Source organism: Arachidicoccus rhizosphaerae (assembly GCF_900107765.1).
Taxonomy (GTDB): domain Bacteria; phylum Bacteroidota; class Bacteroidia; order Chitinophagales; family Chitinophagaceae; genus Arachidicoccus; species Arachidicoccus rhizosphaerae.
Window position 1 is genome coordinate 1 of sequence record NZ_FNQY01000003.1, and the last position, 57,671, is coordinate 57,671.

General features: G+C 40.1%; 44 protein-coding genes and 1 tRNA gene (1 of these 45 running past the window's edge). 35 read left to right on the forward strand and 10 right to left on the reverse strand.

Annotation, left to right across the window (positions count from 1 at the left end; all coding sequences use genetic code 11):
• Nucleotides 1-128: 128 nt before the first annotated feature.
• Nucleotides 129-869 carry an acyltransferase family protein gene (locus BLU80_RS03730; protein ID WP_091393663.1) on the forward strand — a complete coding sequence of 247 codons (741 nt, stop codon included), beginning with the start codon at nucleotides 129-131 and terminating at the stop codon, nucleotides 867-869.
• Nucleotides 870-1,035: 166 nt separating this feature from the next.
• On the opposite strand, the gene BLU80_RS03735 is transcribed toward BLU80_RS03730, so the two are convergent.
• From BLU80_RS03735 to BLU80_RS03750, 4 genes are all read right to left on the reverse strand, one after another.
• Entirely contained in the window at nucleotides 1,036-1,785 is a 750-nt protein-coding gene (locus BLU80_RS03735; RefSeq protein WP_091393666.1) for a tyrosine-protein phosphatase, read from the reverse strand.
• Nucleotides 1,786-1,891: 106 nt separating this feature from the next.
• Nucleotides 1,892-2,941 carry a tRNA preQ1(34) S-adenosylmethionine ribosyltransferase-isomerase QueA gene (gene queA, locus BLU80_RS03740; RefSeq protein WP_091393670.1) on the reverse strand — a complete coding sequence of 350 codons (1,050 nt, stop codon included), beginning with the start codon at nucleotides 2,939-2,941 and terminating at the stop codon, nucleotides 1,892-1,894.
• A gap of 491 nt (nucleotides 2,942-3,432) precedes the next feature.
• Nucleotides 3,433-3,906: a CAP domain-containing protein gene (locus tag BLU80_RS03745; protein WP_091393673.1), complete on the reverse strand. Its 474-nt coding sequence runs from the start codon at nucleotides 3,904-3,906 to the stop codon at nucleotides 3,433-3,435.
• A 66-nt stretch (nucleotides 3,907-3,972) separates the two neighbouring features.
• A complete protein-coding gene (locus tag BLU80_RS03750) occupies nucleotides 3,973-5,046 on the reverse strand; it encodes an Mrp/NBP35 family ATP-binding protein (RefSeq protein WP_091393676.1) in 1,074 nt (357 codons plus the stop codon).
• A gap of 229 nt (nucleotides 5,047-5,275) precedes the next feature.
• Between BLU80_RS03750 and BLU80_RS03755 the strand changes: the two genes are divergently transcribed.
• The 3 genes from BLU80_RS03755 to BLU80_RS03765 all read left to right on the forward strand — a co-directional run bounded on the left by BLU80_RS03755 (nucleotide 5,276) and on the right by BLU80_RS03765 (nucleotide 9,867).
• Entirely contained in the window at nucleotides 5,276-5,902 is a 627-nt protein-coding gene (locus BLU80_RS03755; protein WP_091393679.1) for a carboxypeptidase-like regulatory domain-containing protein, read from the forward strand.
• Between the two features lie 205 nt (nucleotides 5,903-6,107).
• Complete coding sequence (locus BLU80_RS03760) at nucleotides 6,108-8,495, forward strand: family 20 glycosylhydrolase (protein WP_211481738.1); 2,388 nt, start codon at nucleotides 6,108-6,110, stop codon at nucleotides 8,493-8,495.
• Nucleotides 8,496-8,670: 175 nt separating this feature from the next.
• Nucleotides 8,671-9,867 (forward strand): MFS transporter, encoded by a 1,197-nt coding sequence (locus BLU80_RS03765; RefSeq protein ID WP_091393682.1) that lies wholly within the window; start codon nucleotides 8,671-8,673, stop codon nucleotides 9,865-9,867.
• A gap of 126 nt (nucleotides 9,868-9,993) precedes the next feature.
• Here BLU80_RS03765 and BLU80_RS03770 read toward each other — a convergent pair whose 3' ends face one another.
• Nucleotides 9,994-11,208 (reverse strand): C1 family peptidase, encoded by a 1,215-nt coding sequence (locus BLU80_RS03770; protein WP_244518718.1) that lies wholly within the window; start codon nucleotides 11,206-11,208, stop codon nucleotides 9,994-9,996.
• Nucleotides 11,209-11,473: 265 nt separating this feature from the next.
• Between BLU80_RS03770 and BLU80_RS03775 the strand changes: the two genes are divergently transcribed.
• From BLU80_RS03775 to BLU80_RS03860, 19 genes are all read left to right on the forward strand, one after another.
• On the forward strand, nucleotides 11,474-12,538 hold the full coding sequence (locus tag BLU80_RS03775; RefSeq protein WP_091393685.1) for a tetratricopeptide repeat protein: 1,065 nt from the start codon (nucleotides 11,474-11,476) through the stop codon (nucleotides 12,536-12,538).
• Between the two features lie 350 nt (nucleotides 12,539-12,888).
• Entirely contained in the window at nucleotides 12,889-14,766 is a 1,878-nt protein-coding gene (locus tag BLU80_RS03780; protein ID WP_244518720.1) for a glycoside hydrolase family 2 protein, read from the forward strand.
• A 36-nt stretch (nucleotides 14,767-14,802) separates the two neighbouring features.
• Complete coding sequence (locus BLU80_RS19500) at nucleotides 14,803-14,952, forward strand: hypothetical protein (RefSeq protein WP_170831130.1); 150 nt, start codon at nucleotides 14,803-14,805, stop codon at nucleotides 14,950-14,952.
• Between the two features lie 155 nt (nucleotides 14,953-15,107).
• A complete protein-coding gene (locus tag BLU80_RS03785) occupies nucleotides 15,108-16,325 on the forward strand; it encodes a transposase (RefSeq protein ID WP_091393687.1) in 1,218 nt (405 codons plus the stop codon).
• Between the two features lie 90 nt (nucleotides 16,326-16,415).
• Nucleotides 16,416-17,399 (forward strand): L-glyceraldehyde 3-phosphate reductase, encoded by a 984-nt coding sequence (gene mgrA, locus BLU80_RS03790; protein WP_244518721.1) that lies wholly within the window; start codon nucleotides 16,416-16,418, stop codon nucleotides 17,397-17,399.
• Between the two features lie 321 nt (nucleotides 17,400-17,720).
• Nucleotides 17,721-18,218, forward strand: coding sequence for a thiol peroxidase (tpx, locus tag BLU80_RS03795; RefSeq protein WP_091394241.1), 498 nt, complete (start codon nucleotides 17,721-17,723; stop codon nucleotides 18,216-18,218).
• Between the two features lie 466 nt (nucleotides 18,219-18,684).
• Complete coding sequence (locus BLU80_RS03800) at nucleotides 18,685-20,094, forward strand: IPT/TIG domain-containing protein (RefSeq protein ID WP_091393689.1); 1,410 nt, start codon at nucleotides 18,685-18,687, stop codon at nucleotides 20,092-20,094.
• Nucleotides 20,095-20,106: 12 nt separating this feature from the next.
• Nucleotides 20,107-23,199: a SusC/RagA family TonB-linked outer membrane protein gene (locus tag BLU80_RS03805; RefSeq protein ID WP_091393692.1), complete on the forward strand. Its 3,093-nt coding sequence runs from the start codon at nucleotides 20,107-20,109 to the stop codon at nucleotides 23,197-23,199.
• Between the two features lie 18 nt (nucleotides 23,200-23,217).
• Nucleotides 23,218-25,275 (forward strand): RagB/SusD family nutrient uptake outer membrane protein, encoded by a 2,058-nt coding sequence (locus BLU80_RS03810; protein ID WP_091393695.1) that lies wholly within the window; start codon nucleotides 23,218-23,220, stop codon nucleotides 25,273-25,275.
• Nucleotides 25,276-25,284: 9 nt separating this feature from the next.
• On the forward strand, nucleotides 25,285-26,262 hold the full coding sequence (locus tag BLU80_RS03815; protein WP_091393699.1) for a DUF4973 domain-containing protein: 978 nt from the start codon (nucleotides 25,285-25,287) through the stop codon (nucleotides 26,260-26,262).
• A 219-nt stretch (nucleotides 26,263-26,481) separates the two neighbouring features.
• The gene (locus BLU80_RS03820; RefSeq protein WP_170831131.1) at nucleotides 26,482-27,033 is read left to right on the forward strand and encodes an FUSC family protein; all 552 of its coding nucleotides are present in this window, start codon (nucleotides 26,482-26,484) and stop codon (nucleotides 27,031-27,033) included.
• A 66-nt stretch (nucleotides 27,034-27,099) separates the two neighbouring features.
• Nucleotides 27,100-29,160, forward strand: a complete 2,061-nt coding sequence (ispG, locus tag BLU80_RS03825) for a (E)-4-hydroxy-3-methylbut-2-enyl-diphosphate synthase (protein ID WP_091393706.1) — start codon at nucleotides 27,100-27,102, stop codon at nucleotides 29,158-29,160.
• Between the two features lie 75 nt (nucleotides 29,161-29,235).
• Nucleotides 29,236-29,565: a putative signal transducing protein gene (locus BLU80_RS03830; RefSeq protein WP_091393710.1), complete on the forward strand. Its 330-nt coding sequence runs from the start codon at nucleotides 29,236-29,238 to the stop codon at nucleotides 29,563-29,565.
• Nucleotides 29,566-29,648: 83 nt separating this feature from the next.
• Nucleotides 29,649-29,730, forward strand: a tRNA-Leu gene (locus BLU80_RS03835).
• A 78-nt stretch (nucleotides 29,731-29,808) separates the two neighbouring features.
• Nucleotides 29,809-31,209, forward strand: a complete 1,401-nt coding sequence (locus tag BLU80_RS03840) for a trigger factor (RefSeq protein ID WP_091393713.1) — start codon at nucleotides 29,809-29,811, stop codon at nucleotides 31,207-31,209.
• A gap of 277 nt (nucleotides 31,210-31,486) precedes the next feature.
• Complete coding sequence (locus BLU80_RS03845) at nucleotides 31,487-32,173, forward strand: ClpP family protease (RefSeq protein WP_091393716.1); 687 nt, start codon at nucleotides 31,487-31,489, stop codon at nucleotides 32,171-32,173.
• Between the two features lie 64 nt (nucleotides 32,174-32,237).
• Nucleotides 32,238-32,885, forward strand: coding sequence for a ClpP family protease (locus tag BLU80_RS03850; protein ID WP_091393719.1), 648 nt, complete (start codon nucleotides 32,238-32,240; stop codon nucleotides 32,883-32,885).
• Nucleotides 32,886-33,004: 119 nt separating this feature from the next.
• Nucleotides 33,005-34,261, forward strand: a complete 1,257-nt coding sequence (gene clpX, locus BLU80_RS03855; RefSeq protein WP_091393721.1) for an ATP-dependent Clp protease ATP-binding subunit ClpX — start codon at nucleotides 33,005-33,007, stop codon at nucleotides 34,259-34,261.
• A gap of 147 nt (nucleotides 34,262-34,408) precedes the next feature.
• Nucleotides 34,409-34,657, forward strand: a complete 249-nt coding sequence (locus BLU80_RS03860) for a type B 50S ribosomal protein L31 (RefSeq protein WP_091393724.1) — start codon at nucleotides 34,409-34,411, stop codon at nucleotides 34,655-34,657.
• A gap of 116 nt (nucleotides 34,658-34,773) precedes the next feature.
• On the opposite strand, the gene BLU80_RS03865 is transcribed toward BLU80_RS03860, so the two are convergent.
• The gene (locus BLU80_RS03865) at nucleotides 34,774-36,081 is read right to left on the reverse strand and encodes a chloride channel protein (protein ID WP_091393726.1); all 1,308 of its coding nucleotides are present in this window, start codon (nucleotides 36,079-36,081) and stop codon (nucleotides 34,774-34,776) included.
• A 342-nt stretch (nucleotides 36,082-36,423) separates the two neighbouring features.
• Nucleotides 36,424-37,455, reverse strand: a complete 1,032-nt coding sequence (gene ruvB / locus BLU80_RS03870; protein ID WP_091393730.1) for a Holliday junction branch migration DNA helicase RuvB — start codon at nucleotides 37,453-37,455, stop codon at nucleotides 36,424-36,426.
• Nucleotides 37,456-37,606: 151 nt separating this feature from the next.
• Between ruvB and BLU80_RS03875 the strand changes: the two genes are divergently transcribed.
• The 4 genes from BLU80_RS03875 (at nucleotide 37,607) to BLU80_RS03890 (ending at nucleotide 43,128) form a co-directional block, all read left to right on the forward strand.
• On the forward strand, nucleotides 37,607-38,644 hold the full coding sequence (locus BLU80_RS03875) for an aldo/keto reductase (RefSeq protein ID WP_211481739.1): 1,038 nt from the start codon (nucleotides 37,607-37,609) through the stop codon (nucleotides 38,642-38,644).
• 82 nt (nucleotides 38,645-38,726) lie between these two features.
• On the forward strand, nucleotides 38,727-39,824 hold the full coding sequence (locus tag BLU80_RS03880; protein WP_091393733.1) for a mannose-1-phosphate guanylyltransferase: 1,098 nt from the start codon (nucleotides 38,727-38,729) through the stop codon (nucleotides 39,822-39,824).
• 76 nt (nucleotides 39,825-39,900) lie between these two features.
• On the forward strand, nucleotides 39,901-42,486 hold the full coding sequence (locus BLU80_RS03885; protein ID WP_091393737.1) for a phosphoenolpyruvate carboxylase: 2,586 nt from the start codon (nucleotides 39,901-39,903) through the stop codon (nucleotides 42,484-42,486).
• 222 nt (nucleotides 42,487-42,708) lie between these two features.
• On the forward strand, nucleotides 42,709-43,128 hold the full coding sequence (locus tag BLU80_RS03890) for an OsmC family protein (RefSeq protein ID WP_091393740.1): 420 nt from the start codon (nucleotides 42,709-42,711) through the stop codon (nucleotides 43,126-43,128).
• A 114-nt stretch (nucleotides 43,129-43,242) separates the two neighbouring features.
• Here the strand turns inward: BLU80_RS03890 and BLU80_RS03895 are convergent, their stop codons facing one another.
• The gene (locus BLU80_RS03895) at nucleotides 43,243-43,620 is read right to left on the reverse strand and encodes a winged helix-turn-helix transcriptional regulator (protein WP_091393743.1); all 378 of its coding nucleotides are present in this window, start codon (nucleotides 43,618-43,620) and stop codon (nucleotides 43,243-43,245) included.
• 104 nt (nucleotides 43,621-43,724) lie between these two features.
• Between BLU80_RS03895 and BLU80_RS03900 the strand changes: the two genes are divergently transcribed.
• Nucleotides 43,725-44,690, forward strand: a complete 966-nt coding sequence (locus BLU80_RS03900; RefSeq protein ID WP_091393747.1) for an NmrA family NAD(P)-binding protein — start codon at nucleotides 43,725-43,727, stop codon at nucleotides 44,688-44,690.
• Nucleotides 44,691-44,751: 61 nt separating this feature from the next.
• On the opposite strand, the gene BLU80_RS03905 is transcribed toward BLU80_RS03900, so the two are convergent.
• Nucleotides 44,752-45,621, reverse strand: coding sequence for a helix-turn-helix domain-containing protein (locus BLU80_RS03905; RefSeq protein WP_091393751.1), 870 nt, complete (start codon nucleotides 45,619-45,621; stop codon nucleotides 44,752-44,754).
• Nucleotides 45,622-46,168: 547 nt separating this feature from the next.
• Between BLU80_RS03905 and BLU80_RS03910 the strand changes: the two genes are divergently transcribed.
• The 7 genes from BLU80_RS03910 (at nucleotide 46,169) to BLU80_RS03940 (ending at nucleotide 56,464) form a co-directional block, all read left to right on the forward strand.
• A complete protein-coding gene (locus BLU80_RS03910) occupies nucleotides 46,169-47,203 on the forward strand; it encodes a glycoside hydrolase family 5 protein (RefSeq protein ID WP_091393754.1) in 1,035 nt (344 codons plus the stop codon).
• Between the two features lie 106 nt (nucleotides 47,204-47,309).
• Entirely contained in the window at nucleotides 47,310-49,106 is a 1,797-nt protein-coding gene (locus tag BLU80_RS03915) for a sodium:solute symporter family protein (RefSeq protein WP_244518734.1), read from the forward strand.
• A 42-nt stretch (nucleotides 49,107-49,148) separates the two neighbouring features.
• Entirely contained in the window at nucleotides 49,149-50,318 is a 1,170-nt protein-coding gene (locus BLU80_RS03920; protein ID WP_091393761.1) for a glycoside hydrolase family 130 protein, read from the forward strand.
• A gap of 4 nt (nucleotides 50,319-50,322) precedes the next feature.
• A complete protein-coding gene (locus tag BLU80_RS03925) occupies nucleotides 50,323-51,612 on the forward strand; it encodes an AGE family epimerase/isomerase (protein ID WP_091393765.1) in 1,290 nt (429 codons plus the stop codon).
• A gap of 59 nt (nucleotides 51,613-51,671) precedes the next feature.
• Nucleotides 51,672-52,838 carry an SGNH/GDSL hydrolase family protein gene (locus tag BLU80_RS03930; protein WP_091393769.1) on the forward strand — a complete coding sequence of 389 codons (1,167 nt, stop codon included), beginning with the start codon at nucleotides 51,672-51,674 and terminating at the stop codon, nucleotides 52,836-52,838.
• Nucleotides 52,839-52,847: 9 nt separating this feature from the next.
• Nucleotides 52,848-54,167 carry a glycoside hydrolase family 27 protein gene (locus BLU80_RS03935; RefSeq protein ID WP_091393772.1) on the forward strand — a complete coding sequence of 440 codons (1,320 nt, stop codon included), beginning with the start codon at nucleotides 52,848-52,850 and terminating at the stop codon, nucleotides 54,165-54,167.
• 23 nt (nucleotides 54,168-54,190) lie between these two features.
• Nucleotides 54,191-56,464 carry a glycoside hydrolase family 3 N-terminal domain-containing protein gene (locus BLU80_RS03940; protein WP_091393775.1) on the forward strand — a complete coding sequence of 758 codons (2,274 nt, stop codon included), beginning with the start codon at nucleotides 54,191-54,193 and terminating at the stop codon, nucleotides 56,462-56,464.
• Nucleotides 56,465-56,665: 201 nt separating this feature from the next.
• Here the strand turns inward: BLU80_RS03940 and BLU80_RS03945 are convergent, their stop codons facing one another.
• A protein-coding gene (locus BLU80_RS03945) for a BamA/TamA family outer membrane protein (RefSeq protein ID WP_139188079.1) crosses the window boundary here: on the reverse strand, nucleotides 56,666-57,671 show its 3' portion. The gene runs 974 nt beyond the window's last position; only the last 1,006 of its 1,980 coding nucleotides appear in the window; the start codon falls outside the window, past its right edge; the stop codon is at nucleotides 56,666-56,668.

A 57,671-nucleotide genomic window follows, 5' to 3' on the forward strand; every position in this document is an offset into this window, starting at 1 on the left:
TTTGCACCAGGTCACCGCCTAACCCAGAAGAGGTATCCCTATTGCCTCTATCTTAGAACCCAAAGAAATCTGTCTAAAGAATAGGGTCCACTTCACACAATGTACCCGTCTGGGCTGTAATACTTACCATGTTAATTGGCTTTACGCTTATTCCGGTACCTCCCAATATGGATATTAGGGGCTGGCAAGAGATGCATCCCTTAAACGGTCCCGGATGGTCATTGTTTTTTGAATATATTGCCAATATTTTATATGCCATTGGTCTGAGAAAACTCTCCAAGAAAGCGCTTGGGGTACTGGTGTTTTTATCTGCGGCACTATTAGTTCACTACCTGGTAACTGGAAAAAGCGGGGATGTCATAGGAGGATGGACCGTCAATGAGGAACAATTGCGCATTGGTTTTACCAGATTATTATACCCATTTTTTGCCGGACTGCTATTATCCAGGATAGCAAAACCAACAAAGATTAAACATGCCTTTTTAATCAGCAGCTTATTGGTAATCATTGCGCTGGCAATGCCCAGATTCGGAGGAGATCTTCACAGATGGCAAAACGGGCTGTATGAATCTATGGTCATTATCCTTGTATTTCCCTTAATCGTTTACATTGGAGCCAGTGGTTACACTACAACAAAATCTGAAAACAAAATCTGTAAATTTTTAGGAGACATCTCTTACCCCTTATACATCACCCATTATCCATTTATTTATATATATACGGGCTGGGCAAGTGATCACCATTTTTCCAACATGCCATTAGCGATTGGTTATGGAGCCTTGACGGTGGTTGGATCCATACTGGTGGCTTATTTATGCCTGAAATACTACGACGAGCCTGTCAGGGCCTACCTGAAACGTAAATGGTAACTCAAAAACGAAAAAGGAGCATATTGTAACCTTTCGCGAAACATAAAACCAATCCAAAATTTAAGGGCGAGGCCTAAATAAATGCGGGATACGTATTTATTTAGGCCTCGCCCTTATATGTTTTAAATGTATTATTCCTGTTATTAAAAAGGCTCCTGCAGTTAAATCACAAAGAAATATTTCCGTTAATAAACGGATATTCTATTAATTCAGACATAATCTTTGATTGTAACACAGAATGCAGGGCATTGGTATGTCTTATATGGTGAATATCACTACCTACATAATCATACATCCCTTTTTCAAACAGATAGCTGGCTACTTTTTTAACGTGTTTACCGTAATAGCCGGAAAAAGCGATAAGATTTAATTGAAAAAGGCATCCTTTTTCTTTTAATTCATCATATTTTTCCAAACTGTTATGGTAAAAATTATATCGTTCAGGATGTGCTAAAATTGGCTGATAACCATGAGTTTGCAATGCAAATAACCCGTTATGCAAATAGGGAGATTCCAGCAAATAAGACATTTCAACCAAAACCCTGTTTTCATGAATGGTGAGCATTTGTTCACCACTTTCAACCATTTTCACAAACCGCTCATCAATCATATATTCCGCAGCAGCCTCTATTTGCATATCGATCCCTTCCTTTAGGACGGCCTCTCTCAGCAAATCCCTGCGGGCAAGAATGGTAGCGGTGTCATTGGGATAGATATCTTCACTAGAGTGGGGGGTAGCGACCATTTTACGGTAACCATGCTTATACATGCTCTCTACCAGTTTTAAACTATCCTCAATATTTTGAGCTCCATCATCGATACCTGGTAAAATATGACTGTGTATATCCGTTTGGACAAAACCCCAGTCACGGCTCTTTGATGCAGCAACACTAGATTTTTTGAACAAATTGAACATCCTACAGATTTTCAGATTAAAAGCAGTGTCCTGTCTCCGGTTTCCCGCAATAAGATGAAATATAAGAAGATAGGGCACAGCCCTACCTTCCTGGAATTAATACCTTTTATATTACCAGCATGGCATCGCCATAGGTAAAGAAATTATATTTTTCTTTTATTGCCGTCTGATAGGCTTCCATAGCCAGGTCATAACCTGTAAAAGCACAAACCATAATCAGTAAACTGGTTTTCGGCAAATGGAAATTAGAGATCAGACTATCTGCAATACTAAAGGTATGGGGCGGATGTACAAATACATTGGTCCATCCTTCATTAGGCTTTAACAAGCCCTGAGCCGTAAAACTACTTTCCAGCGCACGCATGGTAGTGGTTCCAACGGAGCAGATCCTATGACCGCTGGTTTTGGCGGCATTGACAATCCTGCATGTTTCATCATCGATTCTAAAATACTCCGCATCCATTTTATGCTTACTCAGGTCCTCCACCTCTATGGGACGAAATGTTCCCAGACTGGTATGCAGGGTTAATTCAGCAAATTTTACGCCTTGAATTTCCAAGCGTTTAATTAATTCCTTACTAAAGTGCATACCCGCAGTCGGGGCAGCAACAGCTCCTTCATATTTAGCATAAACCGTCTGATAACGCTCTTTATCCTCTTCGGTGGGTTTACGCTTAATATATTTAGGAAGCGGGGTTTCTCCCATAAATTCCAGCATCTTTCTAAAGCTTGCCTCATCACTATCCCAAAGAAAACGGATGGTTCTTCCACGACTTGTCGTATTGTCGATGACTTCTGCGACTAGTTCGTCATTTTCACCAAAATAAAGTTTATTACCTACCCGAATCTTACGGGCCGGATCCACAATTACATCCCAGAGGCGATTTTGCTTATTGAGTTCACGAAGCAAAAAGACTTCAATTTTAGCCCCGGTCTTTTCCTTTCTACCATACATCCTGGCCGGAAATACCTTGGTATTATTTACAACAAATACATCTTTGTCATCAAAATAATCCAAAACGTCTTTAAACTGCTTATGCTCAATACGGCCGGTACTTCTTTCAACGACCATTAAACGAGCATCTTCACGATTTTTGGGTGGGTTCTGGGCAATTAAATTCAGGGGTAAATCGAAGCGAAACTGAGATAATTTCATGTGCTTGGTTCAGATTTTACAGATGTAGCCCTAAAAAGTAGCCTTTTTGGGGTGAATCCTGTGTCTATTAATTAATATTTTTTAATAGCCCACATACATTCTGTCGACGCCTTACGGGGCGACTGGATGATGTTACGGCATCATTATAAGTGCGCAAAATTAAGAAAATAATCTTTCACAACCAGATATTAACGATTTAATTGCTATAATATTATGTTTTCATTTTCTAATTCGCTTTTCCAAACCACTGCCATGCAGGCGGGGGACTTAAAGTTACAGGCAATTTGTAAATGAATCTTAATAAAAAAACTAATATAATACGTTTTTAAACTATTTGTCTTAGTCTTGTAACAGAAATAACAATCACAGCTAAGATAATACGTCCCTTATAATGGAAACATGAGAGGGGATGAATAGGCTTGTGATCATGTTGTTTTTAGTACTACCTGAGTATAGGGCGCGTTTTCGGATTTATCCGATGGTAAATTGACTTAATTGGTTCGAACAAATAACTGAGTAAAAAAGGCAATACCCTGTTGGTTATAAGCAATCCCGATACCAACCTTGTTGAAGTTTCCCCTCAAATTCTTTCTATGCGGGGCACTATTTATCCAGATATTCACGACCTCTTTGGCAGATAATTGCCCATAAGCTACATTTTCTCCTGTAGCAATAGTACGGCCATAGGCTGCTCTTAACTGATTGGTTCTTTGCTGAAAACCACCATGCCCGAAACCTGAGTTTCCATTAGCCATATCCCGGCTATGTTGTTGTGCAAGCCTGGAAGCTGTGGGATCCAGTACAAGCGCCGGCAGTCCCTGCCGGTGCCTGTATTGATTGGTATATTTTAAAATTTCCCTTGCAAACTGATTGCGGCTTCCGGAAGTTCTTTGTGCGGCAGCACTAAAAGCAATTCCAAAACCTAGAATGGTCAAGATGATTAGGTATCTAAATGGGCGCATCATAAATTATTTGTATTTTCCCCATTTTGACTTTTAAAATATGCCATTGGTTTATTCAATCGCTGTATTTTATCTGGTAACGATATGTTCCGCCCGGTTCAAGGCTACTTGCTTTACCGTATTATCCGCAAATGCTCGGAAAGCCTTTTTAGTTATTTCATCAGGCCCCATCATGGCAGGCTCGCCCAGGTCTCCGCCTTCACGAATGCTTTGCACCAGCGGAATTTGGCCTAAAAACGCGATATCATACTCATCGGCCAGATGCTTTCCTCCTTCTTTTCCAAAAATATAATATTTATTATCAGGAAGTTCCGCAGGAGTAAAATAGGCCATATTCTCTACGATTCCCAAAATGGGCACATTAATTTGCGCCTGGCCAAACATCGCAATTCCCTTTTTTGCATCGGCCAGCGCCACATCCTGCGGTGTCGTAACAATAACAACGCCGGTTACAGGCACTAATTGCATGAGTGTCAAATGAATATCTCCTGTTCCGGGAGGCATGTCAATAACTAGATAGTCCAAATCACCCCAGTATACATCTGTGACGAACTGACGAACCGCACTGCTGACCATAGGCCCTCTCCACACAACTGCCTGTCTTTCATCAACTAGCAGCCCTATACTTATAATTTTTATTCCATACTTCTCCAGCGGCGCAATTTTAGCCTTGCCATCCACTTCCATCATCATTGGTCGGTCTCCACGTACCCCGAACATAATAGGGCCGCTCGGGCCATATATATCCGCATCCATAAAGCCAACGCTGAATCCATCCTGAGCCAGGGCAAGTGCAAGGTTAGCAGAAACGGTGCTTTTACCAACACCTCCTTTTCCGCTTACCACGGCAATGATGTTCTTAACGCCAGGCAAAACCTTTTGTTGAACAGCCGCAATTTTACTGGTCTTTGCTGTAAAAGTGACATTTACATTTACAGAGGGATCCAATTTTTTAATCTGAGTCTCACATTGTTCGTTGATACTGCCTTTATGGGGGGCTGAACTCATAGGGACACCTACAGTCAGTGAAATATTTTTATCTTGAATCTTGATATCACTTACCATATGTAATGAGATGATATCCTTTTTTTGCTCCGGATCTATCACATTGGTTAGGGCCTTTACGATTTCTTCTTCCGTCATTTTATATAAAATTTAAGTAATAGATTATTTTCTGGGTGCAAAAATAACCCATTACAGGCGACTTGACGAATAAAAGCCGTCAAAAGCCTTTTGCCCTGGTTTAATGTTACGTTAAACCGATGAGGATTCTAGTATTTTCATTAATTTTGAAACGTACCGTTGATCAGTGGTCTGAGGGAACAAAACAAACTAACCCATAGAGTATCAGCGGCCATCGCAAAAAAAACGAATGAAGCTAAACATATATATTTTTCTGTTTTTGTTTTTGGCAGGAAGCCTTTGTCAGAAGACCCAGGCTCAGCAACAAAAAGTAATTCAGCTATCGGGTATCGTCCAGGCCAGCGACAGTACAACCTTGCCTGGTGCCAGTATATTTGTAAGAGGCACAAAAAGGGGAACCATCGCCAATGACGCAGGTATATATTCCATTGCGGTATCACCCGGAGATTCTATAGAATTTTCTTACATTGGCTTTAAGTCCGTAATTGTCCAGGTGCCCCTGCAAACGGCCACCAATCAGCTGTATAGTTCTCCTATACTCTCAGAAGATACCGCGTTTCTTCCAACAGCGATTGTCAGTCCGTTGCCAACGCCGGCTCAATTCAAATATATGTTTATTAATTCCCCTATTGTTCGCACAAATGCGGACATAGCCCGGGAAAACCTGAATATCAAAAAGCTTCTTAAAGAGATGCGGCGTATGCCACTTGACGGTGATGCTATTTATAATATGCACAGCCGCGAAGATTTTCAGAGAGGAGCGGGCAGGGGCATGGTGCCGACATCTGGCATTTTCAATCCACTTGCCTGGAGAGATTTTATCAGATCTCTTAAAGAAGGGGGAAGCTCAGATTAAAACTAAATAGGTTTTACCCTATATTTCTACCCTCGCAATCAATTAAAGCAAATTATACTTAACTAATTGATATTACACCAGATAATGACAATTCCTGAATATCTATCAATTGTTTGATCTTCTGTCATACAATGGCCTCTTAGTACAAGTTTTCTCTCTATACATTCACATATCATAACTAAGTTAAGAAAACGCGCTATTTAACATGCAACATTTAAAAGCACAAGGACACTTTAAACCCATTAGGAATAACATGAATGGGGTAACTTTAAAAAAAATCTTTATAGGACTGTCACTGTTGGGCCTGACCCTTTGCCTCTTACCCATGAAGGGACAATCACAGGTCAGTAGCAATAATTTTCAGCAATCCCAACAGGATTCAAGATACCCTTTAATTCCTTATCCTCAGTCACTGACTCCTGGAAATGGCCGTTTTACTTTTAATAAGGCTACAGTATTAAGCGTCCAGAGTAAAGAGCTCCGGACAGAAATTCAGGATTTAAAAGATCTGATAAAACTCCCTTTAAAAGAGGTCGCATCAGCCCCAATTTCCAATTTCATTTCACTGGAACTGGATGCTCATCTGAATCATCCGGAAGGCTATAAACTGCAGATTACTTCCAGTTACATCAAAATAACAGCTAATGATAAAGCAGGCATTTTTAGAGCCATTGAAACCATTAGACAATTATTGCCTGTTAGTATAGAAGATGGACATGGGGCGCCTTCAGCGTCTGTTCCTGCCGTTGATATCCTGGATTATCCGGCCTACGCTTATAGAGGCATGCATCTGGACGTTGCCAGACACTTTTTCTCTATGGATTACCTCTATAAATTCATTGACAGACTGGCACTGTATAAATTCAACAAATTCCATTTGCATTTAACCGACGACGAAGGCTGGCGCATAGAAATCAAAAAATATCCCAAATTAACCAGCGAAGGCGCATGGAGAACATTGGATGCCCATGATTCTGCCTGCATCAAAAGAGCTCAGCAAACCGGCGATCCTGACATGTATTTGGATAGCAGTCATCTTAAAATGATCAATGGCAAAATGATGTATGGAGGCTTTTACACGCAAAAAGAAATGAAGGCATTAGTAGCTTATGCAGCGGCACGACACATTGATATAATCCCAGAAATTGATATGCCCGGCCATTCCAGAACCGCCATCAGTCTTTATCCGTTTTTAGCCTGCAGTGCGGGTCATGAAACAGGCGAGGGATTTTCTGTCCCAATGTGCCCTTGCAATGAGGCCACTTATACCTTTGCTGAAAATGTTTATAAAGAAATTTTTGATATTTTCCCTTATGAATATGTGCATTTAGGTGCCGATGAAGTAAATAAGGAAAGCTGGAAAAACTCCGCAGAATGTGCAGTGACCTTAAAAAAGGAAGATCTGAAAAATGTAAATGAGCTCCAAAGCTATTTTGTGAGAAGAATGGAAAAATTCTTTAATCAGCACGGGAAAAAATTAATTGGCTGGGATGAAATTCTTGAAGGCGGAGTAACCTCTACTGCCAATGTGATGTATTGGCGCTCCTGGGTTCCTGAAGCACCCATAATTGCAGCAAGGCAAGGAAACAAGGTAATTATGACACCAGGTAATCCTTTGTATTTTGATGCCATTCCTGATAAAAACTCTTTAATGAATGTGTATCATTTTAATCCCATTCCAAAAGACTTAAACCAGCAGCAGGCGGCCAATATTATGGGGGCACAGGCCAACTCCTGGACAGAATACATTCCCACTACTAACCGTCTGGAATACCAGGAATACCCCAGGATGCTGGCACTTGCAGAAGTACTATGGACCGCCAAAACGAATGACAGCTCCTTTATGCGAAGGTTAAATCAGCAATTCACGCGTATGGATAAAATGAATATCCATTATCGTCTCCCGGATATCCAGGGAACCTTACAAAATAATGCCTTTTTAGACAGTGCAGTATTAAAGGTCTATCCCCCCAAAGAAGATCTGACCATACATTATACAATAAATGGAAATAACCCAACTATTGAGGATCCGGTTTTAAACCAGCCCTTAATTATAAAAACAGATAAAACCATCAGGCTGGCAGCATTTACCCCTTCGGGAAACAGAGGTGATATTTACACATGTCATTATACGAAGACCAGTTTACGTAAAGCGGTCATGGTAAAAAGAAATTACACGGGAATGCAGGTACAGTATTTTGCAGGCAGCTTTAAAACTGTAAAAGACTTATCCAAAGCGGCCATAACAGGAACATGGAATCAGCCCGATATCTCGGTTGATGCAAAGCAGGCAACCGCAGGCGCCTTTGGACTTAAATATAACGGTGTTATCACTGTACCGGAATCAGGTATCTATACATTTTATCTGACGGCAGATGACGGTGCAGTCTTGAATATTGACCATCAAATCGTCGTTGATAACGATGGTTTACATTCAGCCATAGAAAAAAACGGGCAAATAGCACTGGAGAAAGGACAGCACTTTTTCAATCTTGATTTTATAGAAGGTGGTGGCGGTTATAAGCTCCAGCTTGAATACAGCGGACCAGGAAGCCATACAGCGCAACCTGTAACAGCGGAAATGCTTAAATAAATGATTGAAAAATAAAAGACACAGCCCTGGTGTAGCCATTTTAAGGTATATACCGGGGCTGCTTTAGTTGCAAATTTACTCCGAATTCCACGTTGAATCTTATTGAGGGAGCTGACAATGCCCGAAAAATATACATTCACTTTATTAAAAGTATTTCCAATCAAAAAATAACGTCATGACACATCTAAAAGACGGTCAGGGACTTAGTACAGGTTTATTAATCATCATGTCCGTTACTACCGGTGTAGTTGTTGCCAATAACTACTACAACCAGCCTTTACTGGGACTAATGGCAAAAGACTTTGGCATATCCGAGTTACAAATCAGCAGTATTCCCATGCTTACCCAGATAGGTTATGCTTTTGGATTGTTTTTTATTGTACCACTGGGAGATAAATTAAGACGCAAAAAATTAATTCTGGTTGACTTCGCTTTTATTATTGCCGCCTTAATTGGCATGGCGCTATCAAAATCACCCTTTTTACTAAAGGTATTCAGCTTTATAATCGGATTTACGGCCGTCATTGCCCAGTTATTAATCCCCATGGCTGCACAGCTGGCTACTGATAACAAAAGGGGAAGAGCCATCGGTACGGTTATGTCCGGTCTGTTAATGGGGATTTTAGCCTCTAGAACACTTAGTGGCTATATCGGAGCGCATTTTGGTTGGCAGGCCATCTATTATGTGGCAGCCGTTTTAATAAGTTTATTATTCTTTTGTCTGGTTAGGTATTTGCCGGAGCTACCCGCAGAATTTAAGGGCTCATACGGTTCTTTACTTAAATCTCTTGTCACCCAATTTAATACCCAGCCAAACCTAAGATTAGCTTCTTTTAGAGGGGCTTTTGATTTTGCATGTTTCAGCGTTTTTTGGACCACCATTGTATTCTTATTGGAAGCTGCACCCTTTCATATGGGCAGTGACGTTGCCGGTGCCATGGGACTCGTTGGAATTGCAGGCGCTATCGTTGCCTCCTATGTAGGAAGGCTAAGTGACCGGATGAGTAAAAATAAATTAATTATCATGGGTATTTTTATTGTTTTAATATCCTGGATCGTTTTAGGATTTTCGGGCAAAAGCATTATCGGATTGATAATTGGTGCATTCTTATTGGACTGGGGAGTACAATCGGTTCATATCACCAATCAAGCCATTATTTTTCAAGGCAACCCACCGGCCAGAAACCGCATTAACACGGTTTACATGGTCTGGTATTTCATCGGAGGCTCATTAGGCACCTTGATCGGTGGTTATATTTGGTATTATACCGGTTGGACCGGTATCTCAATTAGCGGCATAATTTTATCCCTGCTAATGCTGCTGCTGCATATTTTTGGGCGTAGAAAGCTAAATCTTACCAATTCTGACTAAACTTATTTAATCGTGTTTCAGACATGAAACAGGCATGTGAAATCGGACGCAAATACATCCTTTATTCACATGCCTGTCTGTCTTTACTTAATATAAAAATAAAAAACTGTTGGTTTAATCCTTATATTAAAGAGCCATTTTCTTCTTGATTGCCGGGGCAAGGGCATTTTTATTGACCATAATGGCCACTGTTTTATAATTGACAAATGCTTTTGATGCGTATAAAAATCCTTTATAAACATTGCCTGTTCCCCAGGAGTTCTTTACAATATAAAATTCATCTCCATTCTGATCTTTGGCCAGCCCAACAATATGCATTAAATGATCGTCCGTCGTTCTTTTATCATTATATGCATCTTGTCTGTTTTTGGCTGTAATTTTCATTTCAGGGCTGACTTTTGTAAACCAGTTGGCGATGGCAGCTTTATCCAGTTTTTTATTATTCAAAGTATCTGCGCCTTCGGGTACAATTGCGACGCTATTAAGCCAACTAAAATATGGCTCAGAGCAATCCGTATCCCATTCAACCGTATATCCTTTTTTTAAAGCACCGTCGATAATTTCAGTTAAGTCAGCTAGCGGAACATTCACATAATTTTCCATAAATGCCCAGTTATCCGGTACCATAAGCATTGCTCTTTTCCAATAAGGGGTATTGGTCTGGCTCATGATTTCAACATAATCATTTGCATTCAGTCCAGTATAGTCTTTTGCAAATGATAATGGCGTATAATCTTTACCTTTAAAAGTAAATTTTTCAGGTGCTTTACCCAAATGACTATCCATAACCATATTAATGGTGTCCTTCCAATTATCCGGAATATGGTGATTAGCCAGCCAGTCCTTAAGATATTGCTGGATTTCTTTTTGCATAGGATCAAAATCATTAATGGTTGCTCCATTAATCAAACCTGTGTAAACCTGTTCAGGCATTGTACCATATTTAGCCAACATATTGGTCACGTCATGAGCCTGGCCGCCGTCTCCATAATTCAGGTTGCCATCCATTCTTAAATAATTCTCTGCTTTTTCCAGATAAACACACCGGGCTGTAAATATTTTTGAGAGATGAACCGGCTGTTTCCCTTTTTTAATCATTTCACTTTCCAAAAAGGAATTGGTGGAATAGCTCCAACAAGTTCCCGATTTCCCCTGATTTTCAACAGGTGTATAAGTTAAATTGATCAAATCTGTAAAATGATAACCCTGATCCTTAAGGACGGTCTGATCTTTATTTACTTTATTAATCAGATCGACCTGCCCATACATAGGCACAGAATAGGAGATTGCGCAACAAGCCAGGGTCGCACAAATAGCTGTCCTTACATTAAATCCCATCATAAAAAATAATTAATTTGATATAAATCAGAATTATACATTATACTTTCTCCGCTTTGTGCATCCATCTAGTTTGCAAAGCGGTTTCCAAAGATAAGGATTTGATATTATAAATCTGATCTGAATTTCTCCTTATGACCGGTAAGTCCATAATGCCAATTCTGAATAGAGAAAAGCATATCCTCAACCAAAATCCCAGGTCTTATTTAGCAGCTTCCCTTATATTTGTAGTGGCATCTGAAAATCTTCAAATTCCGATACAGATCATATGAGAAGCAGAAACAGTAGAAGACCCACAAAAGGCAGTCATTTTAACCGTCCTGATCTTTGGCAGACTGCCAGTTCGGAAGAGATAATACGCCTTTTAATCGCACTGGATTTTAATGCAACAGAAATAGCCTTTAACAACTGGAATAGCAATAATCCCATTGAGACTCCGGAAGAGTTGCAAAAGAAGGAACCCGCTGTTTATGCCGCCAGAAAAGCGGCACTGGACTGGGCGCCCAAACTAGAAGGATGGAATAATACCGGAAAACAGCTCACAGTGATCGATCAAGAAAAACTGCAGCAGTTATTACAGGATTTTAAAGACTATGAATTTGGAAAATGGCTGAGTAATTTTTCTCAAAGTTTATTGCAATTATTATATAGACTTTCCCAGGACTTAATAAAGTCATGTATTAAAAAGGAAGTCCCAGATGAAGAAAATCCACTTACCAGCAGTTCATCAACCAGCTCAAAAGAAGGTCCGTATGCACCTTATCTGCATGAGCAATGTGGTATTTATCACTTAGTAGACGGCATTACATCTATATTACAACGTCAGAAAATAAATCCAAGAGCAAAAATACAAACCGTAGATTTATTAAAGGAAGCACGGAAGGCTTTCCCTCAGGATGGGAGGCTATCTTATTTACTGGCAGGAAGTTATTTCGAAAATAACCAAAACAAGGATGCAAGGCAACAATATGCTAAGAGCTTACTTTACTTCCCAGAATTAGCGGAAAGCATGATTATACAAAATCCCACCATAGAAGCACCGAATGAAATTAAAAAGCTCATTGGCAGCCAGGCCCCTGCAAGAGCTGTCGCCATCGGGTTCCTACAGGGCATTTTCCAGCTCATTGAACTCCCTGTTGATTTCTCTATAAACGATGCTATGCAACAAAAAGCATTGTTAAGCTATCTGGCATTGTACGATGTTGAACAAGCTACTTTAAGTGCTCCCACAGATTTAATTTATATCGCTAAATGTCGTAAACATTTAAAAGAAACAGATCTGCAGTTATATAACAAGTATATGGCCATCATTAGAGCAAGAGAGGAACGTTAAAAATCCGCTTGTCATGCTTGCAGGATCACACTGTCCGTTAATTTACAAATTACCATGGAAAACCCTGTTTTTATTATGCACTTTTTGCACTGATAAATTCGCTGAAATGCCTGTCCCTATTAGATTCTTAACAAATACTAAATGACCGGATATTTTACTCCTATAATTGAAAAACTGTTGTAATTTGACCTCCTGAACAGGAAATTTGGTTGTTCAGGCTTTTTGTTTATGGAGCAATCATTCCAAAAGCTTAGAATTTAATGAATCTTATGGACTCCATCGGGTATTAGAATAATAAGGTTTCTGCACTTCAACACATAATCAAAATATTTAATATAAATTTCATAAAAATGATGCAAACTAAAACGCAGTCAAAAAGAATTCGGCAACTGGCCTCCTCATTAGTATTGGCGGGGCTTTTTATTAGTAGTCATTCTTTAATTGCTCAGGATTATAAGCCGGTTGAAGGAAAAATCATGACCAAATGGGCTGAACAGGTTAATCCAAAATCACCGCTGCCGGAATATCCAAGACCACAATTAAAGAGGTCCCAGTGGCAAAACCTGAACGGCCTTTGGCAGTATGCAATTACGAATGCTGCCCAGGATGCCATTCCTACTAAGTTTGACGGCAAAATACTGGTTCCCTATCCGGTAGAGTCCGCTCTGTCTGGCGTAGGAAAAACAGTAGGAGAGGATCACGCTCTTTGGTATAACACAGTTATTAACCAAAAGAACATATCCTCAAAGGAAAGATTATTGTTGCATTTTGGAGCTGTTGACTGGCGTACGGACGTGTATGTTAATGGCAAAAAAGTTGGACGCCACGAAGGCGGATACGATCCATTCAGTTTTGACATTACACCATATTTACAAAAAGGCAAAACACAACAGATTAGTATAAGAGTATGGGATCCAACAGATAAAGGACCTCAGCCACGAGGTAAACAGGTAAGCGGCCCCAATGGCATCTGGTACACACCTGTTACAGGTATATGGCAAACAGTATGGACCGAGCTAGTGCCTGAAACCTATATTGTTTCTACCAAACAAACGCCAGACCTGGATGCCTCCAGCTTGATGGTTTCGGCCAATGTCATCGGTGCGCAAAATGGTGACCAGGTTAAATTTGTGGCCTTAGATAAAGGCGAAATAGTTGCTCAAACCACCGCCACAGCCGGCACCACTACTAATTTATCCATTAAGACCCCTCATAACTGGTCTCCAACTGACCCTCATCTTTATCAACTGCAAATTACCGTACTTAGAAAGGGCAAACAAATAGATGCAGTCAGCAGTTATTTTGCCATGCGTAAATCCTCTTTAGTAAAAGACAGCAAAGGCATTACACGTATGGGATTAAATAATAAGCCTATTTTCCAATTTGGTCCGCTTGACCAGGGCTGGTGGCCCGACGGACTGTATACAGCACCTACTGATGAAGCCTTATTATTTGATATTGAACAAACCAAGAAAATGGGCTTCAATATGATCCGTAAGCATATCAAAATTGAACCAGCCAGATGGTATTATTACTGCGATAGCCTTGGCATGCTGGTTTGGCAGGATATGCCAAGTGGGGATTTGGGCGGCAATACCTGGGATAATCACCCCGGCATTTCCAATGGGCTAAACAGGGATAAGCAACGCTCTGCAGCATCCGAAGGGTATTACAGAAAAGAATGGAAAGCAATGATCGATGCCACTTATAATTTCCCTAGCATTGTTGTATGGACTCCTTTTAATGAAGCCTGGGGCCAATTTAAAACAGTGGATATCACTAAATGGACTAAAAACTACGACCCTTCCAGACTGGTAAATAGTGCCAGCGGAGGTAATTTCTTCTGGGTTGGGGACATGCTGGATTTACATAACTATCCGGACCCGGCAATGCCAGATCCAGAGGTATTTGGGAAATCAGGGATGGCATTAGTTCTTGGTGAATTTGGAGGCCTTGGTCTACCGATATCCGGACATACCTGGCAACAAAATGACAACTGGGGCTACCAAAGTTTTAAAAACCAGGATGAGCTATTAAAAAGGTATAGTCAATTGATACAAAGACTTAAAAAATTGATTCCATTAGGTTTGTCTGCAGCAGTTTATACACAGACAACCGATGTAGAAGTAGAAACCAATGGAATAATGACGTATGACAGAAAAGTCATCAAAATGCCGGAGGACAAACTCCATGATCTACATGCGCCTTTATACCAGGAAGAAAATTAATCATTTCCCAAGCAAAAGTATATTTAGATTAAAAAAGTGAAATTTTTAAAATTAGGTGCTTCAGGTGTAATATACCCTGAGGCACTTTTTCTTTTTTTCAAAGTTATTTTCGGCTTAATAAATGCAACACAAGGAGTTGTCAAAGATTATTTATCAAAAATAAAACCTAACTTAGCCGGGCGTTAATACACTGGTGAATGGAAAGTTGTTGATTCATCTTTTACAATACTTCGGTAACTTTTTAAGCCCGGAAAAATGTGGATAAAATTTAAATTTCTTGATTTTGGGGAGAATTTATTCACAGGCGGAGAAAGAGAAGAAAAAAGGCGGTAGAATTTGGTGTGAAACAGAAAACCACCGCCCTTAATAAAGCCATGGGCCTTATCAGTGCAAGAATAAATCAAGTTTGCGAATTGACCAAACCCCAGAAGAAATTTCTGGGCTGGATCTTTGAAAAATGGATCATGCTGCCCGTACGGCATAATTTCCTGAACCTTTTCCGGTATGCTGATGGTCAGTATTCTGAAAAAAGCATTAGGAATCAGTTTAGTAAGAAAATGAACTTCACGGCATTGTTTGACAGCTCCTTTTGCAAGCTCAAGGCTAAAGAGTGTATCGCAGCCTTTGATCCGAGCTTCATCCGCAAAAGCGGGAAAAAGACCTTTGGCAAAGGCAGGTTCTGGAGCGGAAAGGATCAAAGGGCTAAGCCGGGACTGGAAATAGGCTGTCTGGCACTGGTTGATGTCGAAGATGAAACGGCCTATAGCATTGAAGCGGTACAGACGCCCGGAGAAATGAAAAATGCCCTGATGGATCATTACGTGGGTATTATCAGAAACAACATTGGTCGAATTAAGTCTTTTACTGATTATCTGGCAGTAGATGGCTATTTTATGAAAAAAACATTTATCGAACCGATGTTGAAGATGGGTCTTCAGGTAATTACCCGCATGCGGCCAGATGCGAACCTGCAGTACCTGTATAAAGGCCAACAGAAGACAGGCAGAGGCAGAAAACGCCGTTACGCAGGAAAAGTCGATATGAATAATATCGATAAACGTAGATGGAAGCTGTGTTATGAAGACGATCATGTTCTGGCCTTTGAGTTAATTGTATGGTGTGTCACGTTAAAAAGAGAAGCTAAAGTGATATATCTAAAACACAAACAGGGCAGCGGGCATACCGTATTCTTAAGTACCGACATTAATATGGAGGGAAAGAAAATCATGCAATATTATGGATTACGATTCCAGATTGAGTTTCTAATACGAGATGCAAAACAATATACCGGCCTGGAAGAGTGCCAGGCGGTCAGTGAAAACAAATTATATAACCATTTTAATTTATCGCTCATGTCCGTATCACTTATGAAGTTAACCTGTTGGGCAAGTCTGAAAGACAAATCAGACATCCCGTTTTCCATGAGGAGTATCAAAACCTGGTACTACAACAAATACCTCACGGAAACTATTTTTTCAAACTTGGGTCTAGAGCTGAATTGCAATAAAATAAAAAAGCTCTATTCAAAATGCCTAAATATCGGCGCTATGGCCGCTTAATTTATTACCGAAATATTGCTTTTAAAGAATTTAAAACAAATCATCATATCGCATATTTTCCATAAATATTCTCCCATTAAATAAAATTTTATGAATAAATATGAGCAGATGACCTATAGAAGGTGTGGTAAATCTGGTTTAAAACTACCAGCTATTTCTTTAGGTCTATGGCATAATTTCGGGTTCGTTGACAAATATGAACATTTCAGGGAAACCCTCCATACCGCTTTTGATCAGGGAATTACACATTTTGATCTGGCCAATAATTACGGCCCCCCACCGGGTTCTGCAGAAGAAAATTTTGGCAAAATCTTGCATGCTGATTTCAAGCGCCACCGCGATGAAATGATTATCTCTACCAAGGCAGGATATACTATGTGGGATGGCCCGTATGGGGACTGGGGTTCTAAAAAATATCTGGTCGCCTCTTTAGATCAAAGCCTCAAAAGAATGGGACTGGAATATGTGGATATCTTTTATCATCATAGACCAGATCCGGAAACACCTCTTGAGGAAACCATGCGCACGCTGGATTTAGTAGTTAGGCAAGGCAAAGCCTTATATGCAGGAATCTCAAATTATCCAGCCAAATTAGCCGCTGAAGCCTTTAAAATATTAAATGAACTTGGCACCCCCTGCGTTATCCATCAGCCTAAATACTCTATGTTTGAACGATGGGTCGAGGACGGTCTATTGGATACCCTGGAAACCTACGGTGTCGGATGTATACCTTTTTCCCCTCTGGCACAAGGTATGCTCACTAATAAGTATTTACACGGTATCCCTGAAGACTCCCGGGCCGCAAAAGCGCACGGATTTCTTAAAAAGGAGTCCCTCACAGAAGGCCGACTCAAGCAAATTTCAAAACTGAATGACCTGGCTCAATCCAGAGGCCAATCCCTTGCCCAAATGGCGCTAAGCTGGCTATTAAAAGATAAGCGAGTCACTTCCGTATTAGTGGGAGCCAGTAGCAAGGAGCAACTTTTAGATTCTTTAAAATGTCTGGAGAATCAGAGTTTTAGTTCTGAGCAACTGGATAAGATCGAAAATATCTTATCAGAGAGCCGGCAGTAATCAAAATCTGGCTTATTGTATATAATTTGTAATTTTGGAACATTAATGCTTATTATTATGCCGTTGCAACAATCCGACAGCCGTCTTCCATCCTGTAAGCAGAATGAAATGCCTAAAAAGGGTGCCTGCATACATTTAAATAAAAGCAATCATTTCCTTTTAAAAACTTTGTGCCTGGGCTGCATTTCATGCCTTATGTTCAGCTTTTCTAGTTGCAAAATCAAACCTGAAAAACAAAATGTAGAAAATAATAAACAGGCAGCTGACGCTGTAAATAATAAGAATTTAAATAAAAATTTATCACAAAAAAACAAGACTTTTATGACAACGATTCAATTTAAAGGAAACCCCATTCATACAGTTGGAGCCTTACCCCAAACAGGTACACAAGCTCCGGATTTTACGCTGGTAAACGGCGAACTGGCAGAGAAATCCTTATCTGATTACAAAGGTAAATTCGTCATTCTAAACATCTTCCCAAGTGTTAATACCGGTGTATGCGCCGCATCTGTTCGCGAGTTCAATAAAGATGCTGCCTCCATCGACAATGCTACGGTTCTTTGCATTTCCAAAGATTTACCGTTCGCACAATCACAGTTTTGCGGAGCAGAAGGAATTAATAATGTAACAATGCTCTCTGATTTCAGAACAGATTTTGGCCACCAGTACGGCGTCCAGATGGCGGATGGCCCTTTACAAGGACTACTCAGCCGGGCAGTCGTTGTCATTAATCCGGAAGGCAAGATCATTTATGAGCAACAAGTTCCAGAAATTACAGAAGAGCCTAATTATGAAAAAGCGTTAGCCGCTATTCAATAAACTTACCTTCTGCTTTATCTTATTTCTAAGCCATTGCTGATAAAAAGGCTACATTTTAAAAATGTAGCCTTTTTACGTATAATAATATATAAATAGCCATTTAGAAAAGTCGTAATGATTACTTAATAAAAAGCAAAACCAAATGCTGCTGCATGACGAATTAATCGCATGCAAGTTATTGTCTTGTAATGGATAATCTCCAAAATCTTTCCATTTAAACTTTAACAAAGACACTTAAATAATTAATTATCAATTATTTAATATCAGACAATTTCTCAAACCCCTTCATGAATCAAATCTGCAAATTTTTGAACAATTTTTAGATATCGTTTGACTTTCTTTAACTCATATTTGCTAACGAAATGTTTACGGCCAGATTAACACTCATCAATAACGATACTGTAATTAAACCAAACGGCTGGTGAACAAAAATTAAATCATTGTACATTTTTAAGGTTAGAAAACTATGAATTGTATAAAAAAAATGCGGATTTCATATCTGTGTATCCTCGCTGTGCTGCTGGCGGGTCTATGGAGCAGCTGCAAAAAAGACGCTGTCAGTGACACGTCCGGTGCTTACAATCCAGGAGAAAGTGTCTCCGTGACCGGATTTTTTCCGACTACCGGTGGCGGAGGCCAGCAACTTGTCATTTACGGGAGCAATTTCGGCAATGACAAGTCCATTGTGTCTGTTAAAATCGGCGACCAGTCCGCCACTGTGATTAACGTACATGACAATGCAATTTATTGTATTGTTCCCGACAAGGCCTATACGGGAGAAATCGAAATAACAGTAGGTACTAATACCACTCAGCAGGTGGCTATGGCCAGCGAATCATTTGAGTACCAGCGTAGGATGGTGGTAACGACACTCGCCGGGAAGAAAGATGAAAGAGGTAATTATGACATTAAAGATGGCACCTTTGCCGATTGTGGTGGATTTTTAAATCCTTCCTGGCTGGTATTTGATCCGAAAAACCCTCAGCTATTATATATGGGGCAGGATGGAGGAGATATCAGACTGCTTAATTTCAAAGATAGCGTCGTAACAACTCCTATAACAAGAGGTATGGGTAACTGGAGTCGCATCAGAACAATCGCCTTCACTTTAGACCAGGATCACATGATTGTGGCCAATGACCAGGGGGATGTCAATGGTGTTGCGACTTCCATTTCCACCAGAGCCAATGGTTTTAAAGATCCCAAAGTACTTACTTCCTATAAACAGTGCAATGGTGCCTCTATACATCCGGTCAACGGTGAATTATATTTCAACAGCTATGAAAAAGGGCAGTTCTACCGCTTTGATATGGATAAGTATTTTGAGCAGAATACAGGTATTAAAGGCTATGACGAACTCTTTAAAATCCAGGACAATAGCTGGGAATTTCAAATTGACATCGCGCCTACCGGCGACTATGCCTATATAGTCGTTATCAATCAGCAATACATATTGAGAACGGATTATAATTGGGATACCAAAACCTTTATGCAACCTTATGTGGTATGTGGTGAACCGCGCTCAGCAGGTTGGGTAGATGGTGTAGGAACCTCAGCCAGGTTAAGCAATCCCTATCAGGGAGTATTTGTCAAAAACCCTGATTATGCCGGCAAAAAAGATGAATATGATTTTTATTTTACGGAGCAGGGCAACCACGATATCCGCATCCTCACCCCTGAAGGGAAAGTTACCACATTCGCGGGTAGAGGCAGCTCCAGTATAGACAATAACCCATATGGACATATTGACGGCGGACTACGCACAGAAGCCCGTTTTGACCAACCCAAAGGCCTTGCCTATGATTCTACCAATCAAATCTTTTATGTTGGAGATGCCGAAAACCACTGTATTAGAAAAATTTCATTAGAAAACTAAAATATTATTGCTATGAAGCAAGCGTTAATGCGAAAAACTTTTATTTTCTTCTTATTAATTTTTACCTCTATCGCAGCCTTTTCACAGGGCAAGATAGAGGTCTCAGGAAAAATTACTGACGGAGAAACCGGTGAACCGCTATCTGGAGTGAGCGTTTCTGTCATCAACTCAGCAGGCCTGGGTACTTTCTCTTCGAAAGAAGGCGACTTCTCCATCAAGGTAGAATTGTATCATAAGTTGCTATTTTCTTATATCGGATACGACACTGTTGAAGTGCTGATCAAAGACCAAAACGCCCTGAATATAAAACTACAAAAATCCGTCATTAAAGCCATGGATGAGGTAGTGGTAACGGCTGTCGGGCCACAGAAAAAAATAAATGTCACAGGAGCTATTACCTCGGTTGATATGGATGATCTTCGCAAGTCGGCGGCCACCGCCAGTGTTGTCAATACCCTTGCCGGTAATGTCCCGGGGATTATGGCCATGCAAACCTCTGGTCAACCCGGTAAAGACATTTCTAATTTCTGGATCAGGGGTATATCCACCTTTGGTGCCAGTAATGGTGCCTTAATCCTGATAGACGGATTTGAAAGAGATATCAATGAAGTAAATATTGACGACATCAAATCTTTTTCTATCCTTAAAGATGCATCAGCGACGGCCATGTACGGATCAAAAGGAGCAAACGGTGTTGTACTGATTACCACAAAACACGGTACGATTGGTAAAACAACCATTAATGCAAAGGTGGAGTCCTCCTATAATACCCGAACCATAACACCGGAATTTGTGGACGGCAACACCTATGCGAACTTAATTAATGAAGCGCAAATCACCAGAAATAAACCGGCCATATACAGTCCGGTAGAATTACAAATATTAAAGGAAGGACTGGATCCTGATCTATACCCAAATGTTGACTGGTCCAAACAATTATTAAAAGATGGAGCATATACCAAAAACGCCAACCTCAATTTAAGCGGTGGTGGAACAACAGCCCGGTATTTTGTGTCAGGAAGCTATCTGGATGAAGATGGTATGTATAAGACAGATGACCAGCTGGCAAAAGATTACAATACGAATGCGGATTATCAAAAATGGACCTATCGACTCAATACAGACGTGAGTGTTACCAAAACAACCGTTTTAAAACTTGGAGTATCCGGATCGCTTACCAAAAGAAACAGTCCGGGCCTTGGAGATGATGACGTCTGGGGAGAATTATTTGGTTATACAGCTATTCGTACACCCATTACCTACTCTAATGGCTATGTCCCTGCAGTGGGAACCGGCAATCAAACCAATCCATGGGTGGCTGCTACGCAAACCGGATATAATGAAAACTGGCAGAACAATATTCAGACGAACGTTACGTTGGATCAGGATTTCAATTTTATCACAAAAGGACTCACCTTTGAAGGCAGTTTTGGCTACGACACCTATAACACGAGTGCCATTCAGCGCCATAAATGGCCGGAACAATGGAAAGCGGAGCGGTATAGAGATCAGGACGGAAATTTAGTTTTCATTCATCAAACAGACCCAAGCGTCCTGACTCAATCCAGCAGTTCTGACGGCAGTCGAAGAGAATTTCTGATTGCGATGTTAAATTACAATAGAGCCATTCAGGATCACCACCTAGGATTAGACCTTAAATACACACAGGAATCAACGACTTTCACCCAAAACCTGGGAGACGACATAAAAAAAGGAATTGCCAAACGAAACCAGGGCATTGCAGGACGCGCCTCTTATAACTGGAAAAACAAATACTTTGTAGACTTTAATTTTGGGTATACCGGTTCTGAAAACTTTGCAGTAGGCCATCAATACGGTTTCTTCCCGGCAGTATCGGGTGCCTGGAATATATCTGAGGAACGCTTTATCAAAAATAACCTTCCCTGGATTAATCTATTTAAAGTCAGATATTCATACGGTAGGGTGGGTAATGATAATCTAGGAGATAACCGCTTTCCATACCTATATACAATTGCAGATGGCAAAGGTGGTTATGATTGGGCCGAATTCGGAAATGATAAAAATTATGGAGGTCTAGGCTACTCCCAGGTAGCATCCCCGTATGTGACCTGGGAAATGGCCACCAAGCAAGACATCGGCCTCGACCTTTCTTTGCTGAACAACGACATCTCATTAACGGTAGACGCCTTCAAAGATGAGCGTACCGGTATATATATGGACAGAAATTTCCTTCCGGCCTATATCGGACTGACCAGTACGCCAAGTGCAAATGTGGGCGCCGTAAAATCAATGGGCGTTGATGGAAATATCACCTTGAAACACCAGTTCAATAAGGTCAATGTAACACTCAGAGGAAATATTACACTCAGTAAAAATGAAGTCCTTGACAGAGATGAACAAGAGAGCGTTTACCCTTATCAGATGCAAAAAGGCTACCGCGTAGATCAGACGAGGGGATTAATTGCCCTTGGATTATTTAAGGATTATGATGATATCAGAAACAGCCCTACCCAAACCTTCGGATCATATCAACCTGGTGACATCAAATATAAGGATGTCAATGGTGACGGTGTAATCGACGATAATGATATCGTTGCAGTTGGTTCAACAAGTACCCCCAATTTAATATATGGCATGGGAGCTTCAGCCAGCTGGAAAGGATTTGACATTAGTGTTCTGTTCCAGGGGGCCGGTAAATCCAGCTTCTTTATCTATGGCAAAACAGTTTATGCTTTCAGTGAAGGGGAGTGGGGAAATATTCTAAAAAACATGGTGGATAACCGTTGGATATCAGCTGATATTTCCGGAGACCCGGCTACAGAAAACCCCAATGCACCCTATCCCAGACTTAGTTACAACGGTAATGATAATAATTTCCGTAATTCAACTTATTGGTTACGTAACGGGGCTTATCTAAGAATCAAAAACATGGATATTGGATATACCCTGCCTAAAGAAATGCTCAATAAAATTCATTTAAGCAGCCTGCGGATATACTGTATCGGCACTAATTTAATCACCTGGGCTCCATTTAAACTCTGGGATCCGGAAACAATCGACCCAAGAGGAGAGACTTATCCTTTAATCAAGTCCTTTACTCTTGGACTAACCGTAAACTTATAATATAAAAAGATCTATATTATGACTAATAAAATATCCGCCATTGCCGTTTTTATCCTGATGGCATCGCTACTGTTCTCCTGCAAAAAATACCTGGATTCTGATCAGTATTTTAAGGACCGGCTCACCCTTGACAAATCCTTTAATAATGTCCAATATATTGAAGAATGGCTGGCTAATTCATACTCATACTTAACGGGGGTGAATGCAGATGTTGCCAGTAAGGGCTATGAACCTTTCAACTTCTCAGATGACATCTATTATGGCGACCGTGATGTCGATTTTGACATCAAGGAAGAAGGCCAGCTATCTTATAACGCATTCAGCTTAGGTAATTATCATGAAAATGACAAACAGGACTCCTGGACTCAGTGTTACCAAGGTATCAGGAGCGCTTCTATTTTCATCTACAATATCGACGCCTCTACTGTGATTAATGATGAACAGAAGGCTGACTATAAAGCGCAGGCCAGATTTGTTCGCGCTTATTACTATTGGCTTTTACTTAGAAAATACGGGCCTATTCCCATTATACCTGACGAAGGCGCTGACTATACCAAAAGCTATGATGAACTGGCACTCCCAAGAAGCTCTTATGAAGCCTGTGCTGAATACATCGGCCATGAAATGGTTCTCGCCGCTAAAGATTTACCTCAAAGCAGAGGACAATTGGAAATAGCCAGACCAACGAAAGGCGCTGCGCTGGCAACACGGGCCAAAGTATTTTTATATGCGGCCAGTCCGCTGATGAATGGCGGTAAGGGTAGCATGGACTTCAAAAATCAATTATTGGATGATCAGGGTAATCCCTTACTTGGCATTACCTACGACGAAGAGAAATGGGCCAGGGCCGCAGCGGCAGCCAAAGACGTCATGAATCTTGGCGTGTATGCCTTATATGTTGCACCTTTTACGAACTCCGGCACACTCACTCATCCGGCTACCATTGCGCCGCCTTACAACGCCGAATTTTCTGATAAACCCTGGCCGGATGGCTGGGCCAATATCGACCCTTATCAATCCTACAGGGCTTTATTTGACGGTGAACTATCTGCCTCTGAAAACCCGGAACTGATCTTTACGCGGGGAAAAAACCAATCTACAGAAGGCATTAATGTGATGGTTGTCCATCAGCTGCCGCGTATTGCCTCCGGTTGGAACACGCATGGCATGACTTTAAAACAATGTGATGCGTACTATATGAACGATGGTTCCGATGTCCCCGGTATGGATCAGGAATATGGCAGAGGAAATGGCAGCCAGAGAGTTGGCGGCTTTGTGACAGACGAAGATGTGGCAGAAGGCAAATATAAACCACTGTTATCGGGTGTTTCCTTGCAGTTCGCCAACAGAGAGCCCAGGTTTTACGCCTCAGTTGGGTTTAACGGCAGCCTTTGGGATCTGACCAACGAATCAGAGGAAAGAAACAGAGAGCAACAGGTATTCTATTACCGCGGTTCAGGAAACGGATATACCAATACTATGTTTTGGCTCAGAACCGGCATCGGTATTAAAAAATATGTGAACCCTCAGGATACATATGAAAATGGGGATCTCAATAAAGTAGTTCCTAAATATGAACCGGCCATTCGTTATGCCGATATTTTACTGGAATATACAGAAGCCTTAAATGAACTCACCGGCTCTTATAGTATCCCCAGCTGGGACAGTGCCCAGACCTATACTGTTGCAAGAACCACTGAAGAAATGCGCAAAGGGTTGCGTCCTGTCAGAATCAGAGCTGGCGTTCCTGACTTCTCGGATGCTGTTTATTCCAGTAATACCGCGCTACGTAAAGCCATTAAACGCGAACGTCAGGTTGAGCTGATGGGAGAGCAGGAACGTTATTATGATCTGCGCCGATGGGATGATGCAGCAACAGAACTTGCCTTGCCTATTTACGGCTACAATGTGCTGATGACCTCAGACCAAAGAGATCTGTTCCATCAACCGGTCGCTGCATTTGCCCTGCAGAGCACTTTTGCTCCTAAAATGTATTTCTGGCCTATTTCGCTTACGGAATTGCAGCGCGACAAACGTTTAACCCAAAACCCAGGCTGGCTAACTTATAACAATTAAAATTTAAGTATGAAAAAGATAACAGCAATTCTAGCACTTCTGTTAATCGGGGCAACCATTAGTTGCAATAAAGACTGGACAACCGAACAATATGAGCAATATATTTCTTTTAAGGCCCCTATAAACGGAGATGGTATAACGCCCATACACGTTCGGTATAATCCCAATGGGCAGGTAAACTATGAGCTACCGGTCCTTGTCAGCGGATCTACCAATAACGATAAATCTGTTTTGGTTCACTTAGGAGTTGACCCCGATACATTAACGGCCTTTAACGATGCCAATTTTCAAAACAGAACAGATTTATATTATAAAGAATTAACAGACAATTATTTCACTGTCCCCGACACTGTATCCATTCCAAAGGGAGTCAATAGCAATACGGTAAAGCTGGGTTTTACTCTCAAGGATATAGATCTGGTAAATAAATGGATTTTGCCTTTAACGATCGAACCCGCTGAAGGTTACACGCCTAATCCACGAAGAAACTATGCGAAGGCGCTGCTTAGAATCGTACCTTTTAATGATTATTCAGGAACATACAGCGCTACTGCTCTTAAAGTTTATCTGAAAGGAGAGGAAGGAGGCTCTGCGATTGTAAAAAATACGGTTGAATCTTATGTAGTAGATGAAAATACCGTTTTTTTCTACGCAGGTACGGTAGATGAAAATAAAGGGGATAGGGGAAAATATAAAATATATGCGCATTTTGATGAAGATAAAAGAGAAGTGACCCTTTATTCAGATAATCCGTTAATGAATCTGCAGGTAAATCAGACCCTCAATTATTCTGTAGAGGAGGTGCCGGATGAGCTACAGCCATATCTGGTTCATAGATATCTGACAATCAATAATATAGATTATAATTATACAGATTACACATCTGTCGCCAATTCAACCATTGACTATACGATCCGGGGATCTCTGATTATGGAAAGAAAAATCAATACGCAGATTCCAGATGAGGATCAGGCTATTCAATGGTAATACATTGATGAATGACCGAACTTAAAAAGGCCCTGCGTAGCCAATTCTTTTATAATTGGCTACGCAGGGCCTTTTCATTGAAGAGAGACTTCCGCCTCCATTTCTAAAACCCTGAAATTGGTTTTTTTTGCCAACCACTTGTTAATCAATTCTCCTTTATCTTTTAGTATCTTTGTGCTGTAATCTTGGTCTTGTAACCAACAAAAGATGGACGGATCCATGAAGAAAAAATGGAAGATTGAATTTAACCGCTTTTTAGAAGTCAACTTTCTGATTTATATCAGCAAATGCCTGATCGGTTTAATCATCACTTATACCATTTATGTCACCTTTCCGCAGCATCAGTTTTTCTGGAGTGTCATCTCTGTTTTACTGGCCTTTTCTCCGGATGATAAAGATGCCAAAAAAGTAGCTTATGACCGGATGAAAGCCAATATTTTGGGTTCCTCCGTAGGTATGGTTTTATTTTTAATCCATTTTCCTAATCTCCTAATTATGGGCCTGGGAGTAGTGGCAACCATTGCCATAGCCACTTTACTCAATATTCAATCCACCACAAGAAGCGCACTTGCAGCCGTAGTCATCGTTTTATTATACGAGCAGGAAAATGCGTCCTGGCATATGGCCCTGGAAAGAATGATTTGTGTGATAATAGGTTGCCTGATCGCTCTGCTGCTTACCTTGCTTTTTGATGTAACGCTTTTTAAAGACAAACGCGGTCGATTAATCCGCAAAGCCAAGGTCGTACGAAAACATTACATAAAACGATAATATAAAGTAACTTTCCTTTAATTTTTTGAGTTTTCATGATGTGTAATCTTAGTGTATCTTTGCCTTATGCAATTTTACTGTCATTCACTTAGTTCCTATAAAAGGCTTAAGACCAGAGAGGTCAGAATAGGAGATTTGCTTTTAGGAGCCAATCATCCTATCCGCTTACAAACCATGACAACAACGGATACCATGAACACGGAAGCGACCGTGGCCGAAGCCATTCGTTGTATAGAAGCGGGAGCCGAACTCATCCGTATTACCGCTCCCTCTAAAAAAGAAGCCGAAAATCTGGCTAATATAAAAAAAGCGATAAGAGAGAGAGGATATAACACACCACTGGTTGCTGATATTCATTTTACCCCAAATGCAGCAGAAATCGCCGCTAAAATTGTGGAAAAAGTTCGGGTTAACCCAGGTAACTATGTGGATAAGAAGAAGTTCGAACAGATAGATTACACAGACGAAGCCTATAACGAGGAGCTGGATAGAATCCGAGACAGATTCACACCACTGGTGCGTATTTGCAAGGAATATGGAACAGCCATGCGAATCGGCACCAATCACGGAAGTCTCGGCGACCGTATTATGAGCCGTTATGGAGATACTACTATTGGCATGGTGGAGAGCGCCATGGAGTTTTTAAGAATCTGCCGGGACGAAGACTATCATAATATCGTACTGTCCATGAAGGCTTCTAATACCCATGTAATGGTCGAAGCCTATCGTTTGTTGATTCAGCAAATGGATGCAGAATTCGGTGAATTATATCCACTTCATTTAGGCGTAACAGAGGCCGGGGATGGAGAAGATGGCCGTATTAAATCAGCGGTTGGCATCGGAGCGCTTCTCGAAGATGGGATAGGGGATACAGTCAGGGTATCATTGACGGAGGATGCTGAACTAGAAATCCCGGTTTGTTATGATTTGGTCAAAAGGTATGACTATTCACTATCGTCAAATAAAGAAGTCCTGGAAAAGGAACCCTCTTTTGTGATTCCTCCATTCAATGGAACACATCTGCCTTATTCACCCTTTGAGTATAAACGAAGGGACTCAAATGAAATTTCCAATATTGGAGGTGCACATGTACCTGTAGTAATGGCGGATTTAAGTAAACTCAATCACATTACGCCGGCCGACCTCCTACAGGTTGGTTATCAATACAGTGAAAAACTGGACAAATGGTTCATTGGGGACCGTGCTGCGGATTATATCTTCATTGGATATCAAAACCTTGATTTTCAACTACCTGGAACTTTAAAAGCGGTCGTTTATCCCCCGGCTTATGATTTACAGGAGCATAAGGAACAATTTTGCCCCTTATTTGAAGTCGATAATTATCTGGCCGGTGCTGATCAAAAGGGGAAAGTCAACTTTGTCCATATTCCCATCTACTCAGATCCGGCTACCGATATTTCAGCGGAAGCTTTAAACCAATTGGCTGCTGACCCCACTGTGGTTTTGATTCTCAGTAGTAACCGCAAGAATGCCATGCAGGCAATTCGGCGGTTCATCATTGAGCTGGAAGAAAAAAATATTAATAATCCGGTTATAATAAGTACATCCAGTCATTGGCAAACAGCCGACGAGCACCTGATTCATTTTTCCACAGAGGCAGGCGGTCTGCTTGTCGACGGTATGGGAGACGGAGTGTTCTTCCATTTAAAAACAGCCTCCTATAAAGCATTGGCCGGAAACTTTCAGGCGGCAGCGGGCAGAAATTACCAACAAAATACCAATGTCGAACAATTTTTGAATGCAACTGCCTTTAGCATCCTGCAGGCTTCTAGAACCAGAATTTCCAAGACAGAATATATTTCCTGCCCAAGTTGTGGGCGGACCTTATTTGATCTACAGGAAACAACAGCCAAAATCAGGGCGGTCACCAATCACTTGAAGGGTGTTAAAATCGCCATCATGGGTTGTATTGTCAATGGACCCGGAGAAATGGCAGATGCCGATTTTGGTTATGTGGGTTCAGGTGTAGGCAAGATTACTTTATATAAAGGCAAGGAAGTCGTAAAAAGAAATATTGACAGCGAAATAGCGGTAGGAGAACTCATCAATCTTCTTAAAGACGGCGGAGTATGGGTAGACCCTGAACATCAACAAACTATATCATAGTCAATTACTTATTTAGTAAGGTAAATCCTGCTAAAGTAAAAGTTTTTACCTTACTAAATAAATACCTTTAAATGCATGGCACAACTGGTCACCATTTATACCTCTCTTAGCTTATCCGAGATTTATATTGCTCAAGCCAGACTGGAAGAGGCCGGCATTCTCTCTTTTACAAAGGACGAACGCCTTCATCAGACGGCACCCTACTTATCCTACGGCTCCAACGGCATTCAATTACAGGTTACCATTGACGAGGTGGACCAGGCAGTTCAGGTCCTGCAAGATGCTGACATACTGATTCCGGCCGTAGAAAAAAAGGATAATTTCTCTAAAAAGCTCAAATGGATATTCGTTTTAGTTTTGTTAATAGAACTCCTTTATTTGCTTCACAAAAACAAGGTAATTTAAGTTATAAAAAATATTTGTCTGGTATTCAAAGATGTTTATCTTTGCAGCCCGTTAAAATGCCTTTGCATCAAAAACGCAAAAAAGCGGATGTGGCGAAATTGGCAGACGCACTAGACTTAGGATCTAGCGCCGCGAGGCGTGTGGGTTCGACTCCCTCCATCCGCACACACCGTCTTACCCTATTAAGACGGTTTTTTTTTAATTTTTAATCACCTCGATAGGGAGGGGCGCAGCTGTTCAAACATGGCAACAATTACCAGAGAGAATATCGCACCATTAAACGATAAGCTCGTTGTAACACTAAAAAAAGAAGATTATCTACCTGCTGTTGATAAAAGCATTAAACAATATGCAAAGACAGCCAATATTCAGGGATTCCGTAAAGGAATGGTACCTGCCGGCCTGATCCGTAAAATGTACGGCCCGGGAATCTTCCAGGAAGAGGTTCTTAGAACAGTCGACAACGAAATCAACAAATATATCGGTGAAGAAAAGCTGGCTATTTTGGCGCAGCCTATTCCTTTAGAAAATAAAGACATTGAATTCGATTTTCAGAATCCCAAGGATTATGAATTTGCCTTTGAAATCGGTCTGCAACCTGAGGTAAATGTGGATCCCAAATCCATCAATGTCACTCGTTACCAGATTGACGTAACTGATCAGATTTTAGATGAAGAAGTGGACAGACTCCGTCAACGTTACGGCAATTATACCAATCCTGAAACTGTAGAAGACGAAAACGCAATCATCAGTGCAGAAATCACTTTGGACGGCCAGACGGCTCCTGCAGAGGAAGGCCAGGAAGCTACCAAACCAGCGGATACAGCAGTTACATTAAAAGATATTGCAAAAGGTCAGCAAAAAGAATTTAAAGGCAAAAAAGTAGGTGACACTGTAACAGTTGAACTTGGCAAAGCTTTCAAAGGGGAAATTCTGGACAGAGTTCTGAATGATCTGAAACTTGACAAAACTGATAAAGAAAATGCCAAGAAAACCGCTACTTTAAACATCACTAAAATAGGTCTTTTAGAACCTGCAACGCTAGACGAAAAGCTTTTTGACCAGGTTTATCCAGGAAAGGAAATCAAAACCGAAGAAGATTTTAAAACTGCTATCAAAGAAGATATTGGAAAATATTACCAGCAGCAGGCAAGCGGTCAGATACATGACCAGATTTATCATCACCTGACCGATCATGTCACGTTAGACATGCCGGAAGCATTCTTAAAACGTTGGATGAAACTCTCCAGCGAAGGCAAGAAAACCGAAGAAGAAATCGAGAAGGATGTAGTTGATTTTAAAAAACAATTACAATGGGCATTGATTTCATCTAAACTTAGCAGCGATAACGATGTTAAGGTAGATGCTCAGGATCTGAAAGATTTTGCCAGACACCAGTTATTAAGCTATTTGGGTGGCCAGATGAGTTTGCAAGGTAATGAAGCCTGGATTGATGAATATGTCAACAAAATGATGGCAGACAAGAAATTCATTGACGATGCTCACGGTCAGATTCGTATCGGAAAATTATTTGAAGTGCTGGAAGGACAGGTTGCGGCTAAGGATCAACCCATTTCTGAGAAAGAATTCACCGAAATGGTTCAAAAGCACCAGCACGAACATCATCACGAGCATCAGCACTAATCTGTCAGGGCCTTTACTTGCAGAAAGTAAATTCCCCTAGATTTGGCAAAATGCTCAATAGCTTTATTTTAAGCTAAAAAATGGCGGTTAATCCCACTTTTCAGGGTTTTGACCGCCATTTTCCATTTATCTAAATGGCAGAACAAATTATCTGAAACTGCCTTTTTGTCGGTTAAAAATCTACCGCACGAAGTTTGGTATAATTACCAAGATTTTATCCATTAAAACTCAGTGGAATAAAAAAATTGAATATCTTCAAACCCTAATATTAATATTTATGGACATAGGAAAAGAATTTGAGAAATATGCTGTAAAACACCAGGGTATCAGTAGCAATACGATGCACCAATATAAAGGTAATTTTACCGCTTTAACCCCCTATATAATCGAGGAGCGGCCAATGAACGTTGCTTCAATGGACGTATTCAGCCGCCTGATGATGGATCGCATCATTTTTTTAGGAGAAGGCATTAATGATTATGTTGCCAATATTATTACAGCACAATTACTCTTCTTAGACAGCGTTGACCGCACAAGAGATATACAAATGTATATCAATAGTCCCGGAGGCAGTGTTTACGCTGGTCTAGGTATATATGACACAATGCAATTTGTCTCTCCGGACGTTTCCACAATCTGTACCGGTATGGCTGCCTCCATGGGCGCTGTATTAATGACAGCCGGCGTTAAGGGCAAAAGAAGCGCATTAAAGCACAGTCGCATTATGATTCACCAGCCTAGCGGCGCCATTGGCGGCCAGGCATCTGACATTCAGATTACCGCCAGAGAAATCCGTAAAATCAAAAATGAACTGGATAATATCATTGCTGAACATAGCGGCAAGGATCCGGCTCAGATCGCAAAGGACAGAGACCGTGATTTTTGGATGACAGCACAGGAGGCGAAAGAATATGGACTGGTGGATGAAGTACTTATTTCAAACCCGAATAAATCAAAATCCTGACATATAATCTAGTATTAAAGACTTTTAAAATTTAGGATTAAGACTTATAAAAATACTTTTAAAGATGAATACACAATATAAAACACCTTTTTTAAAGCGTTTTGAAGAAGAAGAGGATGAACCCGAAAATAAACCGGAAAGCGGGAATACGGAACCAAAATCGCCTTTACTTTTAAAGAAGCAAGAGGAATTATTTCTAGAAAAAAGGGCCATTTATCTTTGGGGCGTAGTAGATGATAAATCCGCCCGGGATATCGTCAATAAATTATTGTTACTTGATGCCGATAAACCAGGAGAAGAAATTAAATTCTTTATCAACAGCCCAGGTGGTGTTGTTACCAGCGGTATGGTTATTTACGATACTATTGAGATGATTTCCAGCCCGGTAAGTACCATTTGTATGGGGCTCGCAGCCTCCATGGGCTCCATTTTACTCAGTGTGGGAGCTAAAGGCAGAAGATTTGTTTTTCCGCATGGAGAAATTATGATCCATCAGCCTAGTATTGGTGGATACTTTCAGGCCACCTCAGCCGATATTGAGATTCAGGCGGAGCAAATTGAAAAGACCAAATTAATGGGCGCTCAATTACTTGCAAAAAATTGCGGCAAAACCGTAGAACAGGTCCTCAAGGACTTTGACCGTGATTTCTATATGGACGCAGAACAGGCTGTAAACTATGGCATTGTAGACGCAGTCTTGGAAAAATTATAAAATACTTTTCGTTAAAAACAACTGAGAAACCGCTGTTTGCAGCGGTTTTCTTAATTTTGCATAACAGGACTGATTAAAATTCACATCAGGTCCATAGAAGAAGGAAGGAATTAGAGATTATGGCGAAAAACTTACATACACACTGTTCATTTTGTGGAAGGGCCAGAGAAGAGGTAAAAATGCTGATTTCTGGCATTGACGCAGATATCTGCGATCAATGTATCCAAAATGCAGGTGAGATAATTGAACAGGAATTTGAATTTGAAAAGGCCCATCAGCATGCGCAGCCTACATCGACACCTGGTATGGCTCAGCTTGAGTTGAAAACGCCAGTTGAAATCAAAAAATTCCTGGATCAATATGTGATTGGACAGGAAGATGCAAAAAAGATTTTATCTGTAGCTGTATATAACCACTACAAAAGAGTAACTCAAAAAATTCAAAATGATGATATTGAGATTGAAAAAAGCAATATTATCATGATTGGCGAAACCGGCACCGGCAAAACCCTGCTGGCAAAAAGTATCGCCAAGATGTTGAATGTTCCCTTTGCCATCGTAGATGCCACTGTGTTTACGGAAGCAGGTTATGTGGGAGAGGATATTGAAAGTATGTTGTCCAGATTGTTGCAAAACTGTAATTATGACGTTCCCTCTGCAGAAAGAGGTATTGTTTATATAGACGAAATTGACAAAATTGCCCGTAAGAATGACAATCCTTCCATCACGCGTGATGTCAGCGGGGAAGGTGTGCAGCAAGGACTTTTAAAAATGCTGGAAGGGACGGAAGCACTGGTTCCTCCTCAGGGGGGCAGAAAACACCCCGAACAAAAAATGGTCAAAATCCGCACCCAGAATATTTTATTTATTTGTGGCGGTGCGTTTGACGGCATAGACAGAATCATTGCCAGAAGAGTCAATACCAATGCCATTGGTTTCAATGTAAATAAAACAGAGCAGGAAGAGCAGAAGAAAAATCTCCTTCAATTTGTCAACCCTCAGGATTTAAAATCTTTTGGTTTAATTCCGGAGTTACTAGGACGGTTACCCGTTGTCACCCATCTGGACCCTCTGGATAAAGGCACGCTGCGTTCAATTTTAACTGAACCTAAAAACAGTCTGATTAAACAGTATACCCGGCTATTTGAAATGGAAGGAGTGAAGCTGGCTATTGAACCGGAAGCACTTGACTTTATCACCGATAAGGCATTAGAATTTAAACTTGGCGCACGTGGACTCAGGAGTATTTGCGAAAGCATTCTGACAGAAGCCATGTTTGAAATTCCAGGCACCAATAAGAAAAAGTTTACAGTTACCTTGGATTATGCCAAACAACAATTTAATATTAGCAAATTAGGCTCTATGAAAGTTGCCTGATAATCAATATTATAAATAGTTTCATTATTCCAGTGGGCGTCAATTTATAAATTTTCTTGGTCAAGATGGCAGGAAGTTTTAATTTTGCACCCAAATTATTTTATAAAATACACGGCAAAATCCGTGTTGCCTAAAAACTTCATTATTATGAAACAAGGTATCCATCCAGAAAATTACCGTTTTGTTGTCTTCAGAGACATGAGTAACGGTGTTGAATTCTTATCTAAAAGCACTGCAGCCAGCAGCGAAACTACCGTTTTCGAAGGTGTTGAATATCCAGTAATTAAATTGGAAATTTCCAATACTTCTCACCCCTTCTACACTGGTAAAAACGTACTTGTTGACACTGCCGGTCGTATCGACAAATTCAACAAACGTTACGCAAAAAAGAAATAAGAGGTATTTTAAGGAAAACCTTTTAGGACTTATAAGAAAACCGCTGCATTTGCAGCGGTTTTTTAATTTTTATCTCTTTGATTAATGGTAGCAGAGATCCTCGATTATCACGTGTATTAACTTGCCAAATGCATTTCGGGATCGGCTAGTTCCTTAGGTTTTACTTTTTTCCCTTTATAACTGTAAACCGTATAACTGCAGACCAATTTAGCGGTATATTTAGCTACAAAGCAGCCAACCAGCATTGGAATAAATAAATCAAAACCATTATGCACTAAATTACAGGTCAAGAAAACCGAGGTTAAAGGAGCGTGAATGGCCGCACTTAACATAGCTCCTCCGCCTATCAGCGCGAAATTCAAAGGGCTTAAATGTAAGCCAAATAGATGATTACTCACCAGCGCCACAAACATACCAAATACGGCTCCCCCAATAATAGAAGGGGCAAAAACACCGCCATCCCCACCTGCTCCGAGCGTCAGTGAAGCGACTAATGGCTTTAATAATGAAATGCAAAGGATGGTAAGCGCAAAAGGTATTGAAAATGAAGTATCTTCAATGCGGGAAAGCAATTCAGGGAATGCATGATAAGAATCACCATATAACTGTGGAAATGCCAGGATAGCCAGTCCCACCAATACTGCACCCAAGTTTACCCGTATGAAATTATTGCCGATATTGCCAAACTTTTCTTTGATAAAAATGACCGATTTAGTAAAATAAACAGCCAGAAGTCCAGCAATGGCACTTAAAATCAGCAAGAAAGGAATGGCTTTCATTTCCCATCCTGACACACTTAACTGTTTGAAAAGCATTTCATTTTCTACCAGCGACATAAATAACCAGGAAATAAAAATGGAGCAAAAACAACTTAATAGAATTGTTTTGGAAACTTTTCTGGCGATGACTTCTACAGAAAATAATAAACCAGCTAACGGACTACCAAACAGAGTGGCAATGCCCGCAGCCACACCCGCACAAATTAATTCAGTTTTATGCGCTTTGGCTACAGAAGCTTTTTTCCTGGCAACCGCCCCGACGGTTGCAGTGGCAACCACGGTTGACACTTCAACACCGGTCGACCCACCAAATATAACCGTTAGAAAGCCATTAATATAGTGCGATGGAATCTTAAAAGCGGGTAATTCATTGCGCCTTTCCTCTATGGTATGATAAATTTCTTTTATCCCCTTATTTTGTTTGTTTTTAAAGGCATATTTACGCAAAAAATAAATCATTGTAATCCCAACGGAAGGCAGGATAATAAATATCCAGGGCAGACCATGGGCTTTTTCCAGAATTCCTTCCTCATAATAAGCCGTGATACGCTTTAAAGAGTCTGCCAGCAGGGTAGAAGCCAGGCCTACGGCTAATGAAGCTACAATGAGTTTTGCATAATTTATAGTGAGTACTTCTTTTCGCATCCGATTTATTTAAGGTCGTAAAAGAGCCGTTTTAACTTGAATATCAAGGCCTAATATTCCCAATCCCAATAGAACATCAGACTCAAAGCGCTGCAAAATTAAGACATAAATACCACTTTAACCAGAATTTGGCGAATCTTGGCATTCACTTACAAAACACACATTCGTAAGGGGTGTTTAGCCAGGAAGTGATGGGTGAAACCTTATATGCTACTGATGCACAAATACTTTAATCTTAAAATCATTTTATTGCCTTTGTTTCTCAATACTTAAAAGAAAATGTCTGGTTAATAACCATTAAGGTTATAACCAGACATTTAATATTCATCCTCTGTAATCTCTTTAAAACAACTTAGGGGAGTTAGCGCCCTTTTGCGGACTTTTGCCCAGGTGGGCGTATGCCTTTTCTGTTGCTTCCCGACCTCTGGGCGTTCTTTGAATAAAGCCTTCCTGAATTAAGAAAGGTTCATATACTTCTTCCAATGTTCCGGGTTCTTCACCCACTGCAGTAGCGATGGTTGTAATGCCAACGGGTCCCCCTTTGAACTTTTCAATAATCGTAGCTAGTATCCGGTTATCCATATCATCTAAACCGTCCTCATCTACATTCAGCGCATTCAAAGCATGGCGCGTAATGCCCAAGTCTATTTGGCCGTCATTCAGCACCTGAGCAAAATCCCTGACTCTGCGTAATAACCCATTGGCTATTCTTGGTGTCCCCCGGCTTCTCCTAGCAATTTCAGCGGCCGCCTGGTCGTCTATTTTGGTTTGAAGTATTTGAGCGCTCCTTTTGATTATTTTCATTAAGGTATCCGCATTATAATATTCCAGTCTGCTTTTGATCCCAAACCGGGACAATAAAGGAGCGGTCAAAAGTCCGCTTCTGGTAGTAGCGCCGACCAAGGTAAATGGGTGGATGGAAAGTTGAACACTACGGGCGTTGGGACCAGAATCTATCATAATATCGATTCTAAAATCCTCCATGGCCGCATACAGATATTCTTCCACTACGGTACTTAACCTGTGGATCTCATCAATAAAGAGTACATCCCCCTGTTCCAGGCTGGTTAAAAGCCCCGCCAAATCTCCGGGCTTTTCAATGACAGGGCCAGAAGTTTCTTTTATATTGACACCCAGTTCATTAGCGACAATCCTGGACAAGGTGGTTTTGCCGAGGCCTGGAGGGCCATGAAAAAGCACATGATCCAATGCCTCGCCTCTTATTTTCGCAGCTTTAATAAAAATACGGAGATTCTCGACAAGTTGAGGTTGTCCGGAAAACTCATCAATCTCTTTAGGACGGATTGTATTCTCAAATTCCCGGTCCCTTGGATTAAGTTCAGCTGCGTCTGCGTTTAAATTTGGGTTAGACATGGGTTCAAAGTTATATTGAAAAAGCCAAAAGTTAAAAGTAATTGTCACCTCTGTTCAAAACTTGGAAAGTTGGTCACTTTGGGGCAACTTTGTAAGCAGCGCTTAAGTCCTAAGGGCTTAAAAAGTGTGATTTAACTTAAAAAGGCCAATTATGACACAGATGAAATATCAGTTATTGGGTAAATCCGGACTTAAAGTCTCAGAACTATGTCTGGGCACTATGGGCTTTGGCACCGCAGCGGGCTGGGGCGCCGACTTAAAGTCCTCCTTTGAGATAATGGATAAGTTCGCAGAGGCAGGCGGTAATTTTGTGGATACGGCTAATATTTATAAACTAGGAGAAAGTGAATCCATTATAGGGAAATATTTTGCTAATCAACAAGTTGACAGAGACTACTTTGTCCTGGCCACTAAATACAGCCTTAAAGATAATGAATCAAATCCCAATGCTTCCGGCAATAATCGTAAAAACTTAATGCGAAGTGTGGAGGGGAGTCTTAAGAGGCTGGACACCGATTTTATAGACTTACTCTATTTACATATTTGGGATGATCTTACTCCCATTGAGGAGGTGATGCGCGCATTGGATGACTTGATACGTCAAGGAAAGGTCAATTATATTGCGATCAGTGATACCCCTGCATGGGTGGTAGCTAAAGGCAATACTTATGCAGAACTTATGGGATGGAGCCAATTCGCGGCTTTACAAGTAGAATATAGCCTTTTGCAGCGCACCCCAGAAAGAGAATTAATACCTATGGCCAAACACTTTGGACTCAGCTTACTTCCATGGGCACCGCTTGCGGGAGGCGCACTTACGGGAAAGTATCTTAAAGGTGACCCTGGCAGAATCAAACCGGAGAGTAAAAGACTAAATGCCGAAAGCATTCAGATCACAAAAGAAGTCTTGGATATTGCGGACAAATATGGCGTTCCTGCCTCAAGTGTTGCACTTGCATGGGTAAGACAGCAATATAATAAATGTATCCCGATTGTTGGTGCGACAAAAAGCAGCCAGCTATTAGAAAACATCGGGTCCTTAGCACTTAACCTGGAACCTGCCTTTATGCAAAGGCTAAATGCGGCCAGCCAGATTGATCTTGGCTTCCCCTTAGAATTTTTTCAAGAAGCAGGAGTACAGAAAAATAATTTCGGCGGATTTTATGACCGTATCATCAGGCGTTCATAAAAATAAATATTTAAAGCGAATCATTTACTTTCGCTTTAATTTTTAGGTACCCAGTTGTTTTAAGACCCATTAAAATCAGAATTTGGCAACAAATATTTATACCGTGATTATGGCTGGCGGCATTGGCAGCCGGTTTTGGCCGAGCAGCCGTCAGGCTAAACCTAAACAATTTATTGACATTCTTGGCACAGGTCAGTCACTCATGCAAATGACCTGGGATAGAGCCCGTAGATTTTCAGAACCACAGCAGATTCTGGTGCTTACGAATGCCCGCTATCAAGATCTGGTAGCAGAACATTTGCCTGGTTTGGATAGTGCCAATATTTTAACTGAACCATCCCGAAACAATACTGCACCCTGTATCGCATATGCGGCATTTAAACTTTATCAAAAAGATCCAAATGCCATTATGATTATCTTACCTTCTGATCACCTCATTTTAAAGGAGGAGGCCTATTACCAAAAAATCCAGATAGCAGTAGATTTTGTGGCACACAATCAGTCTTTGCTCACGCTGGGTATTCAGCCAACTCGTCCAGATACCGGATACGGCTATATCCAGTTTGAACCTGAAACGGGAAAGCATTCTGATTCAGGTGTTCTTAAAGTCCAATCTTTTAAAGAAAAGCCAGATTTGGCTACTGCCGAATCTTATTTGGAAAGCGGCCAATATTTATGGAATGCAGGAATTTTTATCTGGAAGGCCAAGGATGTGATAGAAGGATTTAAACAATACCAGCCTGATTTATACGCCCTTTTTGCAAAGGGCATGGCGGATTACAATACAGACAGAGAGTCCGCGTTTATCGATGCACACTACAAAAATGCACCGAAGATCTCCATCGATTATGCATTGATGGAAAAAGCAAATAATGTTTATACTGTCCCGGCAGATATCGGCTGGAGTGATTTAGGCACCTGGGCATCCTTATGGGATGTCAAACAAAAGGATGATCAACAAAATGTTCTAATTTCTGACAAAAACATTTTATTAACCCAGAGCAGTGGATGTATCATCTCCAAAGATTCAGAGAAATTAGCCGTCATTGACAGTCTGGAAGATTATATTGTGATTGATCATAAGGATGTATTGCTTATCTATCCTAAAAGCAAAGAACAAGAGATTAAACATATTATTGCTCAACTGGAACAACAAGGGGAAGCTAACAGATATTTGTGAAACATGCATTAACTTAGCCTGCTCATCCAGAAGAAACCCTTGAGCATTTATTCATTAAAAAAACCATTAACGCCCCATGCAAGTCTCTTCACAGAACGCGCTAACGCAGTTCAAAAATAAGGTGGGTATACGCTTTCAGCTGTATAACAGCCTTTTCACTTCACTTCCCTTTCACCGCATCGAAAAGACAGGCGTCTTACTGTCCTTGTTTCTGATTCACTGCGAGGAAGGATTTAAGAAGGCAAAAAGTCCAGAAGAGATTATTGACAGCTTTCTAAAGCAGTACACCAATTATCCGGAGGGTAGGGAACAATTAGATTTACTGTTTCGTTTTATTCAATATGCAGAAAGGCAAGTCGTATTATTTGACGCATTGGAAGACGCCTCCTTTGATGCCATACAAGATCTCAAAGGACAAGGAACCATTAGTCACTTAGCTTCTGAAGTCGTCAAACAGGAAAAAGAAGAAGAGCTGGCTAAAAAAGTGGATGACTTTTCAGTCAGACTTGTACTGACAGCACACCCTACACAATTTTATCCAGGTGAGGTATTGGGTATTATTAATGACCTGTCAAAGGCATTAATTAAAAGTGATACCCAGAATGTCAATGTATATTTACAACAGCTGGCCAAAACCCCTTTTCTAAAAAAACAAAAGCCAACGCCATTTGATGAAGCAATGAGTCTAATCTGGTATTTGGAAAATGTTTTTTATCAGGCAAGTGGCAAAATAGTTGAACAACTAAAAAGCCAATTCCCTGATTTAATGGAAAGTGATAATAACGCCCTGATTCATATGGGATTCTGGCCCGGTGGTGACAGGGATGGAAATCCTTTCGTGAGAGCAAATACCACTTTGCAGGTAGCAGACCAGTTACATAAGGCTATTCTTCACTGTTACTATAAAGACATCCGTCGTATGAAGCGTCGCCTGACTTTTAAGGGAGTGGAAGATGTCATTACGGATCTGGAGAAGCAATTTTATGGATTACTGTTCGAACAAGAGAGCGGCATTCAAATCACCCAAAGCGGCCTGATTAATACCCTTAAATCCATTAGAGCAACGGTCGTTGAACAACATAATAGCATGTTCGTTCAATTAATCGATGAATTGATTGGTAAAATACAGATTTTTGGGGTCTATTTTGCGACCCTGGATATTCGACAAGATAGTAGTCAGCATAAAAAATTAATGACCTATCTGAGTGAAAAGAAACTGGGGCTTCCTGCGGATTATGACAATCTGGCCGACGAAGAAAAAATTAAAATACACGAGAATATTCATGATATCATTGATCCTAGCCTGATCGAAGATGAACTTCTTCGGGATATTCTGCAATCTATGCAAGCCGCTAAAACCATTCAAGAACGTAATGGCGAACAAGGTTGTAACCGCTATATTATTAGCCATTGTATGACAGCAGTGGATATGATGGAAATATTCGGATTGCTGAAAATGAGCGGGTGGAAACAGGATCAATTAAAAATGGATATTGTTCCGTTATTTGAAACTATTGAAGATCTGCAAAATTCAGCAGATGTAATGGAACAACTTTATACCAATAAAATATATAGAAAACATTTAAGTAGCAGAGCAGATACCCAAACCATTATGCTTGGTTTTTCAGACGGCACCAAAGATGGGGGCTATTTAATGGGTAACTGGTCTATTTATCAGGCGAAAGAAGCGCTGACAGCTATTTCCCGAAAATACGACCTGGATGTGGTCTTTTTTGACGGAAGAGGCGGTCCTCCGGCAAGGGGAGGCGGAAAGACCCACAAATTCTATGCATCTATGGGGGATACTGTCTCCAATAAGGAAATTCAGATTACTGTTCAAGGTCAGACTGTTAGTTCCAACTTCGGAACGGTAGATTCTGCTAAATTCAATATTGAACAGCTTTTAAATGCTGGCATCTCCAATGATGTATTTGCTTCTTCAAAGAGAACACTTTCAAGTGAGGAAAGTGATTTATTTAAAACGTTGGCAGAAATCAGTTTTGATAGTTATTGTGCTTTAAAAAATCACCCACATTTTCTGGATTACTTAGCTTATGCAAGTCCATTAAGGTTCTATGGAGCAACCAATATTGGAAGCAGACCTTCTAAACGAAATGCGGCAAAGCTTACACTTGATAGCTTACGCGCCGTCCCCTTTGTTGGATCCTGGAGCCAGTTGAAACAAAATGTCACCGGTTATTATGGTGTTGGTACGGCACTCCTTGCAATGGAGAAAGCAGGACGATTTGATCAGGTTAAGGCACTCTATAAAAATTCATTGTTTTTCAGAACGCTTATTGAAAACAGTGAGATGTCCATGAAAAAATGTTTCTTTCCACTTACCCAATTCCAGGCAAGCCATCCAAAGTATGGAGAACTTTGGAATATGGCATATGAAGAATACCTGCTGACAGAAAAAATGGTTCTCAAACTCACAGGTAATTCTGAATTAATGGCCAATTACCCCGTAGAATCCTTATCTATACAAATGCGGGAACGAATTGTACTTCCATTATTAACCATTCAGCAATACGGTCTGGCTAAACACCAACAACTGGAAGGGACCAATAACAATAAAGACAACGAACTGGTGAATATTTATGAAAAGCTCATTATGCGATGTACTTTTGGTATTATTAATGCGGGCAGAAACTCAGCATAGACCGCTCTTTCATGACTTTTAAAATGAAGAAAGCCAGTTGCATATTGCAGCTGGCTTTTTTGGTCAGGCAAAGATTAAGCAAACCATTAACGGTAATCTTTTATTTATTAGTCTTTATAGGCTTAACTTCGGAAATAGGAAGAGAACAACAGATTCTGTCTATGGAATGATTGCCATAGGTTCCTTCCAGCATAAAATTCTTTCACTAAAACATTTACATGTATGAAACGTTCCGCCACTGCAGTCTGGAAAGGCTCAATCAAAGAAGGTTCAGGAGTTCTAACGACTGATAGCAAAACTCTGGACAATACCCAATATTCATTTAAATCACGCTTTGAAACAGGTACCGGTACCAATCCGGAAGAATTAATCGGGGCTGCACATGCAGGCTGTTTTGCCATGGCATTAAGCCTGGAACTGGGTAACGCAGGCTTTACACCTGAATCCTTAGAAGCGACAGCTACCGTTACGATGGATCCAGAAAAACTGGAAATCACAAGTTCCAATATCCAGTTAAAAGCCAAAATTCCAGGTATTACGGATGAGCAGTTTCAAAAAATCGCTGCAGGAGCGAAGGCTGGATGTCCAATCAGTAAACTACTGAAAGCAGAGATTAGTTTACAGGCAAGCCTGGTAAGCTGATATTGCTATGGAATACTGACCGGCAACAAGCAAAAAAAACAGGCTAAAACGGATGAACTATTTGTTTATAGCCTGTTTTTTATTTATTATAATTGTAATTAGAATCCAACCAGATCAGTCTATTTGCGAAACAAATTCTCCCCTTTGGGTTGCAACCTGATTGCCCCAATCCGTTATCGCCTTCAAAACTGGGGAAAATGATTTTCCAAAGGCTGTCAGTTGGTATAGCACCTTTACAGGGGGCTTTTTACCAAAGACGGTTCTTGTTAAAAGACCATCCTTTTCCAATTGTTTCAATTGAAGACTAAGCGTCATTTCGGTTATTGACTTCATCTGCTTGGATAATTCACTGTATCTCTTTGGGCCTTCCATTAAATGATACAAAATTACGGCTTTCCACTTCCCGCCGACAAGTGCCATTGTCAGGCTAACAGTACAAGGATACAATTCACCGCTTAATTTTACGTAATCGCTTCTGCATTCAGTTTTCATTTGTTTTATTTAACCTATCCGAATTGATAGCTATTGTTTATCAAAATTACTAAAATTATTTTTGTAACTATATTTTTTATAGTAAATACAAAAAAACAATAATTATGCTTTCAGGACAACAAGCCAGTCAGACGGATAAACCATTAATAACAATTGTAGGAGTCATGGGTAAACAAGGGCGTAGTACCGCCTATTGTTTAATTAAAAGTGGTTTATTCCGGGTGCGTGGCATTACCAGAAAAACGAACTCAGCTGAAGGATTAAAAATGGCAAAGTTGGGAATTGAACTCATTGATCTACCGCTGCGCCCGGGTCTCCAGGCGGATTTCACAAAAGCGTTTGCTGGTTCTCAGGGAGTATTTCTTATGACACCCAATATCATACCTCCAGATAACTACGAATTCGAATTAGGTAAGCAATTGGCGGACGCCGCAGTAGCCGCAGGAGTTCAACACATTGTATTTTCAAGCCTGGAAAATGTTGTCAGTATTAGTGGCGGACGTTATCTGGCACCTCATTTCACCGATAAAGCAAAAATCGAGGTTTATATCCGAAGCCTACCTATAAGAAGTTCGTTTATCATGATGGCATTCTTCTATACAAATCTGGCTGAATTTTATACACCTTATCTTGCTGATGGAAAACTCATATTCCCAATCTATTTACCAGAAGATTTCCAGGCCCCTTTTGTAGACCCCTTAACAGCAACTGGTCCGGCTGTACTTGAATTATTCAAACACCAACAAAAATATGCCGGTCAAAGCCTTCCTGTCATCGGGGAGTTTATTAGTCCACGTCAGATTGTAAATGATTTTAATTTAATAACGGGTCAAAATGCGGTTTATAGTTCTGCTTATTCCAAGCAAGAACTGTTACACCATTTTCCTGATATGAGCCAACAACCAGAGCTAGTCCAGGAAATATTAGACATGACGCATTTCGTGGTTAAGCACGGGTATTACAGAAAGCAGAGAGATATTGAATGGAGTCAGAATTTAAACCCGGAAAGGTTAACCTGGAAAGGTTTTATAAAACAAACGAAATGGCAGGGGGAGAAGAAAGTGTATTAATTCAATGGCAAAGCATTCCATTAATTTGAATGCTTTGCCATTGAATTAAATTTAAACCATCCTAAATAAATATTCTGGTTCCTGAAAAATCCTCCCGGAACTCTTTTGGAGTACAACCTTTTCTTTTTTTAAAGATTCGGTTGAAATTGGAGATATTATTAAAGCCACACAGATAAGCGATTTCAGCTATTCCATGACTGGTTTCCATTAGCAGCCTTGTTGCGTTACCCAGCCTGATCTCATTTAATGTATCTATAAAAGTATGTCCTGTTTTAGTTTTAAAAAAGCGACTAAAGCTCACTTGCGTCATACTGGCCAGACCTGCTGCTTCCGCCAAAGTCACATCCTTATTAAAGTTCTTATTAAGATACTCCATGACCTTTTCGATTCGGCGGCTGTTATAGGAAACATGTACATTTTGATAGGAACCGGCACAAAGCGTACGAATGTCTCTGGAAATAGACAGATCATGTAAAATAGAGAGTAATTCTAAAACAGAATCAAAGCCTGTCTTGCTCACCAAAGCTATAATTCTAAGGCTAATTCTTTCAATGGTTTCTCTGGAAAATTTAAGGCCGCATCCTGACTTTTCAAACATGGATTTTAAATGGCTAAGCTGCTTTTTTTGTAAAAATTTCTCGTCCAACAAATCACGATGAAACTGGATGGTAACCTCGTGGATATCCTTACTGACACATTGCTCGGTGAACCAGGCGTGTGGCAGATTGGGGCCCACAAACACCAATTCCATATCTTCGATTAGCTCCATATGATCTCCCACCACTCTTTTTGCACCTGAAGCCTGCAATATCAAATTAAGTTCATACTCCTCATGCGTATGTAAAGGAAAATCAAAGGTGTCTTTATGCCTGGAAAACAGGGTAAAACAATCATTTTGTGTCAACGGGGTAATTTCTCTTAATATTTCCATGTTTATAGCATCTTGCTTAAAATACTTTGAAAAAAATTGCTTTGAGTGTTATAATACCTCCCCAAAGGCTTGAGATTTAAGAAAAGGTTCTAGTTTAAATGCCAATTTAAAGAATCTGTTCACAAAGTAAAATTATGAATAAAAAATCAATCATTAATAAAGTATCATTTTTAATTCAGGAAGTATCAGCAATCATTTAAAAAAATCATTTACTTCAATTAACTGGTAAATTGGTCAATCAAGTCAGAGATAAAATAATTTAAATAATTGTATTTTATAAATTTATACATTATATTTAATATTTAAATATTATAATCCCTCTTCAAAATTACATATTTTATACTTTATATATAAAAATTTAGTTTCTTTTTTTTGCTAAAAATAAACAATACAAGGATAAAATAGTACTATGAAACACATATTTCAATTTATAATTTTGTTTAAAACAATTAAGCATGGTTTACGCCTATTTTAACAGTTTTAATAACATAGAAGTATTTTTGTTGACAACCAATTAAAACCAAATTATCCCAAAAATTATTTCTTGATGACCATGCATTGTATCCATAAACCAATTGGTAATAAACTTCGTCATAGCGCACTTGTGTGGAAATACCTGCTAAGTATATTACTGCTACAAAGCTGCGCTTACACCAAAAACGGTGAAAATAAAAATTCATCTATTAAGAAGGATACATTAAACACCCAAAAAGATACCTTATTAAAAAGGAGCCTGCAATTTTCCATCGGCAATGGCGTAAATCTACAGCCCTCTTATTATAATAATGGTAGGGTCAATTTCGACTGGCCATTAATGAAATCCATGGACAAAATCAAGACCGTTCGGATAGAAATAGAGCCCAATGCAGTCCAACAGGCAAAGGAGTGGATCAGGCAAGCAGACAGTGCCGGTTATACAATAATTGCCACTTACCATAAAGCTAAAGTGTTAGGATCCGACGATCCAGCTGAGGTGCAGGAGGCAGCAAACTGGTGGCAGCATAATTATAATACATTAATAAGCGGTATTAAAACAAATTTGTCCGTAAATAATAAGAACCCGAAATTCATCATCAATCTTATAAATGAATGGGGCAGCCACAATATGAGCGCCGCCAATTATGCAAAAGCCTATAATGCAGCAATTGCCACTTTGAGAACGTTTTATAATGGATATATTATAATAGATATTCCCGGCTGGGGGCAGGAAACCTATACAGCTTTTCTAGCATGTAAAAAAAGCATACCCAAAATTCAAGATTCGAAAATTATATTATCAGCTCATATTTATCCAAATGGATTCAACCAGGCGCGGGGCAGAATCTTGCAGCCTTCAGATTTAAAGGATATGGAAAACACAGGTTATCCTTGTATTTTGGGAGAATTTGGCACAGGAGAAGGGGCCTGTGACTGGTCAGCTATCGTTGATTATGCCAAGAATCATGGCTGGCCCGTTATAGGGTGGGCCTGGAACGGAGATGGAGGGACCATGAACATGGTTCATCCAGCCTGGAAACAAGAGCCTCAAGCCTCTTCTTTTAAGACTTCACCTTATTTCGATACACTTTATAACAAATTATAACGAGATTAAACAACAGTCCTTTTTAGCTTAAATTTTAAAGGCGTTTTATATTATTATGAAGTTACAGTTTATTGACATAGCCATTTTAATTACTTACCTGATCACAATGGTTTGCATCGGGTGGTTTTTCAGAAAAAAAGCAAGACTCAATAAAGAAAATTATCTTTTAGGCGGACGTTCCCTGCCTTGGTATATGCTGGGGCTTAGTGATGCCAGTGACATGTTTGATATATCAGGCACCATGTGGATGGTTAGCCTTTGCTTCGTTTACGGACTTAAAAGCATTTGGATACCCTGGTTATGGCCTGTATTTAATCAGGTATTTATGATGATGTATTTATCCAAATGGCTGCGCCGATCAGGAGCAACTACTGGTGCGGAATGGCTCACTACCAGGTTTGGAAGAGCTGGTAAAAGAGTGCGTGCATCTCATAACATTGTCGTGATCTTTGCCTTGTTAAGCTGTCTGGGATTTCTTGCTTACGGATTTGTAGGGCTGGGCAAATTTATGGAAATATTTATTCCCTGGAATGTGGTTCAGCCATATATTCCATTTCATATCCCATTAGCTTATGTCCCACATTTTTATGGTGTAATTTTTACGCTATTTGCAGTATTCTATTCAGTACTGGGCGGAATGCACAGTATCGTACTTGGTGATGTTATCAAATACGTAATTATGACGATTGGCTGCGTGAGCATTGGTATTATTGCAATGATTCACTTACATCATCAACAAATTACAGTCCCCGAAGGATGGCGCAATCCATTTTTCGGTATGCATTTGAATCTCGATTGGACAGGCATTTTAGATGATGCTAATAAAAAAATAACTTCAGATGGTTTTGGCCTTTTTGGCATCTTCTTTATGATGATGCTCTTCAAAGGTATTTTTGCAAGTCTTGCAGGTCCCGCCCCGAATTATGACATGCAAAAAGTCCTCAGTACCAGATCTCCGGAGGAAGCAAGCAAAATGTCGGGATTCGTTTCTATTATTTTACTGCCTATCAGATATACTCTGGTGATAGGACTGACTATATTAGGACTGTTATATTTTAAACAAATTGCACCTCAGGTACAAAATCCGCAGGGGACTGACTTTGAAACTATATTGCCAGCAACAATTAATACCTTTTTGCCAGCCGGAATAGTAGGACTTGTATTGACCGGATTACTAGGTGCATTTATGGGAACTTTTTCAGGCACACTAAACGCTGCACAAGCTTATATAGTAAATGACATTTACCTCAAATATGTAAACCCGAACGCCAATAACAAACAGGTAATTACAATGAACTATGCCGCAGGAATTGGTGTAGTGACTTTGGGAATCATTCTTGGCTGCCTGATTGAAGATGTGAACACTATTTTACAATGGATTGTTTCTGGCCTTTATGGGGGATATATTGCTGCCAATATGCTTAAATGGCATTGGTGGCGCTTTAATGCTTCAGGATTTTTCTGGGGAATGGTTGCGGGAATTGTACCAGCCATTGCCCTGGCCGCCCTTAAATCCTTTAATATCCTTACAGGACTTGACTTATATTATTGGCCTATCATCTTTATATTATCTTTAGTTGGATGTATTTGGGGCAGCTATAGTGCTCCACCTACTGAAATCAATACATTGAAGAAATTTTATATTACAGTGCGGCCCTGGGGATTCTGGGGAGAAATCCATAACAAAGTTATTGCAGAAAACCCGGCCTTCGAGAAAAACAAACATTTTAAGCGAAACATATTCAATGTTATGATTGGCATGGCAGGCCAAATGTGCCTTACCATTTTACCTATGTACATCGTATTATGGATGAAACTACCCTTAATAATTACTATTATTTTATTAATAATCATTATTATCATTCTTAAAAAAACCTGGTGGGATAAATTAAGCGAATACTAATCAGACCTTAAACACCTTAGTAAGTAAAGAAATAAAGAGATTATGTCAGAAAATTTTAAAAAGAAATTAGCCCAATTAAAAAAGCAGTATGAACAACTGCTTACCCTGGAGAACTACCCAGAATTATTTAGTAATGGCATTTTTACCAGGTACCGTCACCCAGTTCTTACCGCAGACCATATACCATATTTCTGGAAATATGATCTAAATGAATCCACGAATCCACTGCTTATGGAACGTTTTGGCATCAATGGAACATTTAATGCCGGTGCCATAAAGCTAAATGGTAAGTATCTGCTGATGGTACGGGTAGAAGGCAAAGACAGGAAATCCTTTTTTGCAGTAGCGGAGAGTCCTAATGGAGTGGACAATTTTAGATTCTGGGATTTCCCGGTAATAATGCCTGGCACAATAGAAGATGTAAATGTTTATGACATGCGGCTTACACAGCACGAGGATGGATGGATCTACGGCGTTTTCTGCACTGAAAAAAGAGATCCAACAGCGCCAGAATCTGATCAATCAGCAGCCATAGCCCAATGCGGTATAGCGCGCACTAAGGATCTTAAAACCTGGGAACGACTGCAAGATTTAAAAACGACTAGCCCCCAGCAAAGGAATGTTGTTTTGCACCCTGAATTTGTCCAAGGTCAATATGCATTTTATACGCGTCCGCAAGATAGCTTTATTCAAGCAGGCTCAGGAGGAGGAATTGGTCTGGGACTGACCAAAAGCATAGAAAATAGTGATATTCAAGAAGAAATCATTATAGACCCAAGACGATACCACACTATATCTGAAGCTAAAAATGGACTCGGACCTGCCCCCATTAAAACAAAATATGGGTGGTTACACCTGGCCCATGGAGTACGCAATACGGCTGCTGGCCTGCGCTATAGCTTATATGCCTTTATGACAGATTTGCAGGACATCACCAAAGTTATTCATAGGCCTTCTGGTTACTTAATAGCGCCTGAAGGAACTGAATATATAGGAGATGTTTCCAATGTCGTATTTTCCAACGGTTGGATTTTGGATGATAACAATAAAGTGTATATATACTATGCAGCAGCAGATTCTGTGATGCATGTGGCAGAAAGCTCAGTTGAACAGCTGATAGATTATGTCCGTCATACACCGGAAGATAGCTACTATTCGGCAGGGCAAGTCAATATTCTGACTAAGATAATCGAAAAAAATATGCAATTATAATAATATGTTCAAGTCAGAGGGGGTAATACAGCAATTTCAAAAGGCACTCAAGAAGGAAGCCATATCCATTCTTAACTATTGGGCAACTTATAGTCCTGACCCGATGGATAATGGATTTTATGGGCAGGTTGATGAAAACAACGATCCTGTTGTCCAAATGCCTAAAGGAAGTGTGTTGAATGCGAGAATTCTGTGGTCTTTCTCAACGGCCTACCAAAGTGACCCCAATCCAAAATTCCTTGAATTGTCCACGAGAGCCTATCACTATTTTCAAAATCACTTCAAAGACTCAAAATTTGGCGGAGCATTTTGGGCAATTAATCCACCATATCAGCCAACGGCACCTCATAGTCAGTTGCTGTCAGCGTATCAAAAGAAACAAATATATGCACAGGCCTTTTGGATTTATGCTTTAAGTTCCTATTATGAGATCACAAAAGATCCGAAGGTACTAGATGAGGCCATTTTACTTTTTGAACTCATTGAGAAATATAGCTTTGACGCCCAGTTTGGCGGATATTTTGAGGCATTTTCCAGAGATTGGAATGCACTTAATGATCTTAGGCTAAGCCCAAAAGATGAAAATGCCGTCAAGACCATGAATACGCATTTACACATCTTAGAAGCTTATACCGGCCTTTACAAAATCTGGCCAGACACATTTCTGTTAAACCAGATACAAGGTTTGCTGGATTGTTTTGACCTTCATATTATTGATGCTAAGACTCACCATCTGCGGTTATTCTTTGACAAAAGTTTTACTGCTCAAGGGACTGTTGTTTCCTATGGACATGATATTGAAGCTGCCTGGTTATTGCTGGAGGCTGCCAGCACAATTAAAGATAAAGTCCGGATAAAAAAAATGGAGCAGCAATGCGTTGCGCTAGCCATAGCTGCTAAGGAAGGGATAGATCCGGGGACAGGTGGGCTAAATTATGAAAAAACATATAATATAAAGAGCACTTCTGCATCTTCAGGGCATTTAATTGCAGAAAAACACTGGTGGGTACAGGCCGAAGCAATGGTGGGCTTTTCTGAAGCTTATCTGCAGACCCTTAATCTGGAGTTTTTAGATTGCACACTGCAGATTTGGCAATACATCCAAAATTATATACTTTCTAAAACAGGGGAGTGGTTATGGGGAATAAACGAAAATGGTCATCCCATGAAGGGCTATTATAAAATCGGACTTTGGAAATGCCCATACCACAACCTCAGAGCAATGCTGGAAATGCAAAAAAGATTAAATAGGATGGTTCCTATTTCAGCAGGAATGAAGACAAATCCACATTAACAAAAAAAATACTTTAAATAAAACAATTACATTAAAGCAGTTTTTTTAAATTTCATAATATGTTTCTACTGATTAAAGAAAAAATAGGGTCAAATAAATTTATTAATATTCTCAGTATTGTTTTATCTATTTTTCTAATGGCCGCCATAAATCAGGTTAAAGGCGAGAGCAATAAAATTCCTTCAATTACTTCCAATCAAGAAATATCAGAAAGTCCTCTAAAGTTTTTTAAAGCCAGTGATTCCGCCATTAGATATATTGGCAGGATTGATTTTTCTAAGCCCGATTTACCAAGATTCTGGAATCCTGGAGTTTACCTTTCGCTTTATTTTGAAGGAAGCACCTGCAAAATAATACTGGAAGATCAGATGCAATATGGCGTCCAGCACAATTACATAGAAATTGTACTGGATGGACAGGCCAGAAGAATTCGTTTGGAACAAAAAACGGATACCATTACTGTAGCCGACGGAGTAAGTAAAGGCAAACATCATCTTATCATTTGCAAGGACACGGAATCTAATATCGGTTATATCAGCGTTGCAGGTGTCTTATGTTCCGAACTATTACCGCAACCTGAAAAAAATGGCAAAAAACATCTCATCGAATGTTTCGGAGATTCTATAACCTGTGGTGCTTCCAGCGATCTATCAGATGTCCCTTGTGGTAAAGGGCGTTGGGAAGATCAACATAATTGTTATATGAGCTACGGTCCCAGATTGGCAAGAATGCTGGATGCTGATTGGATTATTTCAGCTGTTTCTGGCATAGGACTGATGCATAGTTGTTGCAATCTCAACATCATCATGCCTCAGGTATATGACAAGCTGGCCCTTTCACAAGATTCAATTGATTGGGATTTTGATAAATACCAGCCGGATGTTGCCACTATATGTTTAGGTCAAAATGATGGCATTCAGGATTTAGACACTTTTTGTACACGTTATGTGGATTTTGTTTGTAAATTGCGCAAGCATTATCCAAAAACCACCCTGGTACTGCTTACCAGCCCCATGGCGGATACACAATTAACAGCCTTTTTACAAAAGGCATTAGTGAAGGTACAATCCAGTATCAGAGCAATGGGGGATCAAAATATTTATTATTATTTTTTTAAAAATAGATATTCTCAGGGATGCGATAGTCACCCAACCATTCAGGAGCATGAAAAAATAGCAGCAGAATTATTGCCATATATTCAGAAAATCAAACACTGGAACTCTTAAAAAAGAAAAATGAAAAAGTCACAAAACAGAAGTTTATTTAAAAAGAATAAGATATTTGCAACCGATTGTAATTTTAAAAAAAAGTTGCTTGAAAGGAATTATCAAAATTACATAACCATTCCTTTGGTTTTAATTTTCAGTTTCTTCGCCATAAAATCTCATGCTCAAAAATTTAACCAGCTGGCACTTACTCCGCCAATGGGCTGGAATAGCTGGAATACATTCCAGACGCACATCAACGAGGATTTAATCAAAAAGACAGCTGACAATATAGTCAGTACGGGCATGAAGGAAGCGGGGTATATTTATTTAGTTCTAGATGATGGCTGGATGACTAAACAACGAGACTCTTTAGGCTATTTAGTGCCAGATCCGGAAAAATTCCCCCATGGGATTAAAGCAGTTATTGATTATGTTCACAGTAAAGGACTCAAGTTCGGATTATACAACTGTGCAGGAACCTTAACCTGCGCAGGTTATCCTGGCACAAGAGGCCATGAATACCAGGATGCCTTAAGATATGCCCAATGGGGGATTGATTACCTAAAATATGATTGGTGTAGCTCCGATGGAATCAATGCCAAAGAGGCCTATACCACAATGAGTAGGGCAATCAGCAATGCTGGGCGCCCTATGGTATTTAGCTTATGTGAGTGGGGGAGTAACCAGCCCTGGTTATGGGCTGAAAATGTAGGACAACTTTGGAGAACCACAGCTGACATTACAGCAGAACGCTGGGATGGAAAAGTAGATAAAGGCTCTTATTTTCAATTTAGTCCAATGGCTATCATGGACAGTCAGGAAGCTTTATACCCTTATGCTGGTCCAGGTCATTATAACGATCCGGATATGTTGGAAGTCGGCAATGGAAATTATACTCCCGAAGAGAACCGGTCTCATTTTAGTATGTGGGCAATGATGGCAGCTCCGTTAATGGCGGGTAATGATTTATCCAAAATGACACCTTCCATCTTAAATATATTGACAAATAAAAACATTATCAGTATCGACCAGGACTCACTGGCGATTCAGGGCCACAGAATTGAAAATCTTCCTGATAGTGTGGAAGTTTGGGCCAAACCTTTAAAAAACAATCAATGGGCGGTTGCCTTTTTAAACCGCGGTTCAAAAACGAGCAGCTTGCAATACACCTGGTCTGAAAAAGTAATCAGTGACACAGTTCATCATAAAATATTAGATCTGAGAAATACAAATTATCCTCTTCAGGATCTTTGGTTGGACAAACAGATCGGAACAACAAAAAAAACTCTTAAAGTAAGCCTTCCTGCCCATGATGTCTTGCTGATTAAAATATTCACTCACCATTAAAACAAATCCTAAAAATTGTCTCAATGAAAATCCAAAGATTAGGACTATGGCTGTTTATGGCTACCTTCATGGTCACTATGCAGCTATCAGCACAAAACAAACATGAAGGTCCTTATTCTGATAAGGAAGCTTGGAACTATGCTCAAAATACGGTTCAGAGAATGAGCCTGGAACAGAAAGTTGGTCAAATGACTCAGATTAGCCTGGAGTTCTTCTTAAAAACCAAAGATGGGCAAGTAATCGTACCGCATGTTCTGGATACGCCTAAATTAAAAGAAGCGATTGAACAATATCATGTAGGGTCCATTTTAAATGTCGGCGGAGATGCACAGACTGTTGAAAACTGGCGAGGCATTATCACAGAAATTCAAAATATAGCAATGTCGCAATCCCTTAAAGTCCCTATTCTTTATGGAATTGACGCAATTCATGGCAATAATTACACACTTGGAAGCGTAATGTTCCCTCAGCAAATTGCAATGGCTGCCTCCTTCAATCCCGATTTAATAAAAAGGGCAGGCGAGGTGTCCGCTTATGAAACGCGTGCCAGTTTTATACCCTGGAATTTCAGCCCTGTATTGGATTTAGGACGGATGCCTGTCTGGCCAAGAATCTGGGAAACTTTTGGAGAAGACCCATATTTGGTTTCTGTAATGGGGGATTCCATAATAAGTGGGTATCAAGGAAATAACATGGCAGACAAATACCATGTTGCGGCCTGTTTGAAACATTTTATGGGGTACAGCATGCCACTCAGCGGCCATGACCGAACCCCAGCGTGGATTCCGGAAAGAGAACTTAGGGAATATTTTTTACCTCAGTTCAAATCTGCGATAGATCATGGAGCCTTAACGGTCATGGTCAATTCCGGGGAAATCAATGGAGTTCCAGTTCATGCCAACCATCATATCCTAACTGATATCCTTAAAGGAGAATTAAGATTTAAAGGCTTCGCTGTCAGTGACTGGCAGGATATTGAATATCTTTGGCAACGGCATCATGTTGCAAAAGACAATAAAGATGCAGTAAAAATTGCAGTCAATGCTGGTATTGATATGAGCATGGTACCCGTAGATTATAGCTTCTCCAAAGATTTGTTAGATTTAGCTAAATCCGGAGAAGTATCAGAAGGAAGAATCAATGATGCTGTTACCAGAATATTATATGTAAAATACAAGCTTGGATTATTTGATCGACCAATCGGGAATGCTTCAGATTATTCTTTATTCGGAGGAAAGGAGCATCAGCAGCTCAATTACGATGTTGCTTCAGAATGTGTTACTTTATTAAAAAATAAGAATAATATCCTGCCTCTAAAGAAAGGTATTAAAATATTGGTAACAGGTCCTGCGGCTAACACTATGCGTTCTCTCAATGGCGGTTGGGCCAGAGTTTGGCAAGGTACAACCTCCGATGAGACAGAAAAAGATAAAAATACCATTTTAGAAGCACTGCAACAGAGACTAGGCAATCAGGTACTTTATGCCCCAGGCACCGAATTTGACAGTTCAACAAAAGAGGGAATCCAAGCCGCAGTAGATCAGGCAAATTCCGCCGACCTGATTCTCTTTTGTGGAGGAGAAAGTAGTTATACTGAAACTCCGGGGAATATTAATGACCTCACAATTTCTTCACCGCAAATTCAGCTTGTCAAGGCTTTGGCTAAAACAGGAAAACCAATGGTGATGGTGCTAACTGAAGGACGCCCCAGAATTGTTTCTGCTATTGAGCCATTTATGCAAGGTATAATAGACGCGCTGTATCCAGGTAATCAAGGTGGTAATGTTATAGCAGATATTTTACTTGGAAAAATAAATCCGAGCGGCAAACTGCCCTATACTTATCCCCGTTTCACCAATGCACTTGCCAACTATTATCATAAATATACTGAGTCAAAGGAATTTGATATCAATGGAGGATACGATCCACAATGGGAATTTGGTTATGGGTTGAGCTATACTACCTTTGATTATAGCGACCTCCAATTAAGCAGTACTGTAGTTAGCGACAATCGGCCCCTACAAATTAGCGTCACTGTAAAAAATACGGGAGACAGAAAAGGAAAAGAAACGGTGCTAGTCTATGCAAGTGATTTGGTAGCAAGTATTACTCCAGAAGTAAAAAGACTCAGGGCATTTAAAAAAGTTGAACTTCAGCCAGGCGGCTCTCAGACCCTTCATTTCACATTAAGTAAAAAAGACTTATCTTTTATCAATAACGACCTAAAAAGGGTAACCGAACCTGGAGATTTCACCTTAGAGGTAGGCGGCTTAAAACAAAGTTTTGTTGTACAATAAAAACCCGCACACACACACTCTCTCTCTCTTTGCGTAAATAATCCACGCGCTCATTAAACAAAAAAGCACCGGCCAAGTTAATAAACAACCCAGGCCGGTGTTTTTTATTTACACTTATAAAAAATGGCTGATAAATGGCAATAGCAAATAGTACTGCTGCAATGTATCGTTCTTAAATATAACTAACAGTATCCTTTCTTCCTAGAATATATCGTTTCTGATATCATTATTTACCTGAACAAATTCAGGAGCACTTACATAGCTAGAATTATATCTAAATCTGAGATTAGTTGTAAGACCAATTTTAAACTGATTTTGACCATATATTTTACGTGGAAAGTAAATAGCTTTAAGTTCAATAGTACCAAAAACCAAATTTTCATTACGCGTTCTGATACCGCCACCCAGACCATAATAAAAATGGGAAGGGTCAATGCTTTGTTTGGTGGGCTCAATTAATGAAAAATCACCGGTTAAAAATGGTGCAAAAGAAAATCCGAAAACTTTACCTGGAGAAAAGAATATTGTTTCAGACCTTAAGGTTAGCCTTCTTTTTGCCTGTATGGAATCTTGTCTAAAATCCTGCAAACCAAAAGCATTATTTATTCTTAAAGGTTCCGCAATGGCTGTATTAAACTGGCTACTATAACTCATACGCATGAATTGGCGTACTTTAAGTTGTCTAACTCTGACCAATCGGCTATACAAGGAAGTGCCTAAAAGTAAATTACCATCTTGCAGACCTTCTCTAAAATATGAGCCTGTCCTTAGAAAAAATTGAAGAATATCTCCTTTTTCAGTATAAGCATAACGATTCGCATCTAGCCCTATGTAGGGCCTGGACAAATCCTTAATCCTGTACCAACCGCCTGTTAGTGAAAAATTATATCCATAGGGAATATCTTCAGTTGCTCCAAAACCTAATATGTATCGTGTTTTAAAGAACTTTTGTTTAAATAAGGTAAACTTAGTTAAAAACGCTTGCCTGTCATTTAATTTTTCGACAAACCTACCGACAAATTGTTGAGGGCTCTCTTTAAAATTATAATTAAAATATCTAAAACTAATGACCTTTCTCAATGGTACATCCGTAGACTGTAAATGTCTGCGGGCACCAAAATTATACCCAAATGCCACATCCAGCATTTTATAATGATATTTATAAAATGCCGAATCTGGCTCAATAAATGGCTCGAAACTATGCTCA

Coding starts and splice junctions, on each gene's coding strand:
- BLU80_RS03840 (WP_091393713.1), top strand. CDS start 29,809: ATGGCAACAATTACCAGAGAGAATATCGCACCATTAAACGATAAGCTC.
- BLU80_RS03755 (WP_091393679.1), top strand. CDS start 5,276: ATGAAGCTAAACATATATATTTTTCTGTTTTTGTTTTTGGCAGGAAGC.
- ruvB (WP_091393730.1), bottom strand. CDS start 37,455: ATGTCTAACCCAAATTTAAACGCAGACGCAGCTGAACTTAATCCAAGG.
- BLU80_RS03735 (WP_091393666.1), bottom strand. CDS start 1,785: ATGTTCAATTTGTTCAAAAAATCTAGTGTTGCTGCATCAAAGAGCCGT.
- BLU80_RS03810 (WP_091393695.1), top strand. CDS start 23,218: ATGACTAATAAAATATCCGCCATTGCCGTTTTTATCCTGATGGCATCG.
- BLU80_RS03730 (WP_091393663.1), top strand. CDS start 129: ATGTTAATTGGCTTTACGCTTATTCCGGTACCTCCCAATATGGATATT.
- BLU80_RS03930 (WP_091393769.1), top strand. CDS start 51,672: ATGTTTCTACTGATTAAAGAAAAAATAGGGTCAAATAAATTTATTAAT.
- mgrA (WP_244518721.1), top strand. CDS start 16,416: ATGAATAAATATGAGCAGATGACCTATAGAAGGTGTGGTAAATCTGGT.
- BLU80_RS03830 (WP_091393710.1), top strand. CDS start 29,236: ATGGCACAACTGGTCACCATTTATACCTCTCTTAGCTTATCCGAGATT.
- BLU80_RS03765 (WP_091393682.1), top strand. CDS start 8,671: ATGACACATCTAAAAGACGGTCAGGGACTTAGTACAGGTTTATTAATC.
- BLU80_RS03885 (WP_091393737.1), top strand. CDS start 39,901: ATGCAAGTCTCTTCACAGAACGCGCTAACGCAGTTCAAAAATAAGGTG.
- BLU80_RS03890 (WP_091393740.1), top strand. CDS start 42,709: ATGAAACGTTCCGCCACTGCAGTCTGGAAAGGCTCAATCAAAGAAGGT.
- BLU80_RS03895 (WP_091393743.1), bottom strand. CDS start 43,620: ATGAAAACTGAATGCAGAAGCGATTACGTAAAATTAAGCGGTGAATTG.
- BLU80_RS03775 (WP_091393685.1), top strand. CDS start 11,474: ATGAGAAGCAGAAACAGTAGAAGACCCACAAAAGGCAGTCATTTTAAC.
- tpx (WP_091394241.1), top strand. CDS start 17,721: ATGACAACGATTCAATTTAAAGGAAACCCCATTCATACAGTTGGAGCC.
- BLU80_RS03935 (WP_091393772.1), top strand. CDS start 52,848: ATGAAAAAGTCACAAAACAGAAGTTTATTTAAAAAGAATAAGATATTT.
- BLU80_RS03865 (WP_091393726.1), bottom strand. CDS start 36,081: ATGCGAAAAGAAGTACTCACTATAAATTATGCAAAACTCATTGTAGCT.
- BLU80_RS03820 (WP_170831131.1), top strand. CDS start 26,482: ATGAAGAAAAAATGGAAGATTGAATTTAACCGCTTTTTAGAAGTCAAC.
- queA (WP_091393670.1), bottom strand. CDS start 2,941: ATGAAATTATCTCAGTTTCGCTTCGATTTACCCCTGAATTTAATTGCC.
- BLU80_RS03760 (WP_211481738.1), top strand. CDS start 6,108: ATGCAACATTTAAAAGCACAAGGACACTTTAAACCCATTAGGAATAAC.
- BLU80_RS03940 (WP_091393775.1), top strand. CDS start 54,191: ATGAAAATCCAAAGATTAGGACTATGGCTGTTTATGGCTACCTTCATG.
- BLU80_RS03745 (WP_091393673.1), bottom strand. CDS start 3,906: ATGATGCGCCCATTTAGATACCTAATCATCTTGACCATTCTAGGTTTT.
- BLU80_RS03780 (WP_244518720.1), top strand. CDS start 12,889: ATGATGCAAACTAAAACGCAGTCAAAAAGAATTCGGCAACTGGCCTCC.
- BLU80_RS03800 (WP_091393689.1), top strand. CDS start 18,685: ATGAATTGTATAAAAAAAATGCGGATTTCATATCTGTGTATCCTCGCT.
- BLU80_RS03900 (WP_091393747.1), top strand. CDS start 43,725: ATGCTTTCAGGACAACAAGCCAGTCAGACGGATAAACCATTAATAACA.
- BLU80_RS03925 (WP_091393765.1), top strand. CDS start 50,323: ATGTTCAAGTCAGAGGGGGTAATACAGCAATTTCAAAAGGCACTCAAG.
- ispG (WP_091393706.1), top strand. CDS start 27,100: ATGCAATTTTACTGTCATTCACTTAGTTCCTATAAAAGGCTTAAGACC.
- BLU80_RS03910 (WP_091393754.1), top strand. CDS start 46,169: ATGACCATGCATTGTATCCATAAACCAATTGGTAATAAACTTCGTCAT.
- BLU80_RS03805 (WP_091393692.1), top strand. CDS start 20,107: ATGAAGCAAGCGTTAATGCGAAAAACTTTTATTTTCTTCTTATTAATT.
- BLU80_RS03815 (WP_091393699.1), top strand. CDS start 25,285: ATGAAAAAGATAACAGCAATTCTAGCACTTCTGTTAATCGGGGCAACC.
- BLU80_RS03920 (WP_091393761.1), top strand. CDS start 49,149: ATGTCAGAAAATTTTAAAAAGAAATTAGCCCAATTAAAAAAGCAGTAT.
- BLU80_RS03875 (WP_211481739.1), top strand. CDS start 37,607: ATGACACAGATGAAATATCAGTTATTGGGTAAATCCGGACTTAAAGTC.
- BLU80_RS03845 (WP_091393716.1), top strand. CDS start 31,487: ATGGACATAGGAAAAGAATTTGAGAAATATGCTGTAAAACACCAGGGT.
- BLU80_RS03770 (WP_244518718.1), bottom strand. CDS start 11,208: ATGATGGGATTTAATGTAAGGACAGCTATTTGTGCGACCCTGGCTTGT.
- BLU80_RS03905 (WP_091393751.1), bottom strand. CDS start 45,621: ATGGAAATATTAAGAGAAATTACCCCGTTGACACAAAATGATTGTTTT.
- clpX (WP_091393721.1), top strand. CDS start 33,005: ATGGCGAAAAACTTACATACACACTGTTCATTTTGTGGAAGGGCCAGA.
- BLU80_RS03750 (WP_091393676.1), bottom strand. CDS start 5,046: ATGACGGAAGAAGAAATCGTAAAGGCCCTAACCAATGTGATAGATCCG.
- BLU80_RS03860 (WP_091393724.1), top strand. CDS start 34,409: ATGAAACAAGGTATCCATCCAGAAAATTACCGTTTTGTTGTCTTCAGA.
- BLU80_RS03850 (WP_091393719.1), top strand. CDS start 32,238: ATGAATACACAATATAAAACACCTTTTTTAAAGCGTTTTGAAGAAGAA.
- BLU80_RS03915 (WP_244518734.1), top strand. CDS start 47,310: ATGGTTTGCATCGGGTGGTTTTTCAGAAAAAAAGCAAGACTCAATAAA.